This is a genomic window from Actinomadura geliboluensis (assembly GCF_043197915.1).
Lineage (GTDB): Bacteria > Actinomycetota > Actinomycetes > Streptosporangiales > Streptosporangiaceae > Spirillospora > Spirillospora geliboluensis.
The window spans coordinates 440,522-496,640 of the sequence record NZ_JBICUA010000008.1 but is presented as its reverse complement, the minus strand read 5'-3'; the positions used below and the strand labels follow the sequence as shown (position 1 = coordinate 496,640).

At 71.2% G+C, this 56,119-nt stretch carries 51 protein-coding genes (1 of these 51 only partly in view); 10 read left to right on the top strand and 41 right to left on the bottom strand.

From position 1 onward, the window contains the following. Positions 1 to 150: 150 nt before the first annotated feature. The 3 genes from ACGFI1_RS27215 to ACGFI1_RS27205 form a co-directional block, all read right to left on the bottom strand. Positions 151 to 447, bottom strand: coding sequence for a chaplin family protein (locus ACGFI1_RS27215; RefSeq protein ID WP_138641394.1), 297 nt, complete (start codon positions 445 to 447; stop codon positions 151 to 153). 159 nt (positions 448 to 606) lie between these two features. Next, on the bottom strand, positions 607 to 1,314 hold the full coding sequence (locus tag ACGFI1_RS27210) for a response regulator transcription factor (RefSeq protein WP_138641393.1): 708 nt from the start codon (positions 1,312 to 1,314) through the stop codon (positions 607 to 609). A gap of 72 nt (positions 1,315 to 1,386) precedes the next feature. After that, positions 1,387 to 2,556 (bottom strand): sensor histidine kinase, encoded by a 1,170-nt coding sequence (locus ACGFI1_RS27205; protein WP_138641392.1) that lies wholly within the window; start codon positions 2,554 to 2,556, stop codon positions 1,387 to 1,389. Positions 2,557 to 2,748: 192 nt separating this feature from the next. On the opposite strand from ACGFI1_RS27205, the gene ACGFI1_RS27200 reads away from it, so the two are divergent. Beyond that, a complete protein-coding gene (locus ACGFI1_RS27200) occupies positions 2,749 to 3,759 on the top strand; it encodes an SAM-dependent methyltransferase (RefSeq protein ID WP_386876221.1) in 1,011 nt (336 codons plus the stop codon). An 87-nt stretch (positions 3,760 to 3,846) separates the two neighbouring features. On the opposite strand, the gene ACGFI1_RS27195 is transcribed toward ACGFI1_RS27200, so the two are convergent. Next, positions 3,847 to 5,055 carry a cytochrome P450 gene (locus tag ACGFI1_RS27195; protein WP_387078172.1) on the bottom strand — a complete coding sequence of 403 codons (1,209 nt, stop codon included), beginning with the start codon at positions 5,053 to 5,055 and terminating at the stop codon, positions 3,847 to 3,849. Positions 5,056 to 6,095: 1,040 nt separating this feature from the next. Between ACGFI1_RS27195 and ACGFI1_RS27190 the strand changes: the two genes are divergently transcribed. Further along, entirely contained in the window at positions 6,096 to 6,806 is a 711-nt protein-coding gene (locus ACGFI1_RS27190) for a polysaccharide deacetylase family protein (RefSeq protein ID WP_392789049.1), read from the top strand. Between the two features lie 142 nt (positions 6,807 to 6,948). On the opposite strand, the gene ACGFI1_RS27185 is transcribed toward ACGFI1_RS27190, so the two are convergent. Continuing rightward, positions 6,949 to 8,094 (bottom strand): PH domain-containing protein, encoded by a 1,146-nt coding sequence (locus tag ACGFI1_RS27185; protein WP_387078181.1) that lies wholly within the window; start codon positions 8,092 to 8,094, stop codon positions 6,949 to 6,951. 404 nt (positions 8,095 to 8,498) lie between these two features. Next, positions 8,499 to 8,879, bottom strand: coding sequence for a PH domain-containing protein (locus tag ACGFI1_RS27180; protein ID WP_240808042.1), 381 nt, complete (start codon positions 8,877 to 8,879; stop codon positions 8,499 to 8,501). 364 nt (positions 8,880 to 9,243) lie between these two features. Here ACGFI1_RS27180 and ACGFI1_RS27175 point away from each other — a divergent pair, with 364 nt between their 5' ends. Then, the gene (locus ACGFI1_RS27175) at positions 9,244 to 10,392 is read left to right on the top strand and encodes an NADH-quinone oxidoreductase subunit D (RefSeq protein WP_138638508.1); all 1,149 of its coding nucleotides are present in this window, start codon (positions 9,244 to 9,246) and stop codon (positions 10,390 to 10,392) included. A gap of 26 nt (positions 10,393 to 10,418) precedes the next feature. Here the strand turns inward: ACGFI1_RS27175 and ACGFI1_RS27170 are convergent, their stop codons facing one another. From ACGFI1_RS27170 to dacB, 11 genes are all read right to left on the bottom strand, one after another. Beyond that, positions 10,419 to 10,925 carry a DUF3180 domain-containing protein gene (locus ACGFI1_RS27170; RefSeq protein ID WP_386876209.1) on the bottom strand — a complete coding sequence of 169 codons (507 nt, stop codon included), beginning with the start codon at positions 10,923 to 10,925 and terminating at the stop codon, positions 10,419 to 10,421. Then, positions 10,922 to 11,509 (bottom strand): 2-amino-4-hydroxy-6-hydroxymethyldihydropteridine diphosphokinase, encoded by a 588-nt coding sequence (gene folK, locus ACGFI1_RS27165; protein WP_386876207.1) that lies wholly within the window; start codon positions 11,507 to 11,509, stop codon positions 10,922 to 10,924. Before folK ends, ACGFI1_RS27170 begins: the two co-directional genes overlap by 4 nt. Further along, positions 11,506 to 11,871 carry a dihydroneopterin aldolase gene (folB, locus tag ACGFI1_RS27160; RefSeq protein WP_176200514.1) on the bottom strand — a complete coding sequence of 122 codons (366 nt, stop codon included), beginning with the start codon at positions 11,869 to 11,871 and terminating at the stop codon, positions 11,506 to 11,508. The genes folK and folB overlap by 4 nt, the downstream gene beginning before the upstream one ends. After that, positions 11,868 to 12,305 (bottom strand): nuclear transport factor 2 family protein, encoded by a 438-nt coding sequence (locus ACGFI1_RS27155; protein WP_138638512.1) that lies wholly within the window; start codon positions 12,303 to 12,305, stop codon positions 11,868 to 11,870. Before ACGFI1_RS27155 ends, folB begins: the two co-directional genes overlap by 4 nt. Next, positions 12,302 to 13,258, bottom strand: a complete 957-nt coding sequence (gene folP / locus ACGFI1_RS27150; RefSeq protein ID WP_392789046.1) for a dihydropteroate synthase — start codon at positions 13,256 to 13,258, stop codon at positions 12,302 to 12,304. Before folP ends, ACGFI1_RS27155 begins: the two co-directional genes overlap by 4 nt. A 154-nt stretch (positions 13,259 to 13,412) precedes the next feature. Next, complete coding sequence (gene folE / locus ACGFI1_RS27145; protein ID WP_386876246.1) at positions 13,413 to 13,994, bottom strand: GTP cyclohydrolase I FolE; 582 nt, start codon at positions 13,992 to 13,994, stop codon at positions 13,413 to 13,415. A 59-nt stretch (positions 13,995 to 14,053) separates the two neighbouring features. Beyond that, a complete protein-coding gene (gene ftsH, locus ACGFI1_RS27140) occupies positions 14,054 to 16,057 on the bottom strand; it encodes an ATP-dependent zinc metalloprotease FtsH (RefSeq protein ID WP_364552886.1) in 2,004 nt (667 codons plus the stop codon). Between the two features lie 466 nt (positions 16,058 to 16,523). Continuing rightward, a complete protein-coding gene (gene hpt, locus ACGFI1_RS27135; protein ID WP_138638515.1) occupies positions 16,524 to 17,087 on the bottom strand; it encodes a hypoxanthine phosphoribosyltransferase in 564 nt (187 codons plus the stop codon). 125 nt (positions 17,088 to 17,212) lie between these two features. Further along, the gene (gene tilS, locus ACGFI1_RS27130) at positions 17,213 to 18,208 is read right to left on the bottom strand and encodes a tRNA lysidine(34) synthetase TilS (RefSeq protein WP_392789044.1); all 996 of its coding nucleotides are present in this window, start codon (positions 18,206 to 18,208) and stop codon (positions 17,213 to 17,215) included. A 48-nt stretch (positions 18,209 to 18,256) separates the two neighbouring features. Beyond that, on the bottom strand, positions 18,257 to 19,366 hold the full coding sequence (locus ACGFI1_RS27125; RefSeq protein WP_138638520.1) for a zinc-dependent metalloprotease: 1,110 nt from the start codon (positions 19,364 to 19,366) through the stop codon (positions 18,257 to 18,259). Between the two features lie 381 nt (positions 19,367 to 19,747). Then, the gene (gene dacB / locus ACGFI1_RS27120; RefSeq protein WP_392789042.1) at positions 19,748 to 21,148 is read right to left on the bottom strand and encodes a D-alanyl-D-alanine carboxypeptidase/D-alanyl-D-alanine endopeptidase; all 1,401 of its coding nucleotides are present in this window, start codon (positions 21,146 to 21,148) and stop codon (positions 19,748 to 19,750) included. Between the two features lie 138 nt (positions 21,149 to 21,286). Between dacB and ACGFI1_RS27115 the strand changes: the two genes are divergently transcribed. After that, the gene (locus ACGFI1_RS27115) at positions 21,287 to 21,778 is read left to right on the top strand and encodes an inorganic diphosphatase (protein ID WP_131943154.1); all 492 of its coding nucleotides are present in this window, start codon (positions 21,287 to 21,289) and stop codon (positions 21,776 to 21,778) included. Positions 21,779 to 21,904: 126 nt separating this feature from the next. On the opposite strand, the gene ACGFI1_RS27110 is transcribed toward ACGFI1_RS27115, so the two are convergent. After that, entirely contained in the window at positions 21,905 to 23,182 is a 1,278-nt protein-coding gene (locus ACGFI1_RS27110; protein WP_392789039.1) for an NlpC/P60 family protein, read from the bottom strand. A gap of 115 nt (positions 23,183 to 23,297) precedes the next feature. Then, the gene (locus ACGFI1_RS27105) at positions 23,298 to 25,064 is read right to left on the bottom strand and encodes a hypothetical protein (protein ID WP_392789037.1); all 1,767 of its coding nucleotides are present in this window, start codon (positions 25,062 to 25,064) and stop codon (positions 23,298 to 23,300) included. 578 nt (positions 25,065 to 25,642) lie between these two features. Here ACGFI1_RS27105 and ACGFI1_RS27100 point away from each other — a divergent pair. Together ACGFI1_RS27100 and ACGFI1_RS27095 are read left to right on the top strand one after the other, a co-directional pair. Then, positions 25,643 to 26,542, top strand: coding sequence for a helix-turn-helix domain-containing protein (locus ACGFI1_RS27100; protein ID WP_392789034.1), 900 nt, complete (start codon positions 25,643 to 25,645; stop codon positions 26,540 to 26,542). Beyond that, entirely contained in the window at positions 26,539 to 29,061 is a 2,523-nt protein-coding gene (locus tag ACGFI1_RS27095; RefSeq protein ID WP_392789031.1) for a VIT domain-containing protein, read from the top strand. The genes ACGFI1_RS27100 and ACGFI1_RS27095 overlap by 4 nt, the downstream gene beginning before the upstream one ends. A 9-nt stretch (positions 29,062 to 29,070) precedes the next feature. Here ACGFI1_RS27095 and ACGFI1_RS27090 read toward each other — a convergent pair whose 3' ends face one another. Together ACGFI1_RS27090 and ACGFI1_RS27085 are read right to left on the bottom strand one after the other, a co-directional pair. Then, positions 29,071 to 29,382, bottom strand: coding sequence for a hypothetical protein (locus tag ACGFI1_RS27090; RefSeq protein ID WP_392789028.1), 312 nt, complete (start codon positions 29,380 to 29,382; stop codon positions 29,071 to 29,073). Positions 29,383 to 29,658: 276 nt separating this feature from the next. Further along, the gene (locus tag ACGFI1_RS27085; protein WP_449202374.1) at positions 29,659 to 31,128 is read right to left on the bottom strand and encodes an MFS transporter; all 1,470 of its coding nucleotides are present in this window, start codon (positions 31,126 to 31,128) and stop codon (positions 29,659 to 29,661) included. A 75-nt stretch (positions 31,129 to 31,203) separates the two neighbouring features. On the opposite strand from ACGFI1_RS27085, the gene ACGFI1_RS27080 reads away from it, so the two are divergent. Together ACGFI1_RS27080 and ACGFI1_RS27075 are read left to right on the top strand one after the other, a co-directional pair. Further along, on the top strand, positions 31,204 to 31,584 hold the full coding sequence (locus ACGFI1_RS27080) for a MarR family winged helix-turn-helix transcriptional regulator (protein ID WP_387078858.1): 381 nt from the start codon (positions 31,204 to 31,206) through the stop codon (positions 31,582 to 31,584). Positions 31,585 to 32,426: 842 nt separating this feature from the next. Further along, a complete protein-coding gene (locus tag ACGFI1_RS27075; RefSeq protein WP_386876187.1) occupies positions 32,427 to 32,849 on the top strand; it encodes a Fur family transcriptional regulator in 423 nt (140 codons plus the stop codon). A gap of 91 nt (positions 32,850 to 32,940) precedes the next feature. Here ACGFI1_RS27075 and katG read toward each other — a convergent pair whose 3' ends face one another. Then, complete coding sequence (katG, locus tag ACGFI1_RS27070; RefSeq protein WP_392789023.1) at positions 32,941 to 35,169, bottom strand: catalase/peroxidase HPI; 2,229 nt, start codon at positions 35,167 to 35,169, stop codon at positions 32,941 to 32,943. Between the two features lie 32 nt (positions 35,170 to 35,201). After that, on the bottom strand, positions 35,202 to 35,594 hold the full coding sequence (locus ACGFI1_RS27065) for a Fur family transcriptional regulator (RefSeq protein WP_274704612.1): 393 nt from the start codon (positions 35,592 to 35,594) through the stop codon (positions 35,202 to 35,204). Positions 35,595 to 35,870: 276 nt separating this feature from the next. Between ACGFI1_RS27065 and ACGFI1_RS27060 the strand changes: the two genes are divergently transcribed. Both ACGFI1_RS27060 and ACGFI1_RS27055 read left to right on the top strand, forming a co-directional pair. After that, positions 35,871 to 36,464, top strand: coding sequence for a lytic polysaccharide monooxygenase auxiliary activity family 9 protein (locus ACGFI1_RS27060; protein WP_392789021.1), 594 nt, complete (start codon positions 35,871 to 35,873; stop codon positions 36,462 to 36,464). A gap of 145 nt (positions 36,465 to 36,609) precedes the next feature. Continuing rightward, a complete protein-coding gene (locus tag ACGFI1_RS27055; protein WP_392789019.1) occupies positions 36,610 to 38,091 on the top strand; it encodes a hypothetical protein in 1,482 nt (493 codons plus the stop codon). 392 nt (positions 38,092 to 38,483) lie between these two features. Here ACGFI1_RS27055 and ACGFI1_RS27050 read toward each other — a convergent pair whose 3' ends face one another. The 18 genes from ACGFI1_RS27050 to ACGFI1_RS26965 all read right to left on the bottom strand — a co-directional run. Then, the gene (locus ACGFI1_RS27050; RefSeq protein ID WP_392789017.1) at positions 38,484 to 40,190 is read right to left on the bottom strand and encodes an FAD-dependent oxidoreductase; all 1,707 of its coding nucleotides are present in this window, start codon (positions 40,188 to 40,190) and stop codon (positions 38,484 to 38,486) included. Between the two features lie 149 nt (positions 40,191 to 40,339). Next, on the bottom strand, positions 40,340 to 41,536 hold the full coding sequence (locus ACGFI1_RS27045; RefSeq protein ID WP_392789014.1) for a helix-turn-helix domain-containing protein: 1,197 nt from the start codon (positions 41,534 to 41,536) through the stop codon (positions 40,340 to 40,342). A gap of 209 nt (positions 41,537 to 41,745) precedes the next feature. Continuing rightward, a complete protein-coding gene (locus tag ACGFI1_RS27040) occupies positions 41,746 to 42,303 on the bottom strand; it encodes a hypothetical protein (RefSeq protein WP_392789011.1) in 558 nt (185 codons plus the stop codon). Positions 42,304 to 42,367: 64 nt separating this feature from the next. Beyond that, a complete protein-coding gene (locus ACGFI1_RS27035) occupies positions 42,368 to 42,877 on the bottom strand; it encodes a nuclear transport factor 2 family protein (RefSeq protein ID WP_392789008.1) in 510 nt (169 codons plus the stop codon). 12 nt (positions 42,878 to 42,889) lie between these two features. Next, a complete protein-coding gene (locus ACGFI1_RS27030; protein WP_392789006.1) occupies positions 42,890 to 43,363 on the bottom strand; it encodes a hypothetical protein in 474 nt (157 codons plus the stop codon). A gap of 11 nt (positions 43,364 to 43,374) precedes the next feature. After that, on the bottom strand, positions 43,375 to 43,845 hold the full coding sequence (locus ACGFI1_RS27025; RefSeq protein WP_392789004.1) for a hypothetical protein: 471 nt from the start codon (positions 43,843 to 43,845) through the stop codon (positions 43,375 to 43,377). Positions 43,846 to 44,061: 216 nt separating this feature from the next. Beyond that, positions 44,062 to 45,306 carry an MCE family protein gene (locus ACGFI1_RS27020; protein ID WP_392789001.1) on the bottom strand — a complete coding sequence of 415 codons (1,245 nt, stop codon included), beginning with the start codon at positions 45,304 to 45,306 and terminating at the stop codon, positions 44,062 to 44,064. Next, entirely contained in the window at positions 45,306 to 46,385 is a 1,080-nt protein-coding gene (locus ACGFI1_RS27015; RefSeq protein ID WP_392788998.1) for an MlaD family protein, read from the bottom strand. The genes ACGFI1_RS27020 and ACGFI1_RS27015 overlap by 1 nt, the downstream gene beginning before the upstream one ends. Then, the gene (locus ACGFI1_RS27010) at positions 46,382 to 47,392 is read right to left on the bottom strand and encodes an MCE family protein (RefSeq protein WP_392788996.1); all 1,011 of its coding nucleotides are present in this window, start codon (positions 47,390 to 47,392) and stop codon (positions 46,382 to 46,384) included. Before ACGFI1_RS27010 ends, ACGFI1_RS27015 begins: the two co-directional genes overlap by 4 nt. Continuing rightward, positions 47,392 to 48,444, bottom strand: a complete 1,053-nt coding sequence (locus tag ACGFI1_RS27005) for an MCE family protein (protein WP_392788993.1) — start codon at positions 48,442 to 48,444, stop codon at positions 47,392 to 47,394. The genes ACGFI1_RS27010 and ACGFI1_RS27005 overlap by 1 nt, the downstream gene beginning before the upstream one ends. Beyond that, entirely contained in the window at positions 48,441 to 49,517 is a 1,077-nt protein-coding gene (locus ACGFI1_RS27000; protein ID WP_392788990.1) for an MCE family protein, read from the bottom strand. Before ACGFI1_RS27000 ends, ACGFI1_RS27005 begins: the two co-directional genes overlap by 4 nt. Then, a complete protein-coding gene (locus ACGFI1_RS26995) occupies positions 49,514 to 50,788 on the bottom strand; it encodes an MCE family protein (protein WP_392788987.1) in 1,275 nt (424 codons plus the stop codon). The genes ACGFI1_RS27000 and ACGFI1_RS26995 overlap by 4 nt, the downstream gene beginning before the upstream one ends. Next, positions 50,785 to 51,612: an MlaE family ABC transporter permease gene (locus ACGFI1_RS26990; RefSeq protein ID WP_364553698.1), complete on the bottom strand. Its 828-nt coding sequence runs from the start codon at positions 51,610 to 51,612 to the stop codon at positions 50,785 to 50,787. The genes ACGFI1_RS26995 and ACGFI1_RS26990 overlap by 4 nt, the downstream gene beginning before the upstream one ends. A 1-nt stretch (position 51,613) precedes the next feature. Further along, entirely contained in the window at positions 51,614 to 52,396 is a 783-nt protein-coding gene (locus ACGFI1_RS26985) for an MlaE family ABC transporter permease (protein WP_138637120.1), read from the bottom strand. Between the two features lie 143 nt (positions 52,397 to 52,539). Then, positions 52,540 to 53,058 (bottom strand): hypothetical protein, encoded by a 519-nt coding sequence (locus ACGFI1_RS26980; RefSeq protein WP_392788984.1) that lies wholly within the window; start codon positions 53,056 to 53,058, stop codon positions 52,540 to 52,542. A 12-nt stretch (positions 53,059 to 53,070) separates the two neighbouring features. After that, the gene (locus ACGFI1_RS26975; protein ID WP_392788981.1) at positions 53,071 to 54,306 is read right to left on the bottom strand and encodes a lipase family protein; all 1,236 of its coding nucleotides are present in this window, start codon (positions 54,304 to 54,306) and stop codon (positions 53,071 to 53,073) included. A 9-nt stretch (positions 54,307 to 54,315) separates the two neighbouring features. Continuing rightward, positions 54,316 to 55,431 (bottom strand): DUF6801 domain-containing protein, encoded by a 1,116-nt coding sequence (locus tag ACGFI1_RS26970; protein WP_392788979.1) that lies wholly within the window; start codon positions 55,429 to 55,431, stop codon positions 54,316 to 54,318. 115 nt (positions 55,432 to 55,546) lie between these two features. Continuing rightward, positions 55,547 to 56,119: the 3' end of a DUF6801 domain-containing protein gene (locus ACGFI1_RS26965; protein ID WP_392788976.1), read on the bottom strand. The gene runs 771 nt beyond the window's last position; the window shows 573 of its 1,344 coding nt (coding positions 772–1,344); its start codon lies off the right edge, out of view; it ends in the stop codon at positions 55,547 to 55,549.

Below are 56,119 nucleotides of genomic sequence, written 5' to 3'. Positions count from 1 at the left end.
GCCCCCCCCCCCCCCGCCCCCCCCCCCCCCCCCCCCCCCCCCCCCCCCGCCCCCCCCCCCCCCCCGCCCCGCCCCGCGCGCGCCCCCCCCCCCCCCCGCTCCGGTGACGGGTGCGAGGGCCCCGTCAGTGGCTTGTCGGTGAGGGGTTGATCAGTTGTGCACCGACGCGCCGCCCTTGCAGGACGCGGAGGTGATGCCGACGGTGATGATGTTGTTGCCGCAGACGTTGATGGGGGCGGAGATCGGCACGATCACCTGGTTGCCCCCCAGGATCGAGCCGTTGCCGCTGGTGTGGTTGTTGTTCCCGACGCCGCCGCCGTGGTGGTGGTGGCCGTGCCCGTGGCCGTGGCCGCCGCCGTAGGTGGAGGCGTAGGCGGGCGTGGAGGCCAGGGCGGAGCCGACGACCGCGAAGCCGAGGATGCCGGTGGCGGCGAGCTTCTTGAACATGAGAGTCCTCCCGTACGTGGGCTTAGCGGGCCCGTTCTGACATTGCCGACGTCGCCCGCGAAGACGACGTCGCGTACGGTAGTTACGCAGCTACTCTCAGGTAGGACAAGTCCGTCCCCCATCCCGAAGGCAAATGGTCACCATGGGGTAATCAAGTTGTTACGGAGTGTGACCTCTTTGACCGCTTTTGACTAGACCTGTCTCGTAGGCGAACACGACCGCCTGCACCCTGTCGCGAAGGCCCAGCTTCATCAGGATCCGTCCCATATGCGTCTTGACCGTGGCCTCCGAGACGTAGAGCCGGCCCGCGATCTCCGCGTTCGACATCCCGCGCGCGACGAGCCGCAGCACCTCGCCCTCACGCTCCGTGAGCGTCTCCAAAGCGCCGTTCGCCTTCTCCGCCGCGTCCGGCAGATGCACCGCGAACCGGTCCAGGAGGCGCTTCGTCGTGCTCGGCGCCACCACCGCGTCCCCCGAGTGCACCGCCTTGATCGCCTCGATCAGCTGCGCCGGCCCGGCGTCCTTCAGCATGAACCCGCCGGCCCCGGCCTTGATCGCCGCGAACGCGTACTCGTCGAGGTCGAACGTGGTCAGGATGACGACCTTCGGCCCGGCCTGCGCGACGACCAGGCGCGTCGCCTCGATCCCGTCCATCCGCGGCATGCGCACGTCCATGAGCACGACGTCGGCCCGCGTCGTCCGGAGCAGCTCCAGCGCCTGCACGCCGTCGCCCGCCTCGCCCACGACCTCGATGTCGGGCTGCGCGTCCAGCACCATCTTGAACCCGGCCCGCACCAGTTCCTGGTCGTCCACGAGCACCACCCGGATGGGCCCCGCCGGCTCCGCCAGGTCATCAAAATCCGTCATGCTCGCCCTCCGCCTCGTGTTCGGCCTCTGCCGCATCCGTCGCTTCCCGGCCCGTCCACCGCCGCGCACGGGTCACGCCGCGACCTCCTCGTGCACGGGGATCCGCGCGAGCACCTCGAACCCGCCGCCGGCGCGCGGGGCCGCGTGGACCTCGCCCCCGTACACGGCGACGCGTTCCCGCATCCCGGCGAGGCCGTGGCCGCGGCCGTCGTCGAAGGCCGCCGCGCCGCGCCCGTCGTCCCGCACCCGGATCTCCAGCGCGTCGCCGCCGTACCGCAGCAGGACCGCCACGTTCGCGCGCGGCCCGCCGTGCTTGAGCGTATTGGTCAGCGCCTCCTGGACGATCCGGTAGACGGTGAGCTGCCGGCCCTCCGACATGCCCGCCGGCGTCCCCTCCACCTGGTATGTCACCGCCAGCCCGGACGCGCGGACCTGCTCCACCAGGTCGTCGAGCTCGGCGACCCCCGGCTGCGGCGCGAACGCCCCAGCGTCGTCGTCCTCGCGCAGGACGCCGAGGAGCCGCCGCATCTCCGCCAGCGCCAGGCGTCCCGTCGAGGAGATCGTGTCGAGCGCCTGCCTAGCCCGGCCCACATCGGTGTCGATCGCGTAGGACGCCCCGTCGGCCTGCACCACGATCACGCTGACGTTGTGCGCGATGACATCGTGCAGCTCCCTGGCGATACGCGCTCTTTCGGTGGCCATGGCCACCTTGACCTCGTTGTCGCGTTCACGCTCCAGCCGCTCCGCCCGCTCCTCCACCGAGCGCAGGTAGGCGCGGCGCGTGCGCATGTGGAGGCCGAGCACGTACACCCCGGCCACCAGCAGCGTCATCATCACGAACGTGTACTTGCGGTCATCGGCGCCGGACGGATAGCGCCACGTGGCCATGCCCGCCCCGAGCTCGGCGACGAGCGCCGACGCGAGCCCCCAGCGGAACGAGCCGCCGGCCGTGACGGTGTAGACCCCGATCAGAACGGCGACGTTGGCCGGCACCGGGTACACACCCGTCACGCACTGAACGAACGACGTCAGCGCCACCACGGCGAAGACCGCGCGGGGGAACGTCCGGCGCAGAATGAGGGGAGCGGTCAGCGCGACCGTCACCGTAACGAACACGTACTTGTTCAGCCCGTAGGTCCCGCCCAGCAGCGAAGGCAGGGAGAGCAGTAGGACAGGGGCCGCGAAGAACGCGTCGACCAGCGGCTTCTTACGCCGCAGCCATTCCCACCCGTTCGCCACCATGCCGACAGGGTATGTACACGCTGGTCAGCCATGGATCAGCCGCAGGTCGGACGCACGTCCACCCCAAGGATGGCCATGTAAGCCCTTGGGAGACCGCACATGACGTCCCGCCGCACCAAGACAGCACAGCCGCACCACGGCGACACAGCAGGCGGCGCAGGGGACGGTGTAGCTCGCGGTAACGTCACAGACGTGGCGGCGTTGGTTTCCGAATGGCTGACATGGCGCACGGCGATGGAGCGGGCGCTGTACGGGGAGGACGGCTTCTACCGGCGCGGAGAACGCCCGGCAGAGCACTTCCGGACCTCGGTGCACGCCTCGCCGCGGTTCGCCGCCGCCATCGTCCGCCTGCTCGCCGAGGTCGACGCCCTGCTCGGACGCCCCGAGCGGCTGGACGTCGTCGACATCGGCGCCGGGTCCGGACGGCTGCTGGCCAACATCCTGGCCTGCGCGCCCGACGACCTCGCCGCCCGGCTCGTCCCGACGGCGGTGGAGATCGCGCCGCGGCCCGCGGACGTCCCGTCCCGGATCACCTGGCGGCCCGACCTCCCCGAGCGCATCACCGGACTCGCCGTCGCGAACGAATGGCTCGACAACGTGCCGCTGGACGTCGTCGAGCACACGCCGGACGGCGTCCGGACCATGCTCGTCGACCCGTCCACCGGCCTGGAGCGCCCCGGCCCCGTACCGTCGGACGAGGACCGCGACTGGCTGGAGCGCTGGTGGCCGCTCCGCGACCCCGGAGACCGCGCCGAGATCGGCCACCCCCGCTGCAACGCCTGGGCCTCGGTGGTCGGACGGCTCTCCCGCGGGCTCGCGATCGCCGTCGACTACTCCCACGCGCGCGAGGCCCGCCCGGTGTACGGGACGCTGACCGGCTACCGCGACGGCGCCACCGTCCCCGCGGTGCCGGACGGATCGTGCGACGTCACCGCCCACGTCGCGCTGGACGCCTGCACCACCGCCGGAGAGCGCGCCGGCGCCACGTCCACCCTGCTGACCACCCAGCGCGACGCGCTGCGCGCCCTCGGCCTGTCCGGCGCCCGCCCGCCGCTGGACCTCGCCCACCGCGACCCGCGCGCCTACGTCGCCGCCCTGTGCCACGCGGGCGAGGACGCCGAACTGATCGACCCGGCCGGCCTGGGCGGCTTCGGATGGCTGGCCCAGAGCGTCGGCATCCCGCTCCCGGCCATCCTCACCTGACCTCACGCTCCACCGGCCGTAGCGACGCCGACGCCGCGAGTCGACGGCACTCTTGGCCCGCCTGCCCATGGCGGGCGCAGTGGGGGCTCAGCACTCCACGTGGAGCGCCTCCAGGCCGCGCAGGACGTAACCCGGCTTCCAGGCCGGCTCGGCCGCCAGGCGGAGGCCGGGCGCCGCGCGGAGCAGCGCGCCGAACGACTCGGCGAGCTCGATGCGGGCGAGCGGGGCGCCCAGGCAGTAGTGGACGCCGAGCCCGAACGTGATGTGCGGGTTCGGGTCGCGGGAGAGGTCGAACCGGTTCGGGTCCGCGAACACCGCCGGATCCCGGTTGGCGGACGCGAACTGCAGCGCCACCTCCGCACCCCGCGGGATGTCGACGCCGGCGACCGTGATGTCCTCCAGCACCCAGCGCTCGAACATCGGCGCCGGCGTGTCGTAGCGGAGCAGCTCCTCCACGGCCGTCGGGATGAGCGACGCGTCGGCGCGCAGCCGCTCCAGCTCGCCGGGGTTGCGGAACAGCGACCACCAGCCGTTGCCGGTCGCGTTGACGGTGGCCTCGTGCCCGGCGTTGAGCAGCAGGACGCAGGTGCCGATCAGCTCGTCCTCGGTGAGGCGGTCGCCCTCGTCCGCGACCTGGGCGAGGGCGGTGATGAGGTCGTCGCGCGGCTCGTCCCGGCGGGCGCGGGCCAGCTGGCGCAGGTAGTCGGAGAACTCGACGGCGGCGCGGACGGCCGTGCGCTGCACGTCCTCCGGCGGATTCAGCTCGTACATGCCGCAGATGTCGGCCGACCAGGGGCGCAGGAGGTGGCGGTCCTCGACGGGCACCCCGAGCATCTCGGCGATCACGTTCACCGGCAGCGGCTCGGCGACCTCGGCGAGCAGGTCGCCGCCGCCCGCGGCGGCCAGGTTCCCGGCCAGCTCGCCGGCGAGGCGCCGGATCGTCGGGCGCAGGCCCTCGACCATCCGGGCGGTGAACGCCTTCGACACCAGCCGCCGCAGCCGCGTGTGGACGGGCGGCTCGACGTCCAGCATCCCGGCCCGGATCAGGTCCCAGAAGGGCTTGAGGAAGTCCGCCTCCGGCTCCTGGCCGAACTCCTCGTGGCTCGCGATGTGCAGGTAGGACCGCCCGAGCCGCCGATCGCGCAGCAGCGCGTCGACGTCCTCGTGCCGGCTGATCACCCACTGCCCGGTGGGCTCGTGGAAGAAGACCGGGCGCTCCTCACGGAGCCGCTCGAACGCCGGGTAGGGGTCCGCCACGAACTCAGCCGACCAGGGGTCATACGCCACATCGCTCATGAGCATGAAGATATGCGCATCTCACCCCGACTCCGACACCTTGCCGCTGTTGGGGACGCCAGCCGCCGGAGGCTCGGGTCACCGTCTGCTCCCACTACTCGGCCGACCCGGTCCGCGGCGGCTGGCGCGCTCACATGGAGATCGGCGGTGCCGCCGATCGCTCCTCTAGTTGAAGCCGAAGGTGGACGGGAGAACACATCTCCGATCGCACTCTGCACGCCAAGGCGAAGGCTTCGAAATTTTTCGATCCCTTTCGAAGCCCGTCGGCCGAACGTACGCCGGGCCGATCACCCCGTCAAGCAACCCAAGACGACCCACACAAAGACACCAACCCCCACACTCAATCCCACCCAGCCGCTAAAACCCCTCGTTCAAACCACTTAAGACAACCCACAATCCACCATTGACCACCCCCACAGGTCGGCGTACCTTACCCGAGAACCCGTCCGATACTTTTCGAAACTTTCGACCAAACCCCCCACTCAAATCCCGCTGCAGTCCCACCATCCACAGCCCCATCACCCACGGCCCACCCGGCCGAACGTGCCACGCCAGCCCAGCTCACCCCACCGACCGAACGTGCCCTGACCGAGACACATCGCCGACCGAACGTGCCCCCGACCGAGGCACAACGCCGACCGAACGTGCCCTGATCGAGGCGCATCGCCGGTGCCTAAGCCGCGCGCCATTGGGTGAGGTCGAACGCGTACAGGCCGGCGCGCAGTTCGTCGCTCATGATGAGGTCGGCCAGCGCCTCGTCCTCGGCGGCGAAGCCCTCGTCGCGGGTGCGGTCCTTGGCGGCGGCGACGAGGCCGAGGGCGCGTGTGTAGGACGGGGCGGCGCCGTGCGCCTAGCAAACGCAGGCATCAACCGCAGTTGTGTCTGCAGGTAGGTACCGCCTTTCGTCTCATGGAGGGACGATGACTCAAGTTCCGTACTCGCCGGGTCGATCCGGTTCGTGCTCGTCTGGGCGTTCGTGGCGTGGCCAGCATTCGGCCGGGCGTTCTCGGGGTGGGGTGACCTCGCATCCTCGGGGCGGGGTGACGTCGGCGGCGCTGGCCACGGCTGCGGCGGCCGTGGTCACGATGGTGCCCGCGGTCGGGCACGCGGCCATCACCAGCTCGGGCCACCAATCGCGATGCCCGAACGGGTACGTCGCGCTCACCTACGACGACGGCCCTACCGCGTCGACGCTGCCGGCGCTGCTGGACGGGCTTCGGGCCGCAGGCGCCAGGGCCACCTTCTTCAACCAGGGGAACAACGCCGAGGCTCGGCCCGACCTCGTCCGTGCCCAGCAGCGCGCCGGGATGTGGATCGGCAACCATACGAACACCCACCCCCATCTGCCCGATCTAGGCGAGCCCGCCGCGTTCAAGGAGATCCTCGGCACTCAGTTGACCCTGCGCCGCATCACCGGCCGGTGGCCCACGCTGTTCCGTCCGCCCTATGGCGAGACCAGCGACCAGGTGAGGCGGGACGAGGCGCGTCTGAGGGTCCTGGAAGTGCTGTGGACGGTCGACTCCCGGGACTGGGCCGGGGCGAGCACGGACGAGATCGTCGCGGCCGCCCGCACCCTGCAGCCGGGCGGCATCCTCCTGATGCACGACTGGGCTCAGGCCTCCGTCGACGCCGTGCCGCGGATCGTGAGCGATCTCCGGGACCGCGGCCTCTGCCCGGGCAGGATCGCCTTCACCCCGCGCAAGATTCCATTCGGCGACACCTCCTTCCATGCGGTCGCGGTAGCACCCTGACCCCGGCGGATCGTCCCGGCGGGGAATCCGCGGCGGGCGATGGCGGTCGGCCCGCCTCCCCCTCCGGGCGGGCCGACCGGTTCCCATGGTCACGGGCCGCGACGCGGCATGGAAGTAGAACGAGATTCTGTGGAAAACGCCGTCAGCGGGCCCAGTGGGTGGGGTCGCCGCCGCCGGCGCGGCGCGCGGCCAGGGCCCGGCGGGCAGTGCTCTCCACGATCGCGCGGGCCTCGCCCAGTTCGCGGTCCGTGGCCGCCACCTGCACCGGCCCTGGTGGCGCATCAACGTGAACGGTGGCCAGCCCAAGGAGGCGCTGGAACGGGTTGACCGTGAGCCGGACGCTCTGCGCGCGCGCGTGCGCGATCACGTCGGTGCGGCGGCAGGGCCAGCCGTGCCGGGTCACGAACACCACATCGTCCGTTCCGGCACCGTCCGCGTGGTCGATCGCAACGGCCTTGGAGGACGCGGGGACGAGAGGCACGGCGTCCACGTGCGTCCCAGGGAAGACCTGCGAGACGAGGTGCATGGCGACATGGCGGGGCGCGACGGGGAGCAGCGTCGAGGACAGCGCCTGGCGCTCACCCGCGTACCCCGCGACGGTGACCTCGACACGGGCCCAGCCGAGGCTCCGCCAGATCATCGGCTCGACGATGCTGACGGCCTGCACGCGGCCAGGCGGCAGCGTCTGCATGCGGGTCTCCAGGAGCCCGTAGCGCAGGCGGATGCCGTCCGGTGACATGGCGACCGTGAAGTTCGCGTACATCACGAGCGGGGCGATGACAGCGCGGATGAGGCCGAGCAGGACGGGGATGGTGACCGCCAGCATGCCGCCTTCCGCGTACATCACGAGGAAGATGAGCGAGGCCATGAAGAGCAGGACCGTCCCGAGAACGGGCAGCTTCACCACGAGGGAGGCGAACAGCACGCCGAACGGGACGCGCCACACGTGCCTTTCCGGTGCCTCCGGCGTGTGGCCGGGGAGGCCCGCGGCGCGCGCGAGGAGTTCCGCGCGCAGCTGCTGTGCGGAGTTCCGCCCCAGGTAGCGGAGCGCGATCTCGCTCTGCTCGCCGCCGGCCAGTTCCACACGCACTTCCGCCAGCGCGAACACCCTCGTCACCAGTGGGCGGACGAGGTCGATGGCCTGGATGCGGGAGAGCGGGATGCGGCGCTTGTTCTTGCGGAGGATGCCGGTCTCGACGACGAGGTCGTCGTTGTCGATGCGGAAACGGAGCGCGAGCCACGTCCAGAGACCCGACCCCACCGCGATGAACCCCATGGGAACGGACACGACGAGGAACCTGACAATCACCTCCGGGGTGAGAGCCAGGGTGATGCCGTCTTCCGTCTGGGTCAGCAGTAGCGGGAAGCCCAGCAGGACGAAGTAGATGATGAGGAAGATGAAGGCGCGCAGCGGTGCCGTCGCCCAGTGGAGCCGGTGCGTGCCCTCAGAGAAACGGACGGGAGAACGCTGCGGGCCGTACCCGTAGGCAGGTTGCGGCGCACCATAAGGAGGCCGCGGGGGCGGCCCGTACGGCGGATGCGGCGGCGGGCCATAAGGCGGCCCTGGACGTCCTTGAGGTCCGTATGGGCCGGGGCCGGGACGTCCTGGCGGCGGACCATAAGGCCCCGGGCCTGGGCCAGGACCCGGGCCAGGCGGGCCCGGGGGTCCGTACGGGGGGCCATAAGGGCCACTCATAGCCCCATGCTCCGTTCCTCGCCCTTCTGGGCGAGACGGTCGCGCAGCAGCGCGGCTTCAGCACTGGGCAGGCCGGGGATGGTCGCGTCCGTCGCCGCGGCGGCGGTGTGCATCCGGACGGTGGCGATTCCCATCCACCGTTCGAGAAGCCCTGCCGTGACGTCCACGAACTGCATCCGCCCGTAGGGGACGACGATGAGGCGCTTGACGAACACGCCGTGGGTGACGATGAGGTCGTCCGCGCGCTCGACATACCCGAAGGCCCGGCGGTCGAGCTCGGCGACCAGCCACGTGAGGGCCGCCCCAAGGACGACGGCGACGATCCACATGGCGGCGGCGACCGTGCCACCGTTCCGCCACACGATGAACGCGCCCACACCGCCGATGGGGATCGCCCACAGAACGGCGGCGAGAAGCCTGTGCCAGGCATGGCGTTTGGAAATGGGCGCCCAGTGGAGGCCGCTGCCAGGCGCGAAGGCCTGGTCCGCCCGATAGGCGGGCGCCGTCTGCTGCTGCCCTTGCTGCGGCGGGTAGTGTGCCGGTACTTGACCTGGCGGCTGGCCGCCCGGTCCCGGGGCAGAGGGCGCGGGCGGGTACGCCGCGTCCTGGGGCCCAGGCTGCGCGGCGGGCTCGTACGGCGGTTCGCCGTGGCTCGCGTTCATTGCCCCCTAGTCAACCGGAAAACGAGTACCGCTCGCCATGGGACCATGAAGCGGTGATCGGAGCGGCGGAGGCGCGACCATGACCACCGAGCGGATCGTCGGGATCGGTGCGGGCGCCAAGGAGCTCGCCACCGAGGACATGACCCTGAACATCGGCCCGCAGCACCCGTCCACGCACGGCGTGCTCCGGCTGAAGCTGACGCTGGACGGCGAACGCATCTCCGCGGCCGAGCCCATCGTCGGATACATGCACCGGGGCGCGGAGAAGCTGTTCGAGGTCCGGGACTTCCGGCAGATCATCGTCCTGGCGAACCGGCACGACTGGCTGTCGGCCTTCTCCAGCGAGCTCGGCGTCGTCCTCGCCGTCGAACGCATGCTCGGCATGGAGGTCCCCGTACGCGCCGTATGGATGAGAACCCTCCTCGCCGAACTGAACCGGATCCTGAACCACCTCATGTTCCTTGGCTCATATCCCCTTGAGGTGGGCGCCATCACACCGATCTTCTACGCGTTCCGTGAGCGCGAGACGTTGCAGCGGGTGATGGAGGAGATCTCCGGTGGACGCATGCACTACATGTTCAACCGGGTCGGCGGCCTGAAGGACGAGCTCCCGGCCGGCTGGACGGCGCGCGCGCGGACCGCCGTCGCCGAGGTCCGTTCCCGCATGGGCGACATCGACGACATCATCATGGGCAACGAGATCTTCCGCGCGCGCACACGGGGCGTCGGCGTCCTCACCCGCGAGCAGATCCTCCAGTACGGGGTGTCGGGCCCCATCGCGCGAGCGTCCGGTGTCGACTTCGACCTGCGCCGGGACGAGCCCTACCTGGCCTACGGCGACCTCGACGTCCGTGTGGTCACCCGCACAGAAGGCGACTGCCTGGCGCGCTTCGAATGCCTCCTGGACCAGGTACACGCGTCCCTGGATCTCGCCGACGCCTGCCTGGACCGCATCGCCGAACTCCCGTCGGGCCCGATCAACCAGCGGTTGCCGAAGGTGCTGAAGGTCCCCGAAGGCCACACCTACGCCTGGACGGAGAACCCTCTGGGCATCAACGGCTACTACCTGGTGTCGCGTGGAGAGAAGACCCCGTGGCGCATGAAGCTGCGCTCAGCCTCCTTCAACAACATCCAGGTCCTCACCGAGTTGCTGCCGGGCAACCTGGTCGCCGACATGATCGCCATCCTCGGCTCGATGTTCTTCGTGGTCGGCGACATCGACAAATGACCCCCTGGCGACGCGAAATCTGAAGCCTAGGCGCGGGAGGCTCGGCGGTCGCGTTCCTCCTCGTCCGGGTCCTTGGGCACGCGGCACGCGTACTCCAGGAAGAACGCCGCGGCCACCAGGACCACCGCCGCCAGGAACGTGCCGCCGCTGACGAAGAAGTCGTGCCGGGGGGTCGGCTTGTCGAGCTGGGACGCGAGGCTGACGGCGAATCCGCCGAACACGCCCGCGATGACGGCGGCGGAGTGCGCGCTGGCCTTGCCCAGGGCGGCCAGCCGGGCCACGGCCATGGGCTCGATCGGCTTGGGCGCCCTGCGGCCCGCTTCCGGCGCGCGGCCCCTGTCGGGCTTGCGGCGGATGCGGCGCAGCACGTTCCAGCCGGTGAACGCTTCGCCAAGGGCGAGCAGCAGCAGCGTCGGTACCGCCGTCCACGGCAGGGGCGGCAGCGAGATGTAGGCCGAACGCAGCACCGCCCAGGTGACCACCGCAATGACGACGACCAGGGCGAGCAGGAACAGCGGGCGGGACGGCTTCATGCAGGCTGCTGGAGAGCCAGGTCCTCCCGTCGGCGTACGGCCGACGGGCCACCCTCGGACTGCTTGGCCTGGGCGAGGTCACCGACGCGGCCGTGCCCCGGTAGCAGCACGTCCGGCTCGATGTCGGCCCACGGCACGAGCACGAACGCGCGCTCGTGCGCGCGCGGGTGCGGGAGCGTCAGGTCGGGGTCGTCGGACGAGACGTCGCCGAACACGACGATGTCGATGTCCAGCGTGCGCGGCCCCCAGCGGACCTCGCGTTCCCGGCGCATCGAGTTCTCGATGTTCAGGACGCGCTCCAGCAGGTTCTCCGGTGGCAGCCGCGTGTCGGCCACGAGCACGATGTTGAGGAAGTCGCCTTGCTCGGGGATGGTCTCCCCGGGAGGGGCGAAGGGCGCGGTCTCGTAGACGGGGGAGACCGCCACGTAGCTCAGCCCCGGCGCGTCGAACAGCGCGTCGACCGCCTCCTGGATGTTGTCCAGCCGGTCTCCGAGGTTGCTGCCGATCGAGAACACGACACGGTGCTGGACCAGCATGTGCCCGCCGGTGGCGGTGCGGTCGGGCATGCGGTCGGACGCAGTCATGGGCGACTCCTCCTGATCTTCACGGCGACGTCCGTGAAGGGGTGCGGCACAGGCGCGCTCGGCTTGTGGACGGTGATCTCCACCTCGGACACCGCCCCATCTTCCAGACATATTGTCGCCAGCCGGTCGGCCAGCGTTTCGATGAGATTGACGGGCTCGCCCTCGACGACCGCGACCAGACGGCCCGCGAGCGTCCCGTAATCGACGGTACGCGAGAGGTCGTCCCCGGCGGCGGCGGGGCGGGTGTCGAGTCCGAGGACGGCGTCCACCACGAACTCCTGGCCCAGCTCCCGCTCGGCCGGGAGGCACCCGTGCCGTCCCCGGGCCCGCAGGCCGCGCAGTTCGATGCGGTCGAGGCTCATTCTTCCTCCGCGTCCACGACGTTGAGGACGGGGGAACCGTGGTGGAGCAGAAGCCGCCACTCCCCACCGGTCCGTATGAACACGTTCGTCGCCACGATGCTGCCGCCGGCGAGGAACCCCGTCTCCGTCTCCTCATCGGCGGTGAGCACGTTCTCCTTGCACGTCACCACGGCGTGGTCGCCGTACACGTCCGTCTCCACGTCCGTCAGCACGAACTGGATGTAAGGCGTGTTGGCCATGATGAGCGCCCAGGAGCGCAGCACCTCCTCGCGCCCGCGCAGCATCGTCCAACCCGGATGCACGCAGGAGACGCCGGAGGCGTACGGACCGTCGGCCCACACGGCCGACATGCGGTCGAAGTCGCCGGCCTCGAACGCGGCGTAGAACTCGGCGTGGACCTCGTCCACGTCGGCGCGGTTCACGGCACGGCTCATGGGCGGTGTCCCCCTTGCTGGGCGCGACCCTCCGCCGCGGCCGGTTCCGAGTCTTCGTCCTTGAGCCGGTGCACTTCGCCGAACGGCCCCTCGTCGGGCAGGCGGGCCGCGTTGATGGCGGCCGCCACACGAACGGCGTCCGCGTTGGGGCGGACCCTGTGAACCCGTACGCACCAAGCCCCGGCCACTGCCGCCAGCGACGTGGTGGCCACCGTCGCGTCGTCGCATTCGGCGAACGCGCGGGGCGTCCCGTCAGGGTCGGCCAGCAGCTTCGTGAGGAAGCTCTTGCGCGACGCACCGACCAGCACGGGATACCCGGTAGCGGTCAGCGCGTCGAGCCGGGCCAGGAGCCTCCAGTTGTGGCCGGCCTTGGGGCTCTTGGCGAAACCGAGCCCGGGATCGAGCACGATCATCGACGGGTCGACGCCCTCGCGCAGGACTACATCGACCCTCTGCAGAAGCTCATCGCGCACCTCGCGGACCACATCCGCGTAGATGGCACGGGTCTGCATGTCATGGCTGTGGCCGCGCCAATGCATGACCACATAAGGGACGCCCGCGGCGGCGACCACGCGCGGCATGTCCGGGTCGGCGAGGCCGCCACTGACGTCGTTCACCAGCCGGGCCCCGACGCCTACGGCGGCCTCCGCGACCTCCGCCCGCATGGTGTCCACGCTGACCGGGACGTTCTCGGCGTTGAGCGCCTCTATGACCGGGACCACGCGGCGCAGTTCCTCTTCGCGCGACACGCGCTGCGCACCGGGCCGTGTGGACTCACCGCCCACGTCCACGATGTCGGCGCCCTCCGCGACGAGGTCCAGCCCATGGCGGACGGCCTTCTCGGGATCGAACCAGGCTCCGCCGTCCGAGAATGAGTCCGGGGTCACGTTGACCACGCCCATGACGAGGCAGCGCCCCGGCGAGGGGAGCCCCGGAACTACGGCATTGGTCATGTCACCCCACCTTATGCCTTGGAGTCATGGGCTCGACGCGGCGGCTCCCGCCGCCCGGCCCGTCCCCTCCGCCCCTCGGGAACCAGCAGAACGGGCCTCAGCGCGACGCTGAGGCCCGTTCGATCGCTTGGGGACCCACGGGGCACCCGGACGGTCAGTGGCGCCCGAGGATCAGGCTCATCGCCTCGGAGCGCGTCTCGGCATGATCGCGGAAGTCGCCGCGCACCGCCGACGTGACCGTCTTGGCGCCCGGCTTCCGCACCCCGCGCATCGTCATGCACAGGTGCTCCGCCTCGATCACCACGATCGCGCCGCGCGGCTCCAGCACCCGCATCAGCGCGTCCGCGACCTGGCTGGTGAGCCTCTCCTGCACCTGCGGACGACGGGCGTACACGTCCACCAGGCGGGCCAGTTTGGACAGACCCGTGATCTGGCCCTTCTTGTTGGGCGTGTACCCCACGTGCGCCACCCCGTGGAAGGGCACGAGGTGGTGCTCGCACACGGAGTAGACCTCGATGTCCTTCACCAGGACCATCTCTTCATGGTCGGCGTCGAACACCGTCGTCAGCACGTCCTCCGGCGTCTGCCGGAGGCCCGCGAACTGCTCCGCGTACGCCCGCGCCACCCGCGCCGGGGTGTCGCGCAGCCCGTCCCGGTCGGGGTCCTCCCCGATGCCGATCAGGATCTCGCGGACGGCCTTCTCGATGCGCGCGTGGTCGAAATGCCCGCCGTGCACGGTCTCGGCCGGCGGGTCATTCTCGAGCGGCGCCTCGTCGTACGGAATCGCCAAAACGGTCAGCTCTCACCCTGGGACGGGTCGACCGCCTCGGAGGCGACACCGCCCTGGCCGTTGTTCTTGGTGAGGTCGGTGACGTCCTGCGGGCCGAGCAGAGCCAGCTCCTTGGGCGTCAGTACCGGAGGACGGTCGGACGGGAGGCGCTTGCCGTACCCGGTGTAGGAGTTCTGGTGCGGCCGCTTCTGGATCGGCGCGAAGATCTCCAGCACCTGGTCCTTCGACAGGGTCTCCTTCTCCATCAGGTTCACGACGAGCTCGTCCAGGACGTCCCGGTACTCGACCAGGATCTCCCACGCGGTGTCGTGCGCGGCCTCGATGTAGCGACGGACCTCGTCGTCGATCGCGGACGCTATGTCCTCGGAGTAGTCACGCTCGTGCCCCATGTCGCGGCCGAGGAAGACCTCACCCTGACCGGAGCCGAACTTACGGGCGCCCAGCCGCTCGCTCATGCCGTACTCGGTCACCATGTTGCGCGCGATAGAGCTGGCCTTCTCGATGTCGTTGGCCGCGCCCGTGGTGGGCTCGTGGAACACCAGTTCCTCTGCGGTGCGCCCACCGAGCAGCATGGCGAGCTGGTCGTTCATCTCGGAGCGCGTGGTGAGGAACTTGTCCTCCATCGGGAGGGTCATGGTGTAGCCCAGGGCCCGCCCGCGCGGAAGGATCGTCACCTTGTGCACCGGGTCGGAGTTCGGCAGCGCGTGCGCCACCAGAGCGTGCCCGCCCTCGTGGTAGGCGATGATCTTCTTTTCCTTCTCCGACATCACGCGGGTCTTGCGCTCCGGCCCGGCCATGACGCGGTCGATGGACTCCTCGAGGGTGTCCATGTCGATCAGCTTGCGGTCGAAACGGGCCGTGAGCAGCGCCGCCTCGTTGATGACGTTGGCCAGGTCGGCGCCGGTGAAGCCCGGGGTGCGCCGCGCGATGACGTCGAGGTCGACGTCCTGCGCGAACGGCTTGCCGCGGCCGTGCACCCGCAGGATGCCCTTGCGGCCCTCCAGGTCCGGGCGGTCCACGGTGACCTGGCGGTCGAACCGGCCCGGACGCAGCAGCGCCGGGTCCAGGATGTCGGGGCGGTTCGTCGCGGCGATCAGGATCACGCCGCCCTTGACGTCGAAGCCGTCCATCTCGACCAGCAGCTGGTTGAGGGTCTGCTCGCGCTCGTCGTGGCCGCCGCCGAGCCCGGCGCCGCGGTGCCGGCCGACGGCGTCGATCTCGTCGATGAAGATGATCGAGGGGGCGTTCGTCTTGGCCTGCTCGAACAGGTCGCGGACGCGGGAGGCGCCGACGCCGACGAACATCTCCACGAAGTCGGAGCCGGAGATCGAGTAGAACGGCACGCCGGCCTCACCGGCGACGGCGCGCGCCAGCAGCGTCTTACCGGTGCCGGGCGGGCCGTACAGGAGCACGCCCTTGGGGATCTTGGCGCCGATCGACTGGAACTTCGCCGGGTTCTGCAGGAAGTCCTTGATCTCTTCCAGTTCCTCCAGGGCCTCGTCGGCCCCGGCCACGTCGGCGAAGGTGGTCTTCGGGGTGTCCTTGGTGATGAGCTTGGCCTTGGACTTGCCGAAGTTCATCACCCGAGAGCCGCCGCCCTGCATCTGGTTCATGATGAACAGGAAGATCAGCACGATCACCACGATGGGCAACAGGCTGAACAGCAGGTTCAGGAAGAAGCTCTGCTTGGGGACATCGACGTTGTAACCGCCGGGGAGCTTGCCGGCGTCGACCTGCTTCTGCAGCTGCTGCTGCAACTGGAGCCCCTGGCCGTCGACCCAGGATGCCTGCTGCCGCTTGTCGTTCTTGAGGGTCAGCTCGATCCGCTGGTCCTTGTCAACGATCTTGGCCGATTTCACCTGGCCCGCGTCGATCTCCTGGACCACCTTGGAGGTGTCCACCTTCTCGAACGAACGGCCGGGGTTGACGCCCCACATGACGAGGGCGACCAAGATGCCGAACAGCAGGATCCACAGCAGCGGCCCGCGAAAGTAGCGCTTCACGTCCATTTATCCGGTTACCCCTACGGGGCCCGTCCCTCCTGACCAACGTCTGTGTGTGATCCCCGCCCGTCCCGGGGGGACGAACGCCACTGCGACCAACAATGCGTCCAACGAAAGGCCCGTCGCCAGGGCTTCGGACCCACCGTGGCGGCTTCCCTCATATGGCTCCCCGAACCCAGGGTCCGGGACACCGACGGTACACCGCAGGCGCAGGAGACGCAGCCGACGCTGTTCTCCCGCATCCCTTCCATATACCCGTCAACGATCCTTGCAACGATTCGTCACGGTTACTTGTTCCCTGGGTGGTCCGTAGACCCGTGGAAGGGCCCGTGCGCGCGCCCGTGACCAGCACCTGCGACCGTGCCAGAACGAGGCGAAACCAGTGCCCTTGGGGGATCTGCGGCCGTCTGGGGGCCATTCAGGGCGCTTGAGCGGCGCCGAGGATGGTGGAGCGCCCCTCTGGTCGGGACGGTCAGGCTCCGTCCCCGCCGTACACGTGCGGGGCGAGTGTGCCGACGAACGGCAGGTTCCGGTACTTCTCCGCATAGTCGAGCCCGTACCCGATGACGAACTCGTTGGGGATGTCGAACCCGATGTACTTCACGTCGAGGTCGGTCTTGACCGCCTCCGGCTTGCGCAGCAGCGCGCAGATCTCCAGTGAGGCCGGCCCGCGCGAGAGAAGGTTGCTCACCAGCCACGACAGGGTCAGGCCGGAGTCGACGATGTCCTCCACGATCAGGACGTGCCGGTCGATGATGTCGGTGTCGAGGTCCTTGAGGATGCGCACGACGCCCGACGACTTCGTGCCCGAGCCGTAGGACGACACCGCCATCCAGTCCATCGACGCGGGCGTGTGCAGTGCCCGCGCCAGGTCCGCCATGATCATGACGGCGCCCTTGAGGACCCCGACGAGCAGCAGGTCCTTGCCCGCGTAGTCGGCGTCGATCTGCCCGGCGAGCTCCCGCACCTTGGCCTGCAGATCGCTCTCGGGGATCAGCACCTTCGCCAGGTCGGCGCCCAGGTCCTTCTCGTCCACAACCCCACCCTCATCGCTCAGTTTCGCCCGTCCGGTGGGACGGACGCGGGACGGACACCGCCGCGCGCGCGTGTACGCGATACGCACGGCGGACACACCGTGCGACGATCCGCACACGGCGCGCGTCAAACCGGGCCGAACAGCAGCTTCGCATACCGCCGGACGGCGCGTAGCCCCCCGGGCAGATCCACGTGCCGCTGGCCGCGCCAGGCCGTGACCAGCCGGTCCACCGCATCGACATGAACCGCCGCGAGCGTACCCGGTGGGCTCCCGGCCTTCACCGCGGCCATCCGCAAGACCCTCGTACGGACGGCTCTGGGCAGGTCATCGAGCCCCTCCAGCCTCAGAGCCACGCTGTAGCCGTCCTCTGGGGCCTCCAGGTCGGTGAACGCGCGGGCCGCCAGGTCGTCCAGGGCGTCGGCATCGTCACGCAGCATCCGGGCCGTCCTGGCCAGCGCCTCGGCCACTCCCGGGCCGAGGGCCTTCTCCAGGGCGGGGAGGGCTTCATGGCGGACGCGCACGCGCGCATAGGCGGAGTCGACGTTGTGGGGGTCGTCCCAGGGGTCCAGCCCCATCGCCGTGCAGGCCCTGCGCGTGGTGGCCCGATCCAGCCCCAGCAAGGGCCTCAGGTACAAGACGCCCTGCCGCCGGAACTCGGCCGGCATGCCGGACAGCGACCGCGCACCGGAACCACGCGCCAAACCCAGCAGAACCGTCTCAGCCTGGTCGTCCTGGGTGTGGCCTAGAAGGACAGCCGCTGCACTCAGCCGACGGGCCGCATCGTCCAGAGCGGTGTAGCGAGCATCACGGGCCGCGCTCTCGGGGCCGCCCGGCCCATCGACGGTGATCGCGATAGAGCCCGCTGGGTCCAGCCCCAGGGAGGCCATGGTGCGGACTACGGTGTCGGCACGCTCGTCCGAACCGTCCTGTAGGCCGTGGTCGATCGTGATGCCCCCGGCCTGGCGTCCCGCTCTGGGTGCTTCGAAGGCGAGCGCGCCGGCGAGCGCCAGGGAATCGGCGCCGCCGCTGCAGGCCGCCAGCACCAGAGCGTCCGCCGGCAGGTCGGCGAGGACTCGCCGCACCGCGAGACGAACCGCCGCCACTGCCGGATCAGGCCCCATGGACAAACGTCTACCACCCCACGAGGCCGTGCAGGGGCTCGGCTTGGCTCAGGCTTCGTTGGCCTTGGGCGGCGCGTCGAGGGCCCTGGGGCCGACCACCCGGTCCATCCAGAGGGCGGGTTCCTTGATCTCGTCGTGAGTGGGAAGGGTCTCCGGCGACTGCCAAACCTGGTTGAAGCCGCTCATGCCCACCTCGGCGACGACCCGTCGCACGAACCGCGAACCCTCCGCGTACTGCTTCATCTTCAGGTCGATGCCCAGCAGGCGCCGGATCGTCTTGTCGAGCTTGGTGCCGCCCTCACGCCGCCCCTGGAAGCGCGACCTGATCTGCTGCACGGACGGCACGACCTCCGGGCCGACGGCGTCCATCACGTAGTCGCCGTGCCCTTCCACCAGGGTCATCACGGCGGTCAGGCGATCGAGGATCTCGCGCTGCTCCGGGCTCTGGATCGCGTCGATCAGGTTCGCGTCACCACCGCGGACCGCGTCGGCGACGGCCTCGGCCGCGTCCCGGATGCGGTCGAGCATCGCGCCGGGGTCGAGATCGGACGCGAGCAGGAACTTGGTCATCTGGTCCTGGACGTACTCGCGCAGCCAGGGGACGCCGGTGAACTGGGCACGGTGCGTCTCCTCGTGCAGGCACACCCACAGGCGGAAGTCACGCGACTCCACGCCCAGCTCTTGCTCGACATGGACGATGTTGGGCGCGACCAAGGTCAGACGCCCCGTCGCCGTGCGTCCCGTGGGGTCCGGCGGCAAGAAAAGCTCGTACTGCCCCAGAACACGGCTCGCCATGTAGGCCAGGATCGCGCCCACCTGCATGCCGGTAACACGGGAACCCACCGCCTGGACGACCATGTTCCCCGCACCGCCGAGGGGCCCCGGCCCGCGCCGCTCGGACATCTGCTCGATGAGCGGCTCCAGCACCACCCGGAAGCCGTCCACGTTCGCGCGGATCCAGCCGGGCCTGTCCACGACCGTCGCCGGATCCGGGTCGAGCTCGGACGCCATGCCGGTGAAGTCCCGCACATGCCCGTGGGCGATCTTGGAAAGTTCGCGCAGCTCCTTCACGACCTCGCGGGCCTCGTCATAGCTGACCTGCGGTCCCGGCCTCACGAGCCGGGTCCCGGCCTGAACGGCCATGTTCCAGTCGATCATCGAGGCGCTCATGTACTCCACCGTACGTTTCGGAGACGGCGCCGGAGCGCCCCTACTGGGTCGTTCAACGAACAACCGTTCTGGTTATCTCCCGTACGGCCCCGCCCACACGCCCCCAGCCCACACCGTCCCGCCACAAAGCCCCCCAACCCTCAAAAACCAGGCCCCACCCACCCGGGGGCGGACCGTACCCCTTCACGCTCGCATCGCCCCACGCCTCAACGCAGGAGAACGCACACCTGTGGATAACCGCAGCTCGGCCGCACCCGCACCCCGCAGGCCCAGCCGCGCTGCGCACAGCAAGACCAGCCGCAGCGCACACCGCAGTTCCAGCGGCACCCGCGCACCGCAAGACCAGCCGCGCCCGCGCACCGCAGGGCGTCAGCCGCAGCCGCAGGAGGCGACGGTCGCGGCCAACTGGTCCAGCTTGCCGGGATCGACCGGGCCCTTCCCGTCCCCCGCCATGAAGGCGAACGCGAGCAGCCGCCCGTCCGCGTCGTATGCGAGCCCGGCCAGCGTGCTGACGCCCGCCAAGGTGCCCGTCTTGGCGCGGACCATGCCTGCGCCCGCCCGGCTGCCCACCGTGGTGTAGCGCGGCGGGCTCAACGTCCCCGAGAACCCCGCGACCGGCAGTCCCGTGATGGCCGCACGCAACTCCGGGTGCTTCTCGCCGGCTGCGAGCGAGACGATCCTGGCCAGCGCCATCGGCGAGATCCGGTTGCGCGGCGACAGGCCGCTGCCGTCGTTGACCGAGACGCCCTCCGCCACACCGAGCCGGCCCAGGACCTGCTGGACGGCCTGCGCCGCACCCGCGAACGTCGGCGGACGCCCCAGCTTGATGGCGACCTGGCGGGCCACCGCCTCGGCGACGTCGTTGTCGCTGTCGGTCAGCAGGTGCTCCACCAGAGCGGTCATCGGCGGTGAGTGGACGATGCCGAGCCCCTCAGCGCCGTCCTGCGCCACCGTCCTCCGTCCTGCCTTCGCCTTGATGCCCTGCTTGGACAGCAGGTACGCGAACTGCCTCACCGCAGTGGCGGGTGGGTTGGAGATCCGTGTCTTCTTGGTCGGGTCCGTCGGGGAGACGCGGCCCTCATCGACCGTCAGAGCGGTCACAGGCGCGACCTCACCGTCCGGCAGGTAATTCGGCTTCCACCCAGCCGCCGTATAAGGGCCCTGGTACGCGGACACGTCGTAGTCAACGCGCGCCTGCTGCACACCGGCGGCCTTCAGCGCGGCGGCCGTCTGGCGGGCCAGGTCCAAGAGGGACGCATAGGGCGGATGCCCCGCCCCCGGACGTGGCGGCAGGGCCGTCAGGGTAGGATCCCCGCCTCCGACCAGTACGATTCCGCCGCCGGTACCGCGCACGACCCGGGTGGCGATCCGGTACGCGGGGCCGACCGTGGCCAGCGCCGCGACCGAGGTCGCCAGTTTCGTCGTCGAGGCGGGGGTGGCGGGCCGATCGGCACCCAGCGCGTACAGGGACCGGCGCGTCTCGGCGTCGACGACCACCGCGCTGATCTTCGCCTTCGGCCCGCCGATCAGCGGCGCCAGCCGTCCAGCCAGGACGGAGGGGTCCGGCGCCCGGCCCGACGCGGGATCGGCCGCGGGGGCCACGACCGCGGACGCCGGAACGCGCACCGGGTCGCGCTCCGCCACGCTGGGGGGCTGCGGGGACAGATGACGCTCGGGTGTGAGTTTCGCCACTGCCAGCCCGGCGGCGACGGTGAAAACGTTAAGGAGGGACAGCGACAGGATCACGAGGGCCCGGCCCCGTCCAGGCACGTGACCGCCCCTCTCCCACTCAGCACTCACCAACGTGCGACATCCTTATACGAGGGAACACTCGCCCTGTGGGGCCGGCCTCACCCACGGGCTCCCGGAAGACTATTCACTGCGAGCGCGCAGGGAGCGGAGGACATCTTGGATTTCGACGTCACCATTGAGATCCCGAAGGGCCAGCGGAACAAGTACGAGGTGGACCACGAGACGGGGCGCATCCGGCTCGACCGCATGCTGTTCACCTCGACGCAGTACCCGGCCGACTACGGGTTCATCGAGGACACCCTAGGGGAGGACGGCGACCCGCTGGACGCGCTCGTCCTGCTGCAGGAGCCGACGTTCCCGGGCTGCCTCATCCGCTGCCGCGCGGTGGGCATGTTCCGGATGACCGACGAGGCCGGTGGTGACGACAAGGTCCTGTGCGTCCCCGCCACCGACCCCCGCATGGAGCACCTGCGCGACATCCACCACGTCGCCGAGTTCGACCGCCTGGAGATACAGCACTTCTTCGAGGTCTACAAGGACCTGGAGCCCGGCAAGTCCGTCGAGGGCGCCAGCTGGGTGGGGCGCGTCGAAGCCGAGCTGGAGATCGAGCGTTCCCGGAAGCGCGCCGCGGACCAGGGCGGCCACTGAGCGCCGGGGCCGGGAGTCGCAGACGGCGCTGATCCGCTCCCGCCGCCCCCGCGACACGATCCCGTAAGGACCCTTCCGCGCGGAACGCCGCGCGGAAGGGTCCTCGCCGTCCATGGGCACCACGGCTCATCCCGAGGGACGGGTGGCACCGATCAGGTCACCCCGGTGAATGCTGGACACGCGGACCTCGGCCCCCGTGTAGGGCGCCTCCACCATCTGGTCGTCGCCGATGTAGACGCCGACATGGTGGATGGTGGCGGGGTCGGACGAGTCCGTGGCGAAGAAGACCAGATCCCCCGGACGCAATGCGCTCGTGGACACATGCGGGCCCGACGTCCATTGGGTACCGGTCCAATGGTCGAGCCGTACACCGGCCTTGTCCCACGCGTACATGGCGAGGCCCGAACAGTCGAAGCCGACCGTGCCCGCGCCTTGAGCGAACCCCTGGCTGGGCCCGAACATGTTGCCTCCACCCCACGCGTACGGGGTGCCCAGCCATTTCAGCGCCGCCCGGGCCGCGATGGCACCGCGCGCGGCGGACGAGGTCAGTCCTGTGGCCGGAGCCCCTGAGCCTGCGAAGGCGGAACGGGCCTTGCGCGCCTCCGCCTTCTCCCTGGCCCTTTCCCGCGCGCGCTTGACGCGAGCAGCATGGGCTTTGGCATCGCCGAGCCGACGCTCAAGGCGCCGCTTCTCGGCTTCTATGCGTTGGACGGACGCCTGCTGCCTGGCCACCGCCTCCTCCGCGAACCGCTTGGCCTCGTCGGCCCGCCGAGTCACGGTTTGCTGCTCCTCGAAGGCGGCCTCCGCCTGGCGGCGGAACACGTCCGCGACGTTCTTGGACGCCTCCAAGCGGCCGACCATGGCCGCCCGCCGTTGGGTGAGCATCTGGACCATCCCCGCACGGTCCATGAAGCCCTGGGGGCCGCCATCGCCGACAAGCGCTGACGAGATCTGGTCGTAGCCGGTGTTGTCCTGGTAGACCCGGGCCGCGAACGACGCCAGTTCAGCCCTGCTCTCCTCCACCCTCCGGTCCGCCTCGGCAACACGGCCTTGGGTGTCCCAGTACGCGCGCTGCGCGCGTTGCAGCTGCACCCGCTCGCCGTTGTATCGCTCTATGGCGGTCTCCGCGGCGACGCCGAGCCTGTCGAGTTCCCCGTCCGCCTGCGCAAGCTTGGCTTTCGTCCGGCCGACTTCGGCCGCCCGTTCCCGCACTTGGCGTTCGGTCCGTTCGAGGTCCTTCGCGCTAGGGCCGGGGTCGGCGGACGGACGCGCTGACGCGGCCGGCACCAGCAGGCTCATGCCCATGGCCAGGCCGGAGCCGAAGGCGACCACCCGCAGCATCGTGTTCAGGGCGGGGGGCCGCACCGCACGGCGGTGGCGGGTGTCTGCTGCGCCAGTTGCCATGAGCACGTCCTCCCCCGGGGATGCACTGCTTAGCGCAAACGATCACCTACGAAGAGTAGTTGACTCGGGCAATGGTCGGTACGCACACCACTCCAGGGCAGCCGTTCACGTCCCGTCATCCGGTGGCTGTCGGCTCCACGCTCGGTGGGTTCTCGTCGGACGGCCGTCCAGTCGGAGACGGTGTGGCCTCAGGGGCTGTGCCAGGGGGCGATGCCGGCGCAGGGGTCGATGGTGTCGGTGTCGGCGCCGGCTGACTGCTGCCGGGCGGCTCCGTATCCGTCGGTGTCGGCTGAGGGCTTCCCGGTCGTTGCGTCTCTGGTGGCACAGAGGGGCTCGCCGAATTGGAGCCCGTCGGCGTAGGCGATGGGTCTGGGTCGGGGTCGGGCGGTGCGTCCTTCCGCCAAGTGACGTGCATCTGGACGCCGCCCGGTCGGAAGGTGACAGTGCCGGCCCCACGGTCGTCCGGACCGCGCGAGACGTGGACGTGCAGGGTCACGGTCTGCCCGGACTGAAGACGGCCAGAGGACGGCTGTATCTGAACAGGTCCCTGGGTGTTCGTCTGCCAGGCCACCGGTCCGTCTTCCGCTCGCACCTCTACGGAGCCGTCCGAACCTCCTGCCAAGTCCAGGTAGAGCGGCGAGACGACCAGGACGCCCGCAGACGTTGTCGGCTCGGTCCCGGAGACTGGCACCGGCGGCGGTTCGGGCACGGCCGTCGGAGGTGCGGACGAGGCGCGCGCGCCGAACGGGAACGTGGCCGACACAGGGACGGCGTCAAGCGGCCCGGGTCCGTCCGGGCTCATCTCAGGCGGTCGCCTGGTCTCCGGTGTCTGAGAGATGCCTGGCACCACGGTCGGCTGCGGACCGGCGGCCGTTTCGGCTGGGTTCCCGTTGGTGCCCAGCACTCCGTACATCGACGCGACCCCACCGCCGGACAGGAACGCCACCACCGTGAGCACCATCGCGGCACGGACGGCCTGCGCGCCGATCCCCGCCGGTGCGGCGGCTGGCGCCTTGCGGAAACGGCCGAGCCATGAGCCTCCGCCGCCCTGGCGGGTGCCCCGTCTCGACCGCAGGTCCTGGACGGGGAAGCCATCGGAGGTGAACTCCGTGACGCGGGTGGCGACGAAGAGCCTGTAACCCACCAGCTCGGGGTCCAGAAAGCAGCTCATGACACGGAGCCGTAGTTCCGCTGCCGGACGCGCGTCCGGCAGCAGCCCGTACACCTTCCTCGCCGACACGGAGCGGGGACGGAGCGAACCGCAGACGGAGCAGGCTTCCGCGTGCCGTCTCAGCCGTCCGCTCAGGTCGTGATCGAGCTCGCCGGACCGTTCTCGCAGCAGCAGCGCACGCCTGCCGCAGCCATAAGGCCCCTGTTGCACGAGCATCTCCGCGACCAGCGCGTCCTCCAGCTCAACCCGTGCGAGGTCCAGCGCATCTTGGGCGCCTTTCAAGGACAGGCCCAGAACCACGGCCAGGTCGGGCACCGGCAGTCCATGCCTGATGCTCAGTTCCAGGATCTCCCGCGAGATCGGACGTAACGCCAGGACCGCGTGCCAAGCGGTGATGCGCTGGTCGACGTCCTCCTGGTCGTGGCTGGCGACCGGCATGTCCGGGGTCTTGTTCCGCAGCGGCATGTGCCGAGCGCACTCCAGCCTGGCGATGGCATAGAGCCACGCCTTGAACCGATGAGGATCGCGCAGCTTGCCGATGTGCGCCTCCGCCACGATGAACGTGTCGCGCAGGGCGACCTGCGCCGTGTCGCGGCAGCGCAACTGGAACCAGCAGTACGCGTAGAGCCGGTGGGCATGTGCGTCGTACACCGCGGCCGGGGCGCTGGGATCGCGCTCGCGTAGCGCCTCGACCAGGAGATGGTCGTTCATACCGGAAAAGGTAAAGGCTCTTCGCGTTCTTTACTGGCCATTTCAGAAGATCCAACTGGGATACCGAACCCCATTCATGTACCACTCATGGCAACTCCGACGGAGTGTCGCAATAGAGCGGTTTGCGCGCTTTGACCGACATACTGCAACTATCGCACGCTTGCTATGACCAGCACAGCATCTCGATGAGCGCCTCTACTGCGACACAGAGTGAAGTGTCGGAATCGGACCACTTGCCCTACAAATGATCATTCCAACATCAACGAAATCGGCCTTTCGCGCGCCGATCATCAGCCGGAGCGAGGGGCTCTGCCGCACTCGATGAGAGATCATCGGAGATCGCCAATATCGCGCACATCGCCCGGCCCCACGGGCCTCCCGCCCACTCCAGACCTCACCGACCGAGACGTCTCCCGCGAATGGCTCCCGGGCATCGCCCGACCCGACAGGCCCTGCCGTCCACTCCGGCGCGAGGCAGGCACCCCCGCGTCCCCGACGAACGCCGGCGCGACCCCCTCATCGAAACGATCACCCAATCGTAGTTGACAGTGTCACGATGACAGTGTCATCATCGAGCCATGGACGGTACCTGGACCATCGGCGAACTGGCGGAACGCGCCGCCGCCGCTCTCGCGGCGGAGGGAGCCGCGCAGGTCAGCGGCCGGGTGCGCGACCTCCCCAACGCCCGGCTGATCCGCTGGTACACCACGATCGGCCTGGTCGACCCGCCGCTCGCCCGGCGCGGCCGCAACGCCCTGTACGGCCACCGCCACCTCCTCCAGCTCGTCGCGGTGAAACGCCGCCAGGCCGAAGGCCGCTCGATCGCGGAGATCCAGCTCGAACTCGCCGCGGCCCCCGACGAGACGCTCGCCCGAATAGCCGACCTCCCCGCCACCGACCTCCCCGCTTCCCCCGCCCTCCCCGCGGCGCCGGCTCCACACAGAACCGCCACGCCGTCCACCGACCACCGCCTCTCTCACCCCCAGAGCGGCTCCCCTTCGGCCACCGGAGGGACGGGCGAGGCTGACACGGCCGCAGCATCCAACGAGGCAGCCGCAGCAGCAGGCGAAGCAGAAGACCCGACTCCCCCGGCAGACCCGCCGGGGGCAGCCCCACTCGCTGGAGGAACGCGCCCGCCAGACAGCGGTGCGGCCCCGCCGAACGGAGAGGCGAGCTCGCCAGACAGACGGGGCGCAGAAGCAGGCGACGCCTTCTGGAAAACCCGGCCGGATGTGTCGCACAAGCCGGCGACCGTCGCCGCCGAATACGGGCGACCGCTCCCGCCGGTCGTCCAAGGGGTCCAGCTCGCGTCCGGCGTCACCCTCCTGCTGGACGGTGCCGTGCTGGCCGAAGACGACCTCGCCGCGATCGAGGCCGCCGCGCGGCCACTGCTCGAAGTCCTGCACCGCCGCGGCCTGTTCAGCCCCGCCGAAAGCCCCGCATTTCCGCCCGACGCTCACTTCCGGAGGTCCCCGTGACCGTGCGCATCCTGCCGCTACCCGAGACCGAACAGCCCCCGGCGTCCGACCGCGGTCTGGGCGCGCTCAGCACCGACAAGGGCAACCTGCCGCTCGACACCGTCGAGGTGCACGCGTCGATCACCGGCCTCGCCGCCGGCATCGAGGTCGTCCAGGGTTTCCGCAACCCGTTCGACATGCCGCTCGAGGCCACCTACATCTTCCCCCTGCCCGACCGCGCCGCCGTGACCGCGATGCGCATGGAGGCCGCGGACCGGGTCATCGAGGGCACGCTGAAGGAGCGCGGCCGGGCGCGGCAGGACTACAACGACGCCATCGCCTCGGGGCAGCGCGCCGCGATCGCCGAAGAGGACCGCCCCGATGTGTTCAGCATGCGGGTCGGCAACATCCTGCCCGGCGAACGGGTGACCATCCGGCTGGAACTCGTCCAGCCCCTGCCCCACGAGTCGGCCTCCAGCGCCACGTTCCGCTTCCCGCTCGTGGTGGCCCCCCGCTACATCCCGGGCGCCCCCCTGGACGGTGAACGCACCGGGCCCGGCATCGCGGACGACACCGACGCGGTGCCGGACGCCTCCCGCATCAGCCCGCCCGTCCTCCTGCCCGGCTTCCCCAATCCGGTTCGCCTTTCCGTCACCGTCGACATCGACCCGGCCGGGCTGCCCCTGACCCAGATCCGGTCCGCGCTGCACGTGGTGTCCGAAGCACGCGAGGGCGAAGGAGCGACCGTGCGGCTACAGCCGGGCGAGCGCCTCGACCGCGACTTCATCCTCCGGCTGGACTTCGTCCCTCGCGAGACCGCGGCCCTCTCCTTGGTCCCGGACGAGCCCGCGACCCGCCCCCAGGCGCCGACCCCCTCCACCGCCTCGGGCGACTCTGCCCTCTCCCCCGCCCAAAAGGAGACCGCGACCCGCTCCGTCAGCCCGGACGTCTCCGCAGAAGGGACGGTGCAAGAGGGGACGTTCACGTTGACCGTGCTGCCGTCCGGCGACGCCAGGCCGAGCCCGCGCGACGTGGTCCTCGTCCTCGACCGCTCGGGGAGCATGCAGGGCTGGAAGATGGTCGCCGCCCGCCGCGCCGCCGCCCGCATCGTCGACACGTTCCGCGGTGAGGACCGGTTCGCCGTCCTGTCCTTCGACAACGTCATCGAACGCCCACGCGACCTCGGCACGGGCCTGGTCGACGGCACCGACCGCAACCGGTTCCGCGCCGTCGAGCACCTCGCGGCACTGAACGCACGCGGCGGCACGGAGATGCTCAGCCCGCTCGACGAGGCGTGCCGGCTGCTCGCCGAGTCCACCCGCGACCGGGTGCTCGTCCTGATCACCGACGGCCAGGTCGGCAACGAGGACCAGCTGCTCGCCCGCCTGGAGCCGGGGCTCCGGGGCATCCGGGTCCACACCGTCGGCATCGACCGGGCCGTCAACGCCGGCTTCCTGAACCGCCTCGCCTCCATCGGCCGGGGGCGCTGCGAACTCGTCGAATCGGAGGACCGCCTCGACGAGGCGATGGAGCACATCCACCACCGGATCGCCGCCCCGCTGGCGACCGGCCTCACCCTGCACGCCGACGGCCTGGAGATCGTCCCGGACTCCGTGGCCCCGTCCCGGCTGGGGGCGCTGTTCCCCGGTGTGCCCCTGGTGATCGCCGGCCGGTTCCGCGGCGACCCGTCCGGCTCGATCTCCGTCCGGGGCACCGCGTCCGACGGGACGCCCTGGGAGCAGCGCGCCGACGGCACCGTCTCCGCGCACACCGCCGCCACGTCCATCTGGGCCCGCGCCCACCTCCGCGACCTCGAAGACCGCTACACGGTCGGCGGCCCCGACGATCTGGAGCAGCGCATCGTCGAGACCTCACTCCGCTTCGGCGTCCTGTGCCGCTTCACCGCGTTCGTGGCCGTGGACAGCCGGGTGGTGACGGAAGGCGGCACACCGCACCAGGTCGTCCAGCCGGTGGAAACCCCCCAGGGTTGGGCGACGCCCGAGGCGGCCCCCATGGCCGCACCCGCTGCCTACTCCGCCCAGTCGTACGGATTCGCAGTGCCTCCGGCCATCAGCGGCCTACCGTCGGCACCCGCGGGAGGCCCACCGCCGGCACCCGCCGGCGCTCCCCCGCCGCCCCCGCCTTCCGCGCGGCCCGGAGGCGCCTTCGGCCGGGCAGCCGGACGAGGCTCGGCTCCGCGCCGCGCCCGCCCCGTCCCCGCGCGGCCCGCCCCTGCGCAGCCCGACTTCCAGCAGGAGCTGACCAACGTCCTCAACCGGCTACGCCAGGTCCCGGACGACCAGCGGGTCCACCATCTGCTGAGCGAACTCCTCCCCATCCTGGAGTCGATCGTCCAGCGCATGGAGGCGCAGCGCCTGGACGCCACGCCTCTGGCGGCCCTCCGCGATGACCTGCGCCGCCTCCAACCCACCGCGGACGAGGCCACCATCGCGGACCACTGGGCTCGGGCCCTCCAGGTCCTGGCCGACCTCACCGGAGAACCCGCCCCGCGCCGCCCCTTCTGGAAGCGCCCCAAGTAGCACTCCACATCACCGCCACGAGGGCGACCCAAGGTCACCCTCGTGGCGGCCCACAAGCACCCAAACCAGCCCGACGACGACCGCGCCGCCGGTCGCGGACTGGGTGCCGAGCTGCGCGGCGAGCTGCCCGACCTGGAGCGCGACTGTCGCGCCGAGCGACAGCGACACGAGGATCACCGGGTTGCTGGTGACCTGGGCGAGGAACCACGCCTGCTCGGCGAACTCCCATGCCGAGGTGCGCACGTCCCAGGTCAGGTCGGACGAGTTGCTGCTGGCGTCGCGGGTGGCGCTGGGCGCGGAGATGACCACGGCGGGGCGCACGGTCGCGGGCGGGACCTGGCCACGGCGGGGCGCACAGTCACGGGCGGGACCTGGCCACGGCGGGGCGCACAGTCACGGGCCGGACGTGACCACGGCGGGGCGCACGGTCACGGGCCGGACGTGGCCACGGCGGGGCGCACGGTCGCGGGCCGGACGTGACCACGGCGGGGCACACGGTCACGGGCGGGCCGTGGGGGATGCGTGCCCTCAGGTGGGTGGGGGTTAGGGAGCGGGGGCAGCCTTTGGGGAGGCCGCCCCCGGTTGAGGAGTTGCTGGTCAGGTGCGGTTGCGGCGGAGGAGGGGGATCAGGTTGAGGGCGAGGCCGATGACGGCTACTGCGCTCACCAGGTTGACGCCGGGGTGGAACTCGGCGAAGCCGTCGCCGCCGGCGGCCGTCCCGCCGGCGACCAGGGCGGTGACCAAGGCCAGGACGAGGGCGGCGCCGACCTGGCCGGAGGTCTGTACGAGGCCGGACGCCAGGCCCTGCTCGGAGTCGTCGATCCCGTCCGTGGCCTGCGCCATGATCGAGCTGAACCCGAACGCGAATCCGCCGCCCAGCAGGAGCATCGTCGGCAGGATCGTGAACGCGTAGTGCGGGGTGTTTCCCGCCGTGGCCAGGAACCAGCCGTAGCCGAGGCTGAGGGACGTCATGGAGCTGATGATCAGGCGAGGCGTCCCGTACCGGTCGATCAGCCGTCCGACGAACGGCGAGCCGAAGGCGACGAGGAGCCCGGCGGGCAGCAGTCCCATGGCCATCTTCAGCGGCGACCAGTGCAGGACGTCCTGCAGGTAGAGCGTCATCATGAACTGGAAGCTCAGGTACGACCCGAACAGCGCGACGATGCTCAGGTTGGCGCGGACGATGGCGCCGATCCGCAGGATGCCGAGCCGGATCAGCGGGTGCCGCACCTTGTTCTCGGTGACGAAGAATCCGACCAGCAGAACCGCCGCGAGGACGATCGAGCCCACGGTCAGGGGGTCGAGCCAGCCGCGGTCGGGCGCCGAGACCACGGTGTAGACGGCGAGCAGCATGCCGCCGGTGAGCGTCACGGCACCGACGATGTCGTGGCCGCCGCCGGCTGCGGGCTTGTCCCGCGGGATCAGCGCGTAGCCCGCGATCAGCGCGATGACCGCGAGTGGAACGGGCGTCAGGAACGTCCAGCGCCAGCCGAAGCTGGTCAGCAGCCCGCCGAGGATCAACCCGGACGAGTAGCCGCTCGCGCCGAAGACGGAGAACACCGACAGCGCCCGGTTCCGCGCGGGTCCCTCATGGAACGTGGTGGTCAGGATGGACAGGGCGGTGGGCGCCGTGAACGCGGCGGCGAGCCCCTTGACGAAACGGGTGACGATCAAGAGCGTGCCGTCGTTCACCAGGCCGCCGATCAGTGACGCGACGGCGAACACGGCGAGCGCGGCAAGGAAGATCCGGCGGCGTCCCAGCAGGTCGGCGGTGCGCCCGCCGAGGAGCAGCAGCCCGCCGTAGCCGAGGACGTATCCGTTCACGATCCACTGCAGCGACGTGGTGGACAGCCCGAGCTCGGCGCCTATCGACGGCAGCGCGACGCCCACCATCGAAACGTCGAGTCCATCGAGGAACAGCACGGCGCACAGGACGGCGAGGACGCCCCAAAGACGAGGGGTCCAGATCTGTTCGGCCGGCGCGCGGTCGGCTACCGGCGGACGGCGGGTGGAGACAAGTGAGGTGTCGGTGATAGCCACGGCGCAGGACAGTACATGCACATGCATCAAATGTCCACGCACAAATTTCTGCAGAATTTAATGCTCGCGCATCTGATGCGCACGCATGGTATGATGCGCGGCATGGAGGCGAACGCTGCTCTAGTCGAGCGCTGGCGCGAGCTTGCGACCTGCTACAACACGGTCGCCTGCGCCTTGGAGCGGGCCCTGCAGGACGCTCACGGCCTGAGCATGAGCGAGTACGAGACGCTCGACCGCCTCGTCGATCTCCACTGTGAGAAGCGCCGCATGCAGGAGATCGCTGCGGCGATGTACCTCAGCCAGAGCGCCCTGTCCCGTACGGTCGCCCGCCTGGAGAAGAACGGCTACGTCGTCCGGGATCTCTGCAGAGACGACCGCCGTGGCGTCTTCGTCCAGATCACCGAGGAAGGCCGCCGCCACCACGCCGAGGCCCGCGAAACCCACCTGAAGATCCTCACCGAGCACCTCACCCCCTCCACCTGAGCCCGCCCGCACACCCCTGAGCCCCGCACCCGGAGCCGCCGCGCCTTCCGAGCCCCCGCGCCTTCCGAGCCTGCGCACCCGCAAGCCCGCACACTCCGGCCCCGAATCCCCACGCCCGGAAGCGCTGCGCCCTCCAAACACCACGCACCCGGAAGCCCCGCACCCGGAAGCCGCCGTCTCCGGAAGCCCGGCGCCCTTCGAGCCCCGCCCCCCTCTGAGCCCGCGCACCTGGAAGGCGCCGCGCCTGGAAGCGCCGCAGCCTCCGACCACCACGCCCTCCAAATACCACGCACCCCGAAAGCCCGGCCCCGGGAAGGCACCGCCTCCGGAAGCCCGGCGCCCTACGAGCGCCGCACCCTCTGAGCCCGCGCACCCGGAAGGCGCCGCGTCCGGAAGCGCCGGACCCTCCGACCACCACGCCCTCCAAATACCACGCACCCCGAGAGGCCGGCGCCCTTCGAGTCCCGCACCTCCCGAGCCCGCGCACCCGGAAGGCGCCGCGTCCCGAAGCGCCGTGCCCTTCGGATCCCGCACGCCCTGAGCCCGGACGCCCGGAAGTGCTGCGGCCTCCGGGCCCCTCGTCCTCCAGCCCCCGCCCGGGCCCCCACATTCGAGGCCCCCGGCATTCGAGCTCCGAGCGCATGAGTCTTCGGTGGCCGTGCTGTGCTGCCTTGGTGCCGTGCTTCCCTGACCGCGCCGTCCTGTGGGTGGAGGCTGGGTGGGGGTTGGGCCGGGGCTGGGGGTTCGGGGGGAGTGTTCAGGCGGGTTTTCAGGGAGTTAGGGGGCCTCGTTTACACTTTTGTCATTCGTTGTCGCAAATCGTTCGCGTGTAGAGGTGGGGCATGGCAGCGTCGCGGAGCACCGCTGAGGAGTTGCGCGGTGTCGGGCTGCGGGTGACGGCGGCCCGCGTCGCGCTGCTGGAGACTGTCCGGGACGGTGACCATCTCGGGGTCGAGGCGATCGCGTCCGGGGTGCGGGACCGGGTGGGGCACATCTCGGTGCAGGCCGTCTACGAGGCGCTTCACGCGCTCGCGGCGGCGGGGCTCGTCCGGCGGATCGAGCCGGCGGGGAGTCCCGCGCGGTACGAGGGGCGGGTCGGCGACAACCATCATCATCTGGTGTGCCGCAAGTGCGGGGCGGTCAAGGACGTCGACTGCGCGGTGGGGCATCCGCCGTGCATGGAGCCGGTGGACGACGCCGGGTACCTGGTCGACGAGGCCGATGTGACGTTCTGGGGCCTGTGCCCGCAGTGCCGGGCCGAATGACGATTCTGGGGCCTGTGCCCGCAGTGCCGGGCCGAATGACGACGGCCGGGCCGCCCCCGCGGGGACGGCCCGGCCGCGGCGGTCGAGCGGATCAGGCGAGGTCGAACCGGTCCAGGTTCATGACCTTGTGCCACGCGGCGACGAAGTCGCGCGCGAACTTCTCCTTGGCGTCGTCGGCGCCGTAGACCTCGGCGACCGCGCGCAGCTCGGAGTTCGAGCCGAACAGCAGGTCGACGCGGCTGCCGGTCCACTTGACGTCGCCGGCGGCGTCGCGGCCCTCGAAGACCTCGGCGTCCTCGGACGTCGGCTCCCACGTGATGCCCATGTCGAGCAGGTTCACGAAGAAGTCGTTGGTCAGCGTCCCGGGCTTGTCGGTGAACACGCCCAGCTTGGACTGCTGGTAGTTCACGCCGATGGAGCGCAGGCCGCCGACGAGAACCGTCATCTCGGGGGCGCTGAGGTTGAGCAGCTGCGCCCGGTCGACGAGGAGGAACTCGGCCGGGAGCCGGTTGCCCTTGCCGACGTAGTTGCGGAACCCGTCGTGGGTCGGCTCCATCTCGGCGAACGACTCGACGTCGGTGTGCTCCTGGGACGCGTCGGTGCGGCCCGGCGTGAAGGGCACCTCGATGTCGTGGCCCGCGTCCTTGGCGGCCTTCTCGACGCCCGCGCAGCCGGCGAGGACGATCAGGTCGGCGAGGGAGATCTTCTTGCCGCCGGTCTGGGCGGCGTTGAAGGACTCCTGGACGCCTTCGAGCGCGCGCAGCACCTGCGCCAGCTCGTCGGGCTCGTTGACCTCCCAGCCGCGCTGCGGCTCGAGGCGGATGCGGGCGCCGTTGGCGCCGCCGCGCTTGTCGCTGCCGCGGAAGGACGCGGCCGACGCCCACGCGGTGGTGACGAGCTGCCGCACCGACAGGCCCGTCTCCAGGACCTGCCGCTTGAGGGCGGCGACGTCCTCGGCGTCGACGAGCTCGTGGTCGACGGCCGGGACCGGGTCCTGCCAGACGAGGTGCTCGGACGGGACCTCCGGGCCGAGGTAGCGGACGACCGGGCCCATGTCGCGGTGGGTCAGCTTGAACCAGGCGCGCGCGAACGCGTCCGCGAACTCGTCGGGGTTGTCCTTGAACCGCTGGGAGATCGGCCCGTAGATCGGGTCGAAGCGCAGCGACAGGTCCGTCGTGAGCATCGTCGGGTGGGTGCGGCCGCCCGGGGTGTGCGCCATCGGGACGGTGTCGGCGCCGGCGCCGTCCTTGGGACGCCACTGCCAGGCGCCGGCGGGGCTCTTGAACAGCTCCCACTCGTAGCCGAACAGGATGTCCCAGAAGCTGTTGTCCCAGGTGGTGGGCGTGTCGGTCCAGATGCCCTCCAGACCGCTGCCCATGGCGTCGTCGCCCTTGCCGGTGCCGTGGGTGCCCTTCCAGCCGAGGCCCATCTGCTCCAGCGGCGCGGCCTCGGGCTCCGGCCCGACGTTGACGTTCGGGTCGGCGCCGTGCGTCTTGCCGAAGGTGTGGCCGCCGGCGATCAGCGCGACGGTCTCCTCGTCGTTCATCGCCATCCGGCGGAACGTCTCGCGGATGTCGCGGGCCGCGGCGATCGGGTCCGGGTTGCCGTTGGGGCCCTCCGGGTTGACGTAGATGAGGCCCATCTGCACGGCGGCGAGCGGGTTCTCCAGCTCGCGGTCGCCGGTGTAGCGCTCGTCGCCGAGCCAGGTCTGCTCGGGGCCCCAGTAGACGTTCTCGTCGGGGACGTAGACGTCCTCGCGGCCGCCGCCGAACCCGAACGTCTTGAAGCCCATCGACTCCAGGGCGACGTTGCCGGCGAGGATGTACAGGTCGGCCCAGGAGAGGCTCTTGCCGTACTTCTTCTTGACCGGCCAGAGCAGCCGCCGGGCGCGGTCGAGGAGGACGTTGTCGGGCCAGCTGTTGAGCGGGGCGAAGCGCTGCTGGCCGGAGCCGCCGCCGCCGCGGCCGTCGTGGATGCGGTAGGTGCCGGCGCTGTGCCAGGCCATGCGGACCATGAGCGGGCCGTAGTTGCCGAAGTCGGCCGGCCACCAGTCCTGGGAGTCGGTGAGGAGCGCGGCGATGTCGGCCTTGACGGCGGGCAGGTCGAGGCTCTTGAACGCCTCGGCGTAGTCGAAGTCCTCGCCGTAGGGGTTGGTCGCGGGCGGGTTCTGGGCCAGGGTCTTCAGGTTGAGCTGGTTCGGCCACCAGCCGCGGTTACCGCCGCCCTGGGTCGGGTGCGGGGCGCGCGTGTGCGCGACCGGGCAGGCGGCTGCGCCTTCCGCGTTCGCGTCATAGACAGTGGCTTCGTTGTTCTCAGCCATGTGCTTCCTTCCAGGACGAAGCAGGGGATGGATCAGGTGGAGCAGTCGGGGCACAGGCCCCAGTAGACGACCTCGGCCTCGTCGACGGAGAAGCCGTGGTCGTCGGCGGGGGTCAGGCAGGGGGCTTCGCCGATGGCGCAGTCGACGTCGGCGATGACGCCGCACGACCGGCACACGACGTGATGGTGGTTGTCCCCCGTCCGCGACTCGTAGCGGGCCACGGACCCGGACGGCTGGATGCGCCGCACCAGGCCCGCCGTCGTCAGCACGCGAAGCGAGTCGTACACGGCCTGGTGGGACACCTTCGGGAGATCCTCGCGCACCGCTCCGATGATCGAGTCGGTGTCGGCGTGGGGATGCGCGTGCACCGCGCGCAGCACCGCGAGCCGCGGCCGGGTCACCCGCAGAGCGGACCCGCGCAGCATCTCCGTGAAGTCCCTGGACGCCATCACGCTCACGAGAGTGGCCCATTTTCTGGAATCAGTCAAGTTTTGGAGGAGACCAAGTTTTGGCGGTTCGGACGGCCCGTCCTGTGCGCGGCGTGCCGGGAAGTTGGCCCGGCGTGACGGGCCCGCGGCGGCCGGTTGACGTGGGCGGGGCCGATTCAGCTTCCTGGGAGGACCCGGGCCGCGCCCGCTCCGTGGGCCGTCCCGCCGCCGTCCATCTCCAGGTCTCGTACCTCCCCGCCAAGGAGAAGCAGGATGCCAAGGAAGACCAGCCTCGCCGTGGCCGCCGCCGTGACCGCCGGCCTGCCGCTGGCGCTCGCCGTGCCCGCGTGGTCGCACGGGTACACGACGTCGCCGCCGAGCCGCAGCTACCTGTGCGGCACCCACCAGGTCCGGAACTGCGGCCAGGTCCAGTGGGACCCGGACGGCGTCGAAGGGCCGAAGGGGTTCCCGCAGCGCGGGCCCCGCGACGGCGAGATCTGCGCCGGCGCCGACGGGCGGTGGGCTCCGCTGGACGACCAGCGCGGCGGCACCGGCTGGCCCGCGACGACGGTGGCGGCCGGCCAGCCTTTCAGCATCGTCTGGCAGTTCACCGCGCGGCACGCCACCACGTCGTTCCGCTACTTCCTCACGAAGGACGGCTGGGACAGCACGCAGCCGCTGACGCACGCCGCGCTGGACCTCACGCCGTTCATCCAGTCGAACTACAGCGGCCGGCTGCCGTCCAACCCGACGACCCACAGCGGGACGCTCCCGCAGCGCCACGGCAGGCACATCATGCTCGCGGTCTGGGACATCGCGGACACCGGGAACGCCTTCTACCAGTGCTCCGACCTCGACTTCGGCTGACCACCGGCCGCCCCGGGCCGCGAAGGGCGGGACCGGGGGCCGCGTCGGCGCGACGTGCGGTCTCCCGGTCCCGTCCGAGTCCGGCCAAAGGACCACCTTCCGCCGACAGGAGGTGCAAATCGGGGCGTTTCACTAGGATGCTCGCGTGCGCGAAGATCAAGAGGTCCCGGACGACGGCGTTCTGACCGCGCCGCTCCTGCCGCCGGACGGCGGCCCCGGCGAGGCCGCCGCCGCGGAACCGCTCGCCGAAGCACCGCCGGAGGCACCGCGAGAACTACGCGCCCATGCGCCCATGGAGCCGCCGCCGAAGACGCCCGAAGAGGCACGCGCGCAGGCTCTCTCCGCCGAGGCGCGCGCGCACACGCCCGTAGCGAGCGGCGTGCAGACGCCTGTAGCGAGCGGCGTGCAGTCGCCTGTAGCGGGCGGCCTGCAGACGCCTGTGGCGGGCAGCGCTCAGACGCCAGTGGGAGGCGGTGTGCAGACGCCCGTGGTGCGCGATGCGCCCGCGCCCGTGACCGAGACCGACCCCGCCCCTGTGCGCGCGTTCGGGCAGGACGTCGACCGGCTCGGGAAGCTCGTCGGCCAGCTCTCCGCACTCGCCGCCGCGCTCGGCGACCGGCTGGACGGCGAGGTCCGCGCCGCGCTGAACGACGCCGAGCACGCGCTGGCCGAGGCGCGCGGCGCGCGGCAGGCGTCCGCGGCGGCGGACGAGCGCGCCGAGCAGGCCGAGGCCCGCGCCGAGGCGGCGCGCCGGGAGGCGGCCGAGGCGCGGGAGGAGCTGGAGAAGGGGCTCGCCGCCGCGAAGGCCAGCGTCGCGGCCGCGCAGGAGAGCGAGGCCAACGCGTGGAAGGAGGCGGGCGCCCACCAGCAGGCCCGCGCCACGTCCGCGAACGAGGCCGCGCACGCCGAGGGGCTCCGCAAGCGCGCCGAGGCGGCGTGGAGCACCGAGCACCAGGCGCGCGGCGAGGCCGAACGCGAGCGCGACGACCTCTCCACGCGGCTGGCCGCCGAGCAGAGCGCGCTGGCCACCACCCGCACCGAACTGGCCGAGGCCCGATCCAAGCTGGAGGCCGCGGCCGACGCCGAGCGGCGGCTGCGCGCCGAGCTGAGCGTCGTCCAGGGCGAGGTCGCGGGGCTGACCGTGGAGCGCAACGCCGCCGCGGGCCGCGCCGAGGAGCAGGCCACCCGCGCGAAGCGCGCCGAGCAGCTCGCCGACTCCGCGGAGGAGCGGATCCTCAGCGCGATGGCGCGCGCCGACCGGGCCGAGCAGCGCGCGGACGCCGCCGAGGAGCGGGCCGACGCCGCCGAGGTCCGCATCGACCGCGACGCCACCACCGTCCGCGGGTTGCAGGACACCTTGCGGGCGGCCCTCGACCTCCCGGCCGTCGAGGAGCTCGACGACGGCCACGGCGTGCGGGTCGGCGAGTCGGCGGCGGTCGTCGCCCGTCCCGGCGGGCTCGTCGGCGTCGACCAGGTGCCGGACGTCATGGACGGCGAGCTGGCCGGCCGGTTCGCCCGCGCGATCCTGGCCGTCCGCGTCTACCAGGCCACGCAGCGCCCCGCCCCGGCGGACACCACCGAACAGGACGACGACGCCGAACAGGCGGACGCCGACTCCACGGACTGACCGAGCCCGCGAGACGCGGCCGTCCGCAGACCACCGAAGGTCTTCTGACGGCCGGGGCTGATGCCACGGCAAAGCGTCGGGCGGCGATCTCCGTACGGCTGCGCAGCACCTCGACCTCGGCAGCGGTAACGATCATCTGGCGATCGCTAGGGCGTGTGGCAGGCGGCGATCTCCGTGCGGCTACGCAGCGCGTTGGCCTCGGCGGCGGTAAGGATCATCTGACTATCGCTAGGGCGTTCGGAGGGCGGCGATCTGCGTGCGGCTGCGCAGCGCGTTGGCCTCGGCGGCGGTAACGATCATCTGGCGATCGCTAGGGCGTTCGGAGGGCGGCGATCTCCGTGCGGCTACGCAGCACCTCGACCTCGGCGACGGTATCGATCATCTGGCTACCGCTAGGGGGTTCGGAGGGCGGCCGGGGCGCCGGACGGGACGGCCGGGGACGCGGGCATGACCCTCTCGACGCGCTGGTATGGGGTGCCGGGCTCGGGGCGCGGGTCCTTGTCGCCGCGGTTCGGCCAGAACGCCATCGCGCGCTCGGCCTGGGCGGTGATCGTGAGGGACGGGTTGACGCCGAGGTTCGCGGTGACCGCGGAGCCGTCCACAATGTGCAGGCCGGGGTACCCGTGGACGCGGTGATACGGGTCGATCACGCCGTCCTCGGCGGTCTCGCCGATGACGCAGCCGCCGATGAAGTGCGCGGTCGTCGGGATGTTGAACAGGTCGAACCAGGTCCCGCCGGGGGTGGCGTCGAGTTCCTCGGCGAGCTTGCGGACGGCGTCGTGCGCGATCGGGATCCAGGTCGGGTTGGGTTCGCCGTCGCCCTGCCGCGCGACGAGCCTGCGGCGGCCGAGGCGGCCGCGCTTCTCGCCGATGGTGATCGAGTTGTCGGCGGTCTGCATGACGAGGGCGATGACGGTCCGCTTCGCCCAGTCCTTGAGGGACAGGCCGCGCAGGATGATCGTCGGGTGCCGGGCGGCCTGCCCGAGGAACTTCAGCCAGCGGGGCGGGCCGCCGCCGTCGACGAGCAGCGTCCGGATGACGCCCATCGCGTTGTTGCCCGCCCCGTACCGGGTGGGTTCGATGTGGGTCTTCTCGTCCGGGTGGAAGGACGAGGTGATCGCGAGGCCGGTGCTGTGGTCGACGTCCTTCTTGCGGTGCCACACCGTCATGCGCTCGACGCCGAGGAGCGCCTCGGAGTTGGTGCGGGTGAGTTCGCCGAGGCGCGGCGACAGGTCGGGGAGGCGTCCGGCGGCGCGCATCCGGTGCAGGAGCCGCTGCGTCCCGTACGTCCCGGCGGCGAGGACGACGTGCTCGGCGGTCAGCGTCCGGCGGCGCTTGCGCAGCGGCCCGGTGTGTTCTGTCCCGACCTCGTAGCCGCCGGACGCGCGGGGCGCCAGTGACGTGACCGTCGTGTCCGGGACGACCCGGACGCCCGCCTTCTCCGCCAGGTACAGGTAGTTCTTGGTGAGCATGTTCTTCGCGCCGACCTTGCAGCCGATCATGCAGGAGCCGCAGCCGGTGCAGGTCGTCCGGCGGGGGCCGGCGCCGCCGAAGTAGGGGTCGTCGGCGTCCTCGCCGCCCTTCTCGCCGAAGAACACCCCGACCGGGGTCGGGTGGTAGGTGTCGCCGACGCCCATCCGCTCCGCGACGCGCTTCATCGCCTCGTCGGCGGGGGTGACGAGCGGGTTCACGGTGACGCCGAGCATGCGCCGGGCCTGGTCGTAGTACGGGTTCAGCTCGTCCTGCCAGTCGGTGATGTGGCCCCACTGGCGGTCCTTGAAGAACGGCTCCGGCGGGACGTACAGGGTGTTGGCGTAGACGAGGGAGCCGCCGCCGACGCCCGCGCCGGCCAGCACGAGCACCCCGGCCTTGCCGCCGACCAGGTGGACGCGCTGGATCCCGCGCATCCCGAGGCGCGGCGCCCACACGTACTTGCGCAGCCGCCAGGACGTCTTGGGGAGCGTGTCCTCGTCGAACCGTCTGCCGGCCTCGATCACCGCGACCCGGTAGCCCTTCTCGGCCAGCCGCAGCGCCGACACGCTGCCGCCGAACCCCGAGCCCACCACGATCACGTCGAAGTCGTAGGCGTCATCGGGCATCGCACACCACCTTCGTCGCGGGATCACGAAAGGCCCCCGAGTGTGGACCTCCCGCAGCGTCGTCCGCCATGCACGCAAAGCAACGATTCCGGAACGGATTTATCACCCGACTGATAACGGGGTGCGGCGAGAGCTCAGCGGGTGCTCGCTCAGCCGCCGGCGCTGCGGTTCGCCATCCGGGCATGCAGGATCAGCTCCATTTCCAGGCATCGCCGAGGGTCGCGCAGCTCGTCCCCGAAAAGGTCCTGCAAATGGCGCAGCCGGTACCGGACGGTCTGCGGGTGGACGCGGAGCCGGCGGCTCGCGTCGGCGGCGTTGAAATTGTGCTCCAGCAGCGCGAGCAGCGTTTCGGTGAGCCTTTCCCGCCGGGCGGGCGGGACGTCCTGCAGCGGCGCCAGCCGGGTCGCCGCCGCGTCGTCGATCAGCTCCCCGGCCCGCGCGATCACCAGCGCGGGGACGTGCTCGGCGCTGCGGATCAGCCCGCCGTCCGGGATGACGCCGCGGCCGGCCAGCGCGAGCGTCTCGCGCGCCCAGCGCAGCGAGTCGGCGGCACGGACGGCGGGCACGGCCGGGCCGACCGCGATCGCCCAGTCGCACGCCGGCGCGGCGGGCAGCCGGGCCCGGCGGCGGTCCGGGTCGGGGATCAGCAGGCACGGCTCGGGCGCCCCGAAGTCGGCCAGCAGATCGCCCGGCAACTCCGGCGGGACGGCGCCCGCCCGGCGCCGCCGCGCGACCGCCGCCGCGACCGTCGCGGGCAGCGGCCAGCGGGCTTGCGCGGCGAGCGTCGCGAGCCGCCGGGGGTCGGCGCGCGGCTCCGCGAGCAGCAGGTGCAGCAGCCGGGTGCGGTGCCGCTGCACGGCGGGCGCCACCTGGCGTTCGGCGCATTCGGCGAGCTCCGCGGCGTACCCGGCGGCGATCACCCCGGCGACCGCCTCCATGTAGCAGAACTGGGCGTCCACGACGAGGCTGAGCGAGGCGTGGTCGAGGTCGAGGCCGCCGGGGACGGCGCCGAGCGTCCGCCACGCGACGGACGCGGACCGCCGCAGCGCCTGGTGCGTCTCGACGGGGTCGCGCCCGTCCCGCGCGAGGTGCCGCCCGACCCGCAGGTAGAACGCCGACACCCGCTCCCAGCCGGCGCCGGGGTCCTCGACGAGGTCGCAGAAGTGCCGGATCCCTGCGGCGACGCCGGCCCGCGCCCGCCCGGCCTCCTCCTCGCCGATCTGCGGATCGCCCCGGCGCAGTTCGCCCAGCAGTTCGTCGGCGGCCCGGTCGACGTGCGGCCGCAGCCGCCGCGCCACCCACGCCGGCACTTCCTCGAACGCGCGGACGTCCAATGCTGTGCGCACCACTCGCCATTCCCCCCTGCCTGGGCGCCCGCCGGTCCGCGGGCGTTTCCCAGGATTCCCGATCCCCTCCGAGCACGGTTGTCCCTGAATTAACCTGTTGGCCGGTCTTTCCTGGAGTCAGTTGACAAAAGCCCAGGTAGCACACGTGCTCGCCATTTCTGGATGCACCGGATCAAGCAAATCCGGCGGCCAATCGGCGAAATGCCGGGTCAGCGTCCGCCGTAGGTGTCGAGAGCGGTGATGCGCCAGTGGCCTTCGCGGTGGACGGCGGTGACCGTGAGCATGGCGGGGGCGTGCGTGCTCGTGCCGTCCGACGTGCGGGTGGTCTGCTGGTCGGCGAAGACGAGCACCACCGCGCGGTCGCTGGTCAGCATGGTGACGGCGCTGTCGGTGACGCGCGTGCTGAGGACGGTCTTGGCCTTCGGGGCGTCCTCCCGCACCTTCGCGAAGATCTCCTCGTACTGCCGCACGGCCTTGCCGGTCAGCGCGTCCTGAGCGGCCTTCTGTGTGCGCGCGGGGTCGGTGTGGTTGAACGAGAAGACCTTGCCGACCATGTCCGCGACGGCGCCCTTGACCTCGCTGGTGGCCGCACCATCGGTGAGAGCGGTGTTGCGGACGGCCGGATCGTCCCGCACGGCGTCCGCCTGCCGCAGCGCCCAGACACCGAACACGGCGAGCAGCACGGCGACAACACCGAGCACAGCGGGCGACTCGACATCAACCCGCAGCCGGGAAGGCGACACGTTGACCCGCGACAGACCTCGCATGGTCACCACCCCCACCGGGGCGACGTCCCACTGGGGCGGCTGTAAGGGGGCATGGGGCGGCACCTCACATCGTGTCCGTTGGGGCCTGGCCCAGCTCGCTGAGCTTCCAGCCCGCAGGCGTCCGGGTGACCTTGCCGACCAGACGGCTCTGCTTGACGGCAGGCGCGCCCTCCGGCGGGGTCACGGTGACCTCAACGGCGACAAGGATGCGGGCCTTGCCGGAACGCTCATCCAGCTCAGCAACGGCGGCGTCCAAGATGCGTGCCGTAGTGATCGTCCGAGCCTTCTTCACCTGTGCCTCGAAGGCGGCACGCCCCTGCGTGATCTGCCGGTAGAGGTCGCTGGTGGTGGAGTCCTGCCATGTCTTCAGGCCGGACGCGAGGTCGCGGTAGTCGAGCGTGTTGAGGTTCTGGACCGCCTGCTCCCCCGCTTGGAGGGCCTCGTCGCGCGTCCGGGAGTAGGCGTGGGCGTCGTCGTGCGCCGCCGAGTACCAGGACCATCCGGCCCAGGCGGCGAAGAGCGCGGCGAGGACGAGGAGGGCGGTCGCCGTCCGCCGCAGGGTGTCGTCGGCCATGGGCGCCGCCTTTCAGGCAGAGGCCAGGTCGGTGATCGACCAGTGGCCGTGGTCGCGGTGCGCCGTCACGAGCAGCTGCGCGGCGGCCGGTGTCCCGCCGGGCCTGCCCGCGCGGGTGGCGGTCTGGTCGAGGAAGACGAGCAGGCGCGCGTCGTCGCCGGTCAGGGAGACGACCCCGGCCCGGACGACGCGCGTGGTCAGCGTGACGCGCTGGGCCGCGGCCTGCCGCTTCACCTGCCCGAACAGCCGCCGGTACTGGGTGAGCGCGGCGCCGGCGAGTTCCCGGTTCGCGGCCTGTTCGGTCGCGGCGACGTCACCCGGGCCGTAGGTGAAGACCTTGCCGAGCGCCGTGGACACGTCGCCGATCACTTCGGTGGTGGCGACGTCGTCCAGCACGGCCTCGTCGCGGGGGTCGGCGTCCTCGCGGAGGAGCCCGGACGCGGGGCGCAGCGCCAGTGCGAGCAGGGCGACGGCAAGTGCGATCACGAGCGGCCGCCTCATCGCGCACCGGCCGGGATCGCGGTGAGCGATTCGATCTTCCAGCCGGACGGCGTCCGCGCCGCCCCGGCCTCGAAGCGCTTGCGCTGGAGGGTCGGCGCGCCGTCCCGCAACGTGAGCTTGACCTGGACGGACGCGATGACCCGCGCCTTCCCCGCGCGGACGTCGAGGGACGTCACGGCCGCCCCGGTCACGGTCGCGGCGGCGGTGGTACGCGACCGGCCGATCTTCGCGCGGTTCTGCGGCCGGTCCTGTTCGAGCTGTGCGCGGAGCGGTCCGGTGGCGGTGTCCGACCAGGCGCGGAGCCCGGCGTCCACCTGCGCGGGGTTCATGGTGTTGAGGGCCGCGATCTGCTGCCGCGCCGCCCGCAGGACGGCGTCGCGGGTCTGGTCGGGGCCGGTACGGACGCCGGGCTCGTCCTGCCACACCGTCCAGGCCGACCAGCCGAACAGCACCACGGCACCGAGCACAAGACTCCACCCGACGACGCCCCCACCACGCCGACGCGCCCTCCGCTCGGTGGACGCCGACTTCCCGGCCTTCCGCGCCCCTCCGCGCTCGGACCGCCCACTGCGGCGTGTCTGTTGCTCACTGGTCTTCGACATCGGCGCCTCCAGTCACGGCCCGGCTCCGCTCACCTCTCGCCAAGCAAGGCGGTGTCTGCCCCAGGGCACACGGGCTGGGCATCAGGGGGCTCCCCGCAGGCCGAGGAGGTCGCTCATGGATGCCGGCCCCTCAGCCACTCCAGGGAGGGCCAGTGCACCCGCCAGAGCGGAGCTTCCATTACCGAGTACCGAGCCCGCGCGCGCTGGGGCGGGCACTGGTCGATGCGGGGCGTTGCCTGCGCCGCGCACGTTGACGCCCGTCGACGCAGGAGTGGCGCAGTGCGCGGCAGTGTTGAGAGCTGGGCCAGGGGACGTGTCCAGCCCGTTGCGGTACTTCGTCCCCCCGTAGCCCGACGTGCAGTTAGGCGGCTCGAAGAAGGTGGTGACCATCCCGAAGTTGAGCCGACCGTCCTGCACGACGGACCTCCCGGACGCGACCGCCGCCGGAAGCTTGGCGAGGAGCTGCTCCAAGCCGTCCGAGCGCGGCGCCAAGAGATCGGACGTGGTCAGCAGGTTCGCGACCAGCACGCTGAGGGACGGGTCGAGGTCCCGGACCAGGTCGCGGAACTCGCCCGCCGCGCCGGGCGCGGTCGACACGAGCCTCCGGAAGGCCGGGTCGGACGTGCGGAGCTGCGCGGCGAGGAGCCGCGCGTTGCGTCCGAACGACTGCAGCGACGCGGCCTCCTCGTTCTGCGTGCGCAGGACGGTCTCGCCGTCGCCGATCAGGGACGTGGTCGGCGCGGCGTTCTCGTTCGCCGCCCGGGTGAGCGAGCGGGTGCCGTCGAGGAGCGCCTGGAGGTTGGGGCCCTGCCCGGCGAACGCCTGCCCCAGTTCGCCGACGAGCGTGCGGAGCGCGTCGGTCGGGACGGACGCGGCCAGGTCGTTCACGCTGGTGAGCAGGTCCGTCACGGGCGCGGGCGTCGCGGTCGCGGCGCGCGGGATCACCGAGCCGGCGGCCAGGTACGGGCCGGACGCGGTCACCGGCCGCAGGTCGATGTACTGCTCGCCGATCGCCGACCGGTTCGCGACGACGGCCTGGGTGTTGGCCGGGACGCGCGGCGCCGACTTCTCGATCTTCAGGTCGGCCAGCACGCCCGCGTCCGTCAGCCGCAGTTCGCCGACCCGGCCGACCGAGGTGCCCCGGTAGGTGACGTCGGCGTTCTCGGCGAGCCCGCCCGCCTCGGCGAGGTCGGCGGTGACGACGTAGTGGTCGCGGTATCCGACGTAGCCGCCGAGGTCGGCGTAGTTGAGCCCGACGTAGCCCATCGCGAGGAGCCCGACGATGAGGAAGACGATGTTCTTGATCCTGGTCGCGGCGGTCGGCATCAGTTCCCCTGCGACGGTGCGATGGGCGGGACGACCTCGGTCCCCGGACGGGCCGTGATCCGCAGGTACACGTTCAGGTAGTCGCCCTTCACGGCGGGCAGGACCGCGTTCGTGAACGGGTAGGTCAGCAGCACCTGTAGCGCGTTCGGCAGGTCGTGCCCGGCGTCCGACAGCTTCCGCAGGGTCGGTTCGAGGGCCCTGAGGTCGGCGATCAGGTCGTCCTTGCTCCGCCGGACGGTCGTGACGGCGGCCCGCGAGAGTTCGTCCAGCGAGCGCAGCATCCGGACGAGCGCGCCGCGCTGCTCCGCGAGGACGGCGAGGCCGGGTTCGATGTCGTCGAGCGCGACGCCGATCTGCTCGTTGCGGCCGCGCAGCGTGGCGGAGAGCCGGTTCAGGCCGTCGATGGCGTCGGTGATGCCCTTCCGGTTGGCGTCGAGGTCGCCGACGAGCGTCCGTGCCCGCTCCAGCAGCGACCTGACCTGCGGCTCGTTGCCGCCGAGGGCCCGGTTCAGCTCCACGGTGATCGTCCGGAGCTGGGCGACGCCGCCGCCGTTCAGCAGCATCGACAGGGCGCCGAACACCTCCTCGACCTCGGGGTTGCGGTCCGTCCGCGCCACCGGGATCACCGCGCCGTCCGCGAGCGTCCCGGTACCCGCGGACGGCGCTCCCCCGCCCGCGGGGGCGCCGCCCGGCGCGGCCGCACCCCCGGGGACGTTCTCCGGGCCCGCGCTGAGCTGCACGAACTTCTCGCCCAGCAGGCTCGACTGGCGGAGTTCGGCGTAGGCGTTCGCGGGCAGCCGCACATCGCCGTCGACCTTCATCGTGACCTCGGCCGTCCAGCCGCCGCGCGGCAGCGCGACCTTCACGACCCGTCCGACCGCGACGTCGTTGACCTTCACCGCCGACTGCGGGACGAGGTTCAGCACGTTCGCGAACTGCGCCTTCACCGTGTACGGGTGGTCGCCGAGGTCGGCGCCGCCGGGCAGCGGGAGGTCCTGCACGCCGGAGAACCCGCACCCGCTCAGCGCCGCCGCGGCGAGAAGGAGGCAGGCCGTGCGCGCGGCCGTGCGGCGGATCATGGCGCCGCCTTCCGGGTGCCGGCCACCGGGAGCGGCGGCGCGGGGAGTTCGGTGAGGTTCTGCCGCCCCATGAGCGACCGCGTCCGCGGGTCGTAGGCGTTCAGGATGTTGGTCGCGTTGAGCGGCTGGACGTCGAGCGCCTCCGCCAGCGACCGGCGCTGCTTCACCAGCAGCTGGGTGATCTTCGCGAGCTTCTCGACGTTCCCGGCGATCTGCCGCCGGTTGTCGTGGATGAAGACCTTCACCCGCGCGAGCGCCTCGGTGAGCGCCTTCAGCGCGGCGTCCAGCTCGTGCCGGTCGGCGGCGAGGAACCCGGACACGTCGGCGAGCTGCCGCTCCGCCTGCCTCACCTGCCCGTCGTTGGCCTTCAGCATGGCGGTGAACGTCTGCAGGCTCCGGATCGTCGCGAACAGGTCCCGCTGCGAGCCGGACAGCGTCTTCGCGGCCTGCGCCATCCGCTCGGTCGTGGTGCGGATGTCGCGGCCGTTGCCGCTCAGGTTCGCCGCGCCCGTCTCCAGGACGCGCGACAGCGTGCCGTCCTTGTTGAGGCCGTCCGGGCCGAGGTCGGCGGCGAGCTTGCGGATGCTGTCGTAGACCGTGTCGAGCTCCATCGGCGTCGCCGTCCGGTCCGCCGGGACGACGGCACCGGACGCCATCTTCGGGCCGGACGTGTAGGCGGGCGTCAGCTGGACGTACCGGTCCGCGACGAGGCTCGGCGCGATCGCCACCGCCTTCGCCCCGGCCGGGACGTCCACGCCCGGGTCGACGGTCATGACCGTCCTGACCTGGGTCCCTTCGGCGCGGACGGAGTCGACGACGCCGACCTTCACACCGAGCACCCGCACGTCCGACCCCTTGTAGACGCCGACCGCGCTCCGGAAGTAGACGGTGACGCGGGTGCCGTCCGAGCCGTGCAGGACGACGAACGCGCCGACGGCGGCGAGGACGGCGGCGAGGACGGCGGCGACCCCAGCGGCCAGCAGGGGCGTGCTCAATCTGCGCAGCATCAACGCCCACCTTCCTTGGGCGGCATGCAGCCCTTCTTCGCAGGAGGTTTCGCCAGGTACTCGTCAGGGACGAGACCGCACAGGTAGCCGTCCATCCAGCGGCCGCTGCCCAGCGTGTTGCCGAGCAGCCGCGTGTACGGGCCGGCCGTCTTCAGTGCCTTGTCGAGGTTGTCCTGGTTCTTCTGGAGCAGGGCGGTGACGCGGCCGAGCGCACGCAGCGTCGGGTCGAGCTGCCGCTGGTTGTCGTCGACGAGCCCGACGATCTGCCGCGACAGTTCCTGCGTCCCGACGAGCAGCGCGTGGATGGCCTCGCGGCGCCGCCGGATCTCGCCGAGCAGCAGGTTCCCGTCGCGCAGCAGCGCCTCGACGTTCGTGCTCTGGCCCGCCATCGTCCCGGTGACCTGCCGGGTGTTGGCGAGCAGCCGCGCCAGCTCCGCATCCCGCGACGAGACGGTCTTCGACAGCGCCGAGATGCCGTCGAGGGCCTTGCGGACGCTCGGCGCCGTCCCCGCGAACGTCGTGGAGATCGCGTCGAGGCTCGCCGCGAGCGTCGCCGAATCGACCTGCCCGACCGTCCCGGCGAGGTCCTCGAACGCCTCCGTCACGTCGTACGGGGACGTCGTGCGGGCGAGCGGGATGCGCCGGCCGGGGTCCTGCCGGTGCGCCCCGAGCGGGTCGACGGCGAGGAACTTGTCGCCGAGCAGCGTCTTGATCGCGATCGTGACGGTGCTGGCGTCCCCCACCCAGGTGTCCCGGACGCGGAAGCCGACGGTGACCTTCGCGCCGTCCAGCCGGACGCTCGTGACCTCGCCGACCTTCACCCCGGCGACCCGCACCTCGTTCCCGGACCGCAGCCCGGCCGCCTCGCTGAAGTCGGCGCTGTAGCGGGTGCCGCCGCCGATGACCGGCAGGTCCTTGGCGTTGAACGACAGCAGCCCGGCGCTGGCGATCAGCGCCAGCGACACGACCGCGACGGCGATCGGGTTCCGCTCCCGCACGGGCTTCCACCGCACGGGCTTCCACGACACCGTGAGCCTTCGCGCCCCGCTCATGCGCCGCACCTCCGGTCCGTGAGGGGGATGCCGGTGGGCGCCGGGTGGTCCTCGCCCGGGTACTGCCGGTAGGTGACGCCGCTGAGGTCGGCCTCGCACAGGTACAGGTTCAGCCACGACCCGTAGGACGCGATCCGGCCGATCGCCTCCATCTTCACCGGCAGCAGCCGCAGGAAGGAGTCGACCTTCGGGGAGTCGTCGGCGAGGTTCCGCGACAGCCGCCCGAGCTGCGCGATGTCCCGCTTGAGCGGTTCGCGGCCGTCCCGCAGCAGGCCGGTCGTGGTGCCGGCGAGGTCGTCGAGCGCGCTGATCGCCTGCCCGATCGCGGTGCGGTCGGCGGCGAGGCCGGACACGAGCCGCCGCAGCGTGCCGATCAGCGTCCCCAGGTTGTCGCCGCGCCCGTTGACGGTGTCGAGGACGACGTTCAGGTTGTCGATCACCTGCCCGATGACGGCGTCCTTGTCGGCGATGCCGCGCGTCAGCGACCCGATCGAGGACAGCAGGCCCTCGACCGTCCCGCCCTCGCCCTGCAGCACCTGGACGATCGACCCGGCGAGCGCGTTGACGTCCTTCGGCGACAGCGCCTGGAACAGCGGCTGGAACCCGTTGAACAGCTGGGTCAGGTTCAGCGCGGGCGTCGTCCGCTCGACCGGGATCGTCGCGCCGGACGGCAGCGTCCCGGCCGCGCCCGCCCCGCGCCCGATCTCGACGTACCGCTGCCCGATCAGGTTCAGGTACTTGATCGTCGCGGTGGACGAGGCCGGGAGGCGGTGCCCGCGGTCCACGCCGAACGAGACGAGCGCGACGCGGTGCTCGACGACCTCGATCCCGGCGACCCGTCCGACCTCGACGCCCGCGATCCGGACGCCGTCGCCCTCCCGCAGCCCGGACGCGTCGGTGAACCGCGCCTTGTAGGGGACGGTGTCGCCGCCGCCCGCCCGCGTGATGCTGAGCGCGAGCAGCGCGGTCGCGACCACCGTGACCGTGACGAACGCGGCCGACTTGAACAGCGGCGGCGCCAGGCTCTTCCGGCCCATTCCGCTCTTCCTGCTGGTCCCGCTCTTCCGGCTCATCGCAGTATCACCTCCGTCCCCCGGTAGACCGGCCCGAGCAGGACGCTGCTCCAGTCGGGCAGCGCCTCCGGGACGTCCTGGAGGCCGGGCGCGAGCAGCTCGTTGATGAGGCGGTTCTCCTCGGGCGAGTTCGGCGGGCCGAGGGCGCCGGGCGCGACGGCGATGGGCGTGTCCGCGTCCGGCGGCGCCGACTTCACGGCCGCGGCGCCGCCGAGACCGCCGAGGGCGCCGGCCGGGTAGCAGTGCGGGCCGCTCTTGTCGGTGTAGCGGGGACGGTCCTTGCCGGGCACGTACCGTCCCTTGGACGGCAGCGTCCGCACGTTCACGTGCAGGCCGGGATGCTTGGTGCCCTTGCCGAGCACCTTGTCCATCACGGGGACGAAGTCGCTCAGCATGCGCAGCGTGCACGGGTATTCGGGCGCGTACTTCCGCAGCAACTCCAGCGTCGGACGGCTCGTCACTGCCAGCCGGATGAAGTTGCCGGAGTTCTCGTGGAGAAAGTCGGACAGATCCTGGGACGCGTCCGTGACCGCCCCGTACAGGCTCGCGAGGTTGTTGCGCTGGTCGGCGATCGACCGGCTCGAGTAGGCGAAGTCGTTCAGCGCCTGAAGGATCTCCGGCGCCGCCTGGTCGTAGTGGCGGCTGACCTCGACGAGCGCCTTGATGTCGCGGTTGAGCGCGGGCAGGCTCGGGTTGAGCTTCTTGAGGTAGGCGTCCAGCTCGACGATCGTCTGCCCGAGTTCGGTGCCGCGCCCGTCCAGAGCCTGCGACACGGCGGTGAGCGTGGCCGCCAGCTCAGCCGGCTTGATGGCGGTGAGCAGCGGATACAGGTTGTCCAGCACCCGCTGCAGCTCGATGGCGTTCGCCGACCGGTCCTGGCTGATCACGCTGCCCGCGGTGAGCCGGGCGCGGGACGGCGCGGCGGGCGGGATCAGCGCGACGAACCGCTGCCCGAACAGCGTCGTCGGGAGCAGCTGCGCCGACACGTTGCGCGGCAGCAGCCGCACCTTGTCGGGCTGGAGCGCCAGTCTCAGCGTCGCGACGCCGCCGTCCGACGAGATCTCCCGGACCTCGCCGACGACCACGCCCCGCAGCTTCACGTCGGCGTGCGGGTGCATCTCGCTGCCCGCGCTCGCCGTCTTCAGCGTCACCCAGCTGACCTCGGTGAACCTCTTGTCGTAGGCGGCGACCGACAGCCAGACGAGCAGCAGCGGCACGAGCAGGAACGCGACGCCCACGAGCCGCCTCCGCACCATCCCGGGGGCGCTCATCCGGCGACCTTCACCGTCGTGTTCGTCCCCCACAGCGCCAGGCTGAAGAAGAAGTCGCTGACGCTGATCAGCACGATCGACGTGCGGACCGCGCGGCCGACGGCCCGGCCCACCCCCGCAGGTCCGCCGGCCGCGCGGTAGCCGTAGTAGCAGTGCGACAGGATCACCAGGACGCTGAACACCAGCACCTTGAAGAACGACAGGACGACGTCCACCGGCGACAGGAACAGCCCGAAGTAGTGGTCGTACGTCCCCGCCGACTGCCCGTTGAACACGACCGTGACCTGGCGGGACGCGAGGTACGCGCACAGCAGCCCGATCGCGTACAGCGGCACGATCGCGACCGCGCCCGCGATGATCCGCGTCGTCACCAGGTACGGCAGGGACGGGATGCCCATGACCTCCAGGGCGTCCACCTCGTCGCTGATGCGCATCGCGCCGAGCTGCGCGGTGAACCCGGCGCCGACCGTCGCCGACAGCGCCAGCCCCGACACGACCGGCGCGATCTCCCGCGTGTTGATGTAGGCGGACGCGAACCCGGTGAACGCGGACGTCCCGATCTGCTGGAGCGCCGAGTAGCCCTGCATGCCGACGACGACGCCGGTCGCGAGCGTCATAGCGACCATCACCCCGATCGTCCCGCCGATGACGCCGAGGCCGCCGCTGCCGAACGCCACCTCGGCCAGCAGCCGCTGCACCTCCCTGCGGTACCGGCGCGACGCGCGCGGCGTCCACAGCAGCGCCCGGACGTAGAAGGCGCCCTGGTCGCCGGGCTGGTCCAGCCACGCGAACCAGCGCGCGGGCCCCGCCCGCAGTACGGCCATCTCAGCCACCCTTCGGCGGGACGACCTGGAGGTAGATCCCGGTGATCACGAGGTTGAGCAGGAACAGCAGCAGGAACGCGATGACGACCGACTGGTTCACCACGTCCCCGACGCCCTTCGGCCCGCCCCTGGGGTTGAGGCCCCGGTAGGCGGCGACGACGCCGGCGACGAACCCGAACAGCAGCGCCTTCGCCTCCCCGACGTAGATGTCGGGGAGCTGCGCGAGCGCGGAGAAGCTCGCGACGTACGCGCCGGGCGTCCCGCCCTGCATCAGCACGTTGAAGAAGTAGCCGCCCGCGACGCCGACGACCGAGACCAGCCCGTTGAGCAGGAACGCGACCGCCATGCAGGCGAGGACGCGCGGGACGACGAGCCGCTGGACCGGGGAGACGCCGAGCACCTCCATCGCGTCCAGCTCCTCGCGGATCGTCCGGGCGCCGATGTCCGCGCAGATCGTCGAGCCCGCCACCCCCGACACCAGCAGCGCCACGATCATCGGGCTGGCCTGCTGGATCACCACCAGGACGCTGGCCGCGCCGGTGAACGACTGGGCGCCGAACTGCTGGGTGAGCGAGCCGACCTGCAGCGACGTCACGGCGCCGAACGGGATCGACACCAGCGCGGTCGGCAGGATCGTGACGCTCGCGATGAACCAGAACTGCTCGACGAACTCGCGGAACTGGAACGGACGCCGCACCATCATGCCGAGGACGGTCGCGGCGAGCGCGAACATCCGGCCGGCCTCGCGCAGCGCGCCCACCGGATACCCGAGCACGGGCGCCATGATCCCACCCCCTTTCCGTTGCCTTTCGAGAAACTACTGCCCGGCCAATTCCCGGAGCAATACACCATCCGCCGCCCATTCGTTTTCTATTACCGAATGACAGCTTTTCCGGACCTCATCGGAAAATGTGCTCGCCCGGCGATTCACTTCGCACAGCCGGGCGCTTTCGCGAACGCCGCGTTCAGCTTCGGATCCTTGCGGAGGTCCTGCTCGGGCCCCTGGTAGGCGCTGTAGCGGCTGAACGCCCGCCCGATCTGGCCGACCGCCTGCCGGTAGGACTTCCCGTCGGTGACCTTCGCCCGCTCCAGCCGCCTGGACGCCGTGGTCACCGTCGAATGCGTGCTGGTCAGGTTGCGCATGGCGCCCGCCATGACGGCCTCGCCGTTGTCGACCGGCGGGGCGCCGAGCCCGGACAGGCCCGTCTCCAGCGTCCGCATGCGCGTGGAGATGCCGTCGAGCAGCTTCACCAGCGACGCCCTGGACTTCAGCACGTCCGCGCCGTCGAGCTTCGGCACCTGCAGCGGCGCACCCTGCGCCAGGACCGCGCACGCCCTGCCCGCCCAGGCGACCTCGGGCGGGTCCTTCTTCTCCGTTCCGCAGCCGGCCGCGGAAAGGACCATCGCGGAGGCCAGCGCCACCGGGACGATGAATCGCCGAACCATGGGACTTCTCCTTCAGCAGTTGGACGTGGCGGCCTTTCCGGCGAAGCGGTCCGCGAGGAACGACATCGCATCCTTGTTGCCGCGGTAGACGAGCGTGATATGGCTGATTCCGTCCCACGTCTTCCAGGTGACCGGGACGCCGAGCCGGCAATAGGCGCCGCGCAGTTCCTTCGCCTGCCCGAACGCGACGATCTCGTCCGCCGTGGAGTGGTACTGGAAGACGGGCACCTTGACCGGTTCGGTGCCGAGCTGGTTCTCCGCCACCCGGTTCAGCCACGCCTCGTTCGCGAACGGGCTGGTGGTGAAGTAGTCGGTGATCGTCTTGCCCTGGTAGCCGAGCAGCAGCTCCAGCGTGCAGGCGCCGCCTTCGAGGCCGTCCACCATGGCGCGGCCGGCGTCGTTGAGGTAGGAGTCCAGGTCCAACTCGGGGTAGGCGTGGTCGAGGCCGACGATCTCGTAGAGCAGGAACCCGAACGGGTCCGTCCCCTCCAGCGGCAGGCCGACGGCCGCGAGATCGGACGGGACGCCGCCGCCGACGACCCCCGCGAGCTTCAGCTCCGGCGCGTACGCGGGCTGCCGCTGCCCCGCCCACATCGCCGCGGCGCCGCCCTGCGAGTACCCGCGGAACGCGACCTTCGCGTCCGCCGACAGCTTCGCCTCGGGCAGCCGCTGCGCCGCCCGGACAGCGTCGATCATCGCATTGCCCATCGAGCCGACGACGTACGTCGTGGCCGGGTCCTCGTGGTAGCCCTCGTAGTCGGTGACGGCGACCGCGTAGCCCTTCGCGAGCATCTCGTTCAGCGCGGCCTGCTCGTAGAAGGCGCCCTGGTCGATGAACCGGGACGGCGCGCACCGGAACGCGGGCCCGCTGGTGCCGGGCCCGAACCCCACGATCGGGGCGGTGGCCGGGTCCGCCTTCTTCGGCACGAGCACCATGCCGGTCACCGCGACGGGCTTGCCCAGCGCGTTCGTCGACAGGTACATGACCTGCCACGCGTCGGCCAGCGCCCGCGCGGTCGGCGGCCCCGCCTTCGCGGGCCGGACTCGGATGACGTCCCCCGGCGCGCCGTCCGGCAATGGCGACGGCGGCGTGTAGAACGCGTCCCCCGCCGGGGCTGCCTTCGGGGCGGCCGGTGCGGCGCCCGGCGAGGCCGCCGCTCGCACCGGGCCGGCACTCATCACACCGGCGAGGAGCAGGGGGGCGACGGCGAGGCACACCCCACGCCGACGGCTATCGCGACTCAGCATCGTGGGCTCCTACTCCTCGTCGTCGGGGGTGAGGGTCAGGGTGATCGGGTTGTCCGGGCCCGTGACGGCGGAGCTGAGGAGCCCGGTCAGGGCGCCGCAGTCGGCGAGCGGGGAGAGCGCGTAGGTGCCCTTGAGGTCGCCGCCCTGCCGCAGGTCGAAGCCGGTGGCGGAGGTCAGGGTCATGCCGGAAGACGCGGACGTGCGGCAGTTCTCGCCACCCCCGATCGGGATGGCACCGAAGACCCTGAACACCGGGAAACTCGCGCTCACCTTGGCCTTGGCGGTGAGCACACCGTCCTTGTAGCTGCCGGGTTCGCTCTGCGCGGCAAGGGCGACGTCGGCCGTCGCCGGCAGGAATCCGAGAAGCTGGAACTGGGTCTTGGACGGAGCGAACGTGAGACCGGTGGTGACTCCGGCGTCACTGATCTCGGCGTTCAAGCCACCGATCAGCGGAAGTGTCGCCCCGGCCGCCTTAAGAGTGGACGAGCCCTTAACCGAGTAAGTGTGCTGGGCAGGTCCCGTCGTGTCACCGATGGTGAAGTTGGCGAGGACGTTGTTCTGCCCGGGATCCTGCGTGCACTCCGACTCGAAGGTGCCGAGACCGGACTCACCCCCGTCGTCCGTCCGAGGAGTCAGGTTCAGGACGAGATCCCCGACGGTGACCTTGCCGGCCCCAGGCTGGGTGAACGTCAGGTCGGGCGCCTGCCCGCGACCCTTCACGCTGAAGCCGCCGGACGCGGGGATCGGCGTCTTCTCCAGTGCGGAGTCGACCTCGACGGGCAGACCGTCCGGCATCTCGGGGACGGTCAGCGTCGCGTCCGCGAGCGCGTGCCCTTCGAGCGTCGTCGCGTACAGCGCGGTGAGGCCGCGCGCGGACTCGGCGTTCACCGCCGACACCGAGTCGACGACGATGCCCGGCATCACCTCGCCGACCCCGACGCGGTCGGGCACGTTCGCGGTGAGCTCCACGTGCACCGGCTGCGGGCCGAGCAGGGGGAACGTGCAGTGATAGTCCAGGCCGAGCCTGGCGGGACCGGCCGCGGCGGCCGAAACCACACCGACACAGGCTGGGCCGAGCGCAGCAGCGGCGACCAGCGCGGCGGCGATTCTGTTTCTGCTTCTCACGTGTCGACCTCGAAGGGGACGGGCTCGATACGGGATGGGGGGATGGGCCCCCGCCGCACCCGGTACGGCGGGGGCCGACTTCCTTGGCTGTCGGACCGTCAGCTCATCGCCGCCGTCACGCCTTGGGCGTGAGGGTCAGGTCGATGGTGTTGCCGTCACCGGCGGTGAAGAGGCTGAGGATGCCGGTCAGCGGTCCGCAGTTCTCGATGGCGGACAGCGCGTACGTGCCGCTGATCTTGCCGCCGGCGCCCGGGTCGAAGAACTCGCCCGCGGCCGACTGCAGCCGCACCTCCGACGGCTCCTTCGTCTGGCACTGCTCGCCGCCGCCCAGCGGGATCGCGCCGAACACCTTGAACGACGACAGCTTGGTGATGACCTTGGTGTTGGTCGTCAGCTGTCCGTCCTTGTAGAGGCCGGTCGTCTTGCCCTGCGAGTTCAGCCCGATGTCGGCGGTCACCGGCAGGAAGCCGAGGATCTGGAAGTTGCCCTTGGTCGGGTCGAGCCGCAGATCCGCGGTGACCTCGCCCGTGTCCAGGTTGAGGTCGGCGCCCACGGAGCCCGTCAGCGGCGCCTTGCCGTTCGGGGCCTTCACGAACGTCTCGCCGGCGATGGTGAAGTCGTAGTGCTCACCGCCACCGGTGGGAGGCGTGGGGGTGGGGGTCGGAGGGGTGGGGGTCGGGGTGGGCGG

What these genes read in the sequence shown, in the direction of transcription:
- ACGFI1_RS27215 (WP_138641394.1), bottom strand. Translation starts at nt 447, where the DNA reads ATGTTCAAGAAGCTCGCCGCCACCGGCATCCTCGGCTTCGCGGTCGTC.
- ACGFI1_RS27210 (WP_138641393.1), bottom strand. Translation starts at nt 1,314, where the DNA reads ATGACGGATTTTGATGACCTGGCGGAGCCGGCGGGGCCCATCCGGGTG.
- ACGFI1_RS27205 (WP_138641392.1), bottom strand. Translation starts at nt 2,556, where the DNA reads ATGGTGGCGAACGGGTGGGAATGGCTGCGGCGTAAGAAGCCGCTGGTC.
- ACGFI1_RS27195 (WP_387078172.1), bottom strand. Translation starts at nt 5,055, where the DNA reads ATGAGCGATGTGGCGTATGACCCCTGGTCGGCTGAGTTCGTGGCGGAC.
- ACGFI1_RS27175 (WP_138638508.1), top strand. Translation starts at nt 9,244, where the DNA reads ATGACCACCGAGCGGATCGTCGGGATCGGTGCGGGCGCCAAGGAGCTC.
- ACGFI1_RS27170 (WP_386876209.1), bottom strand. Translation starts at nt 10,925, where the DNA reads ATGAAGCCGTCCCGCCCGCTGTTCCTGCTCGCCCTGGTCGTCGTCATT.
- folK (WP_386876207.1), bottom strand. Translation starts at nt 11,509, where the DNA reads ATGACTGCGTCCGACCGCATGCCCGACCGCACCGCCACCGGCGGGCAC.
- folB (WP_176200514.1), bottom strand. Translation starts at nt 11,871, where the DNA reads ATGAGCCTCGACCGCATCGAACTGCGCGGCCTGCGGGCCCGGGGACGG.
- ACGFI1_RS27155 (WP_138638512.1), bottom strand. Translation starts at nt 12,305, where the DNA reads ATGAGCCGTGCCGTGAACCGCGCCGACGTGGACGAGGTCCACGCCGAG.
- folP (WP_392789046.1), bottom strand. Translation starts at nt 13,258, where the DNA reads ATGACCAATGCCGTAGTTCCGGGGCTCCCCTCGCCGGGGCGCTGCCTC.
- ftsH (WP_364552886.1), bottom strand. Translation starts at nt 16,057, where the DNA reads ATGGACGTGAAGCGCTACTTTCGCGGGCCGCTGCTGTGGATCCTGCTG.
- tilS (WP_392789044.1), bottom strand. Translation starts at nt 18,208, where the DNA reads ATGGGGCCTGATCCGGCAGTGGCGGCGGTTCGTCTCGCGGTGCGGCGA.
- ACGFI1_RS27125 (WP_138638520.1), bottom strand. Translation starts at nt 19,366, where the DNA reads ATGATCGACTGGAACATGGCCGTTCAGGCCGGGACCCGGCTCGTGAGG.
- ACGFI1_RS27110 (WP_392789039.1), bottom strand. Translation starts at nt 23,182, where the DNA reads ATGGCAACTGGCGCAGCAGACACCCGCCACCGCCGTGCGGTGCGGCCC.
- ACGFI1_RS27105 (WP_392789037.1), bottom strand. Translation starts at nt 25,064, where the DNA reads ATGAACGACCATCTCCTGGTCGAGGCGCTACGCGAGCGCGATCCCAGC.
- ACGFI1_RS27100 (WP_392789034.1), top strand. Translation starts at nt 25,643, where the DNA reads ATGGACGGTACCTGGACCATCGGCGAACTGGCGGAACGCGCCGCCGCC.
- ACGFI1_RS27085 (WP_449202374.1), bottom strand. Translation starts at nt 31,128, where the DNA reads ATGCATGTGCATGTACTGTCCTGCGCCGTGGCTATCACCGACACCTCA.
- ACGFI1_RS27080 (WP_387078858.1), top strand. Translation starts at nt 31,204, where the DNA reads ATGGAGGCGAACGCTGCTCTAGTCGAGCGCTGGCGCGAGCTTGCGACC.
- ACGFI1_RS27075 (WP_386876187.1), top strand. Translation starts at nt 32,427, where the DNA reads ATGGCAGCGTCGCGGAGCACCGCTGAGGAGTTGCGCGGTGTCGGGCTG.
- katG (WP_392789023.1), bottom strand. Translation starts at nt 35,169, where the DNA reads ATGGCTGAGAACAACGAAGCCACTGTCTATGACGCGAACGCGGAAGGC.
- ACGFI1_RS27065 (WP_274704612.1), bottom strand. Translation starts at nt 35,594, where the DNA reads ATGCTGCGCGGGTCCGCTCTGCGGGTGACCCGGCCGCGGCTCGCGGTG.
- ACGFI1_RS27060 (WP_392789021.1), top strand. Translation starts at nt 35,871, where the DNA reads ATGCCAAGGAAGACCAGCCTCGCCGTGGCCGCCGCCGTGACCGCCGGC.
- ACGFI1_RS27050 (WP_392789017.1), bottom strand. Translation starts at nt 40,190, where the DNA reads ATGCCCGATGACGCCTACGACTTCGACGTGATCGTGGTGGGCTCGGGG.
- ACGFI1_RS27040 (WP_392789011.1), bottom strand. Translation starts at nt 42,303, where the DNA reads ATGCGAGGTCTGTCGCGGGTCAACGTGTCGCCTTCCCGGCTGCGGGTT.
- ACGFI1_RS27035 (WP_392789008.1), bottom strand. Translation starts at nt 42,877, where the DNA reads ATGGCCGACGACACCCTGCGGCGGACGGCGACCGCCCTCCTCGTCCTC.
- ACGFI1_RS27020 (WP_392789001.1), bottom strand. Translation starts at nt 45,306, where the DNA reads ATGCCGACCGCCGCGACCAGGATCAAGAACATCGTCTTCCTCATCGTC.
- ACGFI1_RS27015 (WP_392788998.1), bottom strand. Translation starts at nt 46,385, where the DNA reads ATGATCCGCCGCACGGCCGCGCGCACGGCCTGCCTCCTTCTCGCCGCG.
- ACGFI1_RS27010 (WP_392788996.1), bottom strand. Translation starts at nt 47,392, where the DNA reads ATGCTGCGCAGATTGAGCACGCCCCTGCTGGCCGCTGGGGTCGCCGCC.
- ACGFI1_RS27005 (WP_392788993.1), bottom strand. Translation starts at nt 48,444, where the DNA reads ATGAGCGGGGCGCGAAGGCTCACGGTGTCGTGGAAGCCCGTGCGGTGG.
- ACGFI1_RS27000 (WP_392788990.1), bottom strand. Translation starts at nt 49,517, where the DNA reads ATGAGCCGGAAGAGCGGGACCAGCAGGAAGAGCGGAATGGGCCGGAAG.
- ACGFI1_RS26995 (WP_392788987.1), bottom strand. Translation starts at nt 50,788, where the DNA reads ATGAGCGCCCCCGGGATGGTGCGGAGGCGGCTCGTGGGCGTCGCGTTC.
- ACGFI1_RS26990 (WP_364553698.1), bottom strand. Translation starts at nt 51,612, where the DNA reads ATGGCCGTACTGCGGGCGGGGCCCGCGCGCTGGTTCGCGTGGCTGGAC.
- ACGFI1_RS26985 (WP_138637120.1), bottom strand. Translation starts at nt 52,396, where the DNA reads ATGGCGCCCGTGCTCGGGTATCCGGTGGGCGCGCTGCGCGAGGCCGGC.
- ACGFI1_RS26980 (WP_392788984.1), bottom strand. Translation starts at nt 53,058, where the DNA reads ATGGTTCGGCGATTCATCGTCCCGGTGGCGCTGGCCTCCGCGATGGTC.
- ACGFI1_RS26975 (WP_392788981.1), bottom strand. Translation starts at nt 54,306, where the DNA reads ATGCTGAGTCGCGATAGCCGTCGGCGTGGGGTGTGCCTCGCCGTCGCC.